This is a genomic window from Pseudomonas sp. NFPP07, assembly GCF_900115645.1.
Lineage (GTDB): Bacteria > Pseudomonadota > Gammaproteobacteria > Pseudomonadales > Pseudomonadaceae > Aquipseudomonas > Aquipseudomonas chlororaphis.
Window position 1 is genome coordinate 229744 of sequence record NZ_FOXG01000001.1, and the last position, 57181, is coordinate 286924.

Genomic DNA, 57181 nt, shown 5'->3' on the forward strand with positions numbered 1-57181 from the left:
GTGCAGGGTCAGGAAGGTGTAGTAAGGACCGTGGCTCATTTGCATCAGCGCCACGCAGGCATAGAAGGCCAGGACGCCGGGGCTGCGCAGCTGGCCAAGAAAGCCCCCGGTGGCCAAGCGGCTGCCCTGTGCCGCAGGCTGGGCGTTGGGCACCCAGGCGCTGCTGAGCACGATGCCGGCCATGATCAGCACCAGCGCCGCCGGGTAGATGTCCAGGCTCAACCACTCGAACAATCGCCCCAGCGCCACCACCGTGAGGATGAAACCGATCGAGCCCCACAGGCGGATCTGGCTGTAGCGAGCGGTCTGGCCTTGCAGGTGCGCCAGGGTGATCACTTCGAATTGCGGCAATACCGCGTGCCAGAAGAACGCATGCAGGGCCATGACCATCGCCAGCCAGGCGTAGCTCTTGCTGACGAAAATCAGCGAAAAGCTCAGCAGCGTGCAGATCGCGCCAAAACGCACGATGGCCAGGCGCCGGCCGGTGTAGTCGCCAAGCCAACCCCAGAGGTTCGGCGCCACGCAGCGCATCAGCATGGGAATCGCCACCAGCTCGCCGATGCGCGCGCTGGAAAACCCCAGGTGATCGAAATACAGCGCCAGAAACGGCGCGGTCGACCCCAGCAAGGCGAAATAGAACAGGTAGAAACTGGAGAGCCGCCAGTACGGGATCGCCGCCACGGCCGTCAGACCGTGGCGACTGGCAGAGACGCCATTACAACTGGCCCAGCACCGGCGTGCTGACGCGCACGTCGGCATTCTGGCCACGATGACGCAGCAGGTGATCCATCAGCACGATGGCCATCATGGCTTCGGCGATCGGCGTGGCGCGGATGCCCACGCACGGGTCGTGACGGCCCTTGGTGATGACGTCCACCGGGTTGCCATCGATGTCGATCGAGCGGCCCGGTGTGGTGATGCTGGAGGTCGGCTTGAGCGCCAGGTGCGCGACGATCGGCTGGCCGGAGGAAATCCCGCCCAGGATGCCGCCGGCGTTGTTGCTGAGAAAACCTTGCGGGGTCAGCTCGTCGCGATGCTCGGTGCCACGCTGGGCGACGCTGGCGAAACCGGCGCCGATTTCCACGCCCTTGACCGCGTTGATGCTCATCAGCGCATGGGCTAGCTCGGCGTCCAGGCGGTCGAAGATCGGCTCGCCCAGGCCCGGCATCACGCCCTCGGCGACCACGGTGATCTTGGCGCCCACCGAGTCCTGATCGCGACGCAGCTGGTCCATGTAGGCTTCCAGCTCCGGCACCTTGTCCGGGTCGGGGCTGAAGAAGGCGTTGTCTTCCACCGAGTCCCAGGTCTTGAACGGGATTTCGATCGGGCCCAGCTGGCTCATGTAGCCACGCACCACGATGCCCTGGCTGGCCAGGTACTTCTTGGCGATGGCCCCCGCCGCCACGCGCATGGCGGTTTCCCGCGCCGAGCTGCGACCGCCGCCGCGGTAGTCGCGGATGCCGTATTTGTGGTGGTAGGTGTAATCGGCGTGGGCCGGGCGGAACAGGTCCTTGATCGCCGAGTAGTCCTTGGACTTCTGGTCGGTGTTGCGGATCAGCAGGCCGATGGAGCAGCCGGTGGTCTTGCCCTCGAACACGCCGGAGAGGATTTCGACTTCATCGGCTTCCTGGCGCTGGGTCGTGTGGCGGCTGGTGCCGGGCTTGCGCCGGTCCAGGTCGCGCTGCAGATCGTCCAGCGACAGCTCAAGACCCGGTGGGCAGCCGTCGACAATGGCGACCAACGCCGGACCATGGCTTTCGCCCGCGGTGGTGACAGTGAACAGCTTGCCGTAGGTATTGCCGGACATGCAGGACGCTCCATGAAATCAGCCGAAATAACTCAATCTGGATTACTGAGCCGGGAAGTATACGCAGGCTCCCCAACTAGTTCATCCTCGAACCTTATCCGTGTCCGGAAGTCCAACCGGCACCTTCTCCATGATGGCGTGATGATGCTGCGAGTTCTTCTCTTGAGCCTTACCCTGTTCACCGGCCTGGTCCAGGCGGCCGTACTGCAACGTCCCATCAGCCTCGACACCGGCACTGGCGAGTTATACGGCTCGCTGCTGCTGCCCAAGTCCGACGCCCCGGTGCCGGTGGTCCTGATCGTCTCCGGCTCCGGCCCCACCGACCGCAACGGCAACAACCCCGATGGCGGGCGCAACGACAGCCTCAAGCGCCTGGCCTGGGTGCTGGCCAAGCACAACATCGCCAGCGTGCGCTACGACAAGCGCGGGGTGGCCGCCAGCCTCGCCGCCACCCCGGACGAGCGCAACCTGACCCTCGACGCCTACGTCGCCGACGCCGTGGCCTGGGGCAAGAAGCTCAAGAGCGACCCGCGCCTGGGCCCGTTAATCATGCTCGGCCACAGCGAAGGCGCGCTGATCGCCACCCTGGCCGCGCCCCAGGTCGATGCGGCGGCGGTGATCTCCATCTCCGGCACCGCTCGCCCGGTGGACCAGGTGCTGCGCCAGCAACTGAGCTACCGCCTGCCAGCGCCGCTGATGCTGCGCAGCAACGAACTGCTCGACAGCCTCAAGGCCGGCCGGGTCGACACTGACGTGCCGCCGCAGCTGGAAGTGATCTTCCGCCCCAGCGTGCAGCCGTACCTGATCACCCTGTTCAGGCAAGACCCGGCCGCCGCGTTCGCCCGCCTGAAAATGCCGGCGCTGATCGTCCAGGGCAGTAATGACATCCAGGTCGGTGTCGGCGATGCGCAGATGCTCAAGGCCGCCAAGCCGGACGCCCAACTGGCGCTGATCGAAGGCATGAACCATGTCCTGCGTATCGTGCCCAACGACGTCAAGCGGCAACTGGCCTCCTACAAGGATCCGCAACTGCCCCTGGCCTCGGAACTCGGCACCCGCATCATCAGCTTTATTGACGGACTTCACGCCCGTTGACGCGTTTTCCCCTCCAGTCCTGAAAAAAACGGCCGATAAGCCTTTGCCGGCCGTTCACTTGCCGTCGGCAAGTAGCGCTTGGACAGGATCTCGCCGTTATGACCGATACCCAGAACCCTCCCGAAACCGAGGTTGAAAACCCCGCTCCCGAAGCCGTGGCGTTGCCGTGGGCGGACGTCCATGCCGAGCATCACCGGATGCTTCGCCTGGCCCCGCTGCAAACCGATCGCGCCACGGGTGGACGGCCCCTGCGCTTTATCGAGTTCGGTTATGCCGAGCGCAGCAACAAGGAACACAGCCTGTTGCGCATGACTCTCCAACTGCCGGGCCAACGGGTGCGCAAGGAACAGAATCACCTGGATGTCTGGGTCGACCACACGACTCGACGGGTACGCTTCGAACCGGAAAACCTGCAGATCGAACCGGCGAACCGCGGCATCGGCCGCTTTCTGCTGGCGCAGGGGGCAAGCTGGGCCCAGAAGAAATGGCCGCACTACCGCGTGGACGGTTTCGAACTGGCGAACAAGGATGCGCTGAACGAGGCCACGCGCCTGCGGCGCGATCATTTCCTGCGGGTCCAGGGCTTCGATGTGGTTTACGCCGATGCCCAGCATCTCAAGGGCAGCGTCAAGCATGTACAGGTCGGTGAACTGCTGCCCAACTGGAACACCGAAAAGCTGCAATTCGTCGAGATCCTCGAAGCCGCGCAAATGCTGCAGCAGGCCGAGCAGAACCTCGAAGAACAGGAAGTGAAACTGCGCAAGCACGAAGAAAAGGTCGCCAAATACAAGCGCGAAGACACCGGGCTGCGCTTTACCATCACCTGCCTGGTGGCGTTTGCGGTGTTCCAGGCCGGGTTGCTGATCTGGATCGCGACCCACCGCTGACAACAAAAAGCCCGCCGATTGGCGGGCTTTTTTGTGGTGCTTCGCTGGTTGCTCAGACCCGGGAGCTGAACAGTGCCTGGTGCTGTCGGCACTGCTCGGCGGTGAGCATGAACACGCCATGACCGCCGCGCTCGAAGTCCAGCCAGGCGAAATCGACTTCCGGGTACAGGGCTTCGACATGGACCTGGCTGTTGCCGACCTCGACGATCAACAGCCCCTTCTCGGTCAAATGATCCGCCGCCTCGGCCAGCATGCGCCGCACCAGATTCAAGCCATCGTCGCCACAGGCCAGGCCCAGCTCCGGTTCATGCTGGTACTCCTCGGGCATGTCGGCGAAATCCTCGGCATCCACATACGGCGGGTTCGACACGATCAGGTCGAAACGCTGGCCCGGCAAGCCGTCGAAACCGTCGCCCTGCACCGTGAACACCCGCTCATCGACACCATGGCGCTCGATGTTCTGGTTCGCCACCTCGAGGGCTTCGAACGACAGGTCGGCCAGCACCACTTCGGCATGGCGGAACTCGTAGGCGCAGGCAATGCCGATGCAGCCGGAACCGGTGCACAGGTCGAGAATGCGCGCGGGTTCGGCGCCCAGCCAGGGCTCGAAACGTTTTTCGATCAGCTCGCCAATCGGCGAACGCGGGATCAGCACCCGCTCATCGACAATGAACGACAGGCCGCAGAACCAGGCCTCGCCTAGCAGGTAGGCGGTCGGTACGCGTTCTTCGATGCGACGCTTGAGCAGGCGCTGCAGGTTGACCAGTTCGTCGTCTTCCAGTGCGCAGTCCAGATAGCTGTCGGCGATTTCCCACGGCAGGTGCAAGGCACCCAGTACCAATTGGCGGGCTTCGTCCCAGGCGTTGTCGGTCCCATGGCCGAAAAACAGATCCTCCCCATGAAAGCGGCTGACAGCCCAACGGATGTGGTCGCGCAGGGTGCGCAGGCGGGAAGTGATCACGGGACAGACTCCTGAAAAAACGACTGGCGATTCTAACAGCCAAAACGTCTGAGGACGACGCATGAAAAATCTGAGTCTGCGGGGCGCTCGGGCGCTTTTCCCCGCATTCGACCCGATTCTCCATAGCCCTTGACACGGCTGTAGGCCAGCAACCACGCACCTTACGTTAGTAGCGATTCACAGAAGCGCTCCGCCAGAGGACAATGTCGCAAAAGCCCCACTCACAGGAGCCCCAGAATGTCCGTTCCAAAGACGATGTTTCAACTCAGCGGTCGTGGTTATGCAGCGGCTAATTTGAGCCACGCGACCCTTGTGATCATCGACGCCCAGAAAGAGTACCTCAGCGGTCCCCTGGCCCTGTCCGGCATGGACGCTGCGGTCGCCAACATCAAGCAACTGGTCGCTGCCGCCCGCTCCGCCGGCCGCCCGGTTGTGCATGTGCGCCACCTCGGCACCGTCGGCGGCCTGTTCGACCCCCAGGGCGAGCGCGGTGAGTTCATCCCCGGCCTCGAACCCCAGGGTGACGAGACCATCATCGGCAAGCTGTTGCCGAGCGCCTTCCATGGCACCGAACTGGAAAAGCGCCTGCAGGACCTGGGCTCCCTGGACCTGATCGTCTGCGGTTTCATGAGCCATTCCAGTGTCAGCACCACCGTGCGCGCGGCGAAGAACCTGGGCTTTCGTTGCACCCTGGTGGAAGACGCCTGCGCCACTCGCGACCTGCCCTACAAGGGCGGCATCCTCAGCGCCGAGCACGTACAGCAGACCGAAATGGCCATCATGGCGGACAACTTCGCCACCCTCGCCCTGACCAAAGATCTGATCTGATCGACCTGCAATGAGCGGCGCGCCTTCAGGGGCAAGGCCGCTCATCCGTAAAAGCCTCTCATTTGCCGTAATTGCCTTAGCCTCAGGAACCACCCGGTCATCTTTCGGTCGAAGGGCCGATACCCATTGAGGAAGGTCGGAATGAAGATATCCGATGGTTTTGACGCACGTCGTCTGCGGCCCAAAGGCCCGCGGAACTGGCGTTTGCGCCTGGGCGCGGGATTCTCCGCGTTGCTGGCGACCTTCGGTGTGCTGCTGGCGATGGCCGGGGCCGCCAGCCTGTTGGGGCGCCCTCCGGCGCTGGGCGAATTGAATGCAAGTCCGGCGGGTTCCGCGGTGATTCTAGCGGTCGGTCTGTTACTGCTGTATGTCGGCGTCTGGCTGTGGCGTCGCTGCCGGCGGCGCATGCGCCAGCCGCAGACCCTGAACATGGCTCCCCACCTGATGAAAAAACATGACTGAATCGACGGCAACACGTTTTGTCCCGCCCCTCTCCCGTCGAGTTGGGTAAACTGCTCGGTCTTCGCGGAGGCTGACATGCAAGACGACGATTTTTCCCTGTTCAAAAGCGCGATCCAAGGCGTCAAGCCGATCAAGCACGATCGCGCCGAAACCGGCAAACCCAAGGCTGACCGGGCGCAGATCGCCAAGCTGCGCCAGGCTGCCAGCGTGCGCACCGAAACCACGACCGTCGACGGGCTGTCCGATCAGTTCGTGATCGACGTCGGCCCGGAAGACGATCTGATGTGGGCTCGCGACGGGGTTCAGGAAAGCCAGATGCGCAAGCTCAAGGTCGGCCAGATCCCTTTCGAGGGCAGCCTCGACCTGCACGGCATGAACGTGGAAAAGGCCCGGGAAACCCTCTGGGCATTCCTCGCCGAAGCCACCAAGTTCGAAATCCGCTGCGTGCGCGTCACCCACGGCAAGGCCGTGCGCCTGGACGGCAAGCGGCCGATGATCAAGAGCCACGTCAACACCTGGCTGCGCCAGCATCCCCAGGTGCTCGGCTTCACCTCGTGCCAGGCCAAACATGGCGGTGCCGGGGCGGTCTACGTGATGCTCAAACGCACCATGATGGAAGGCCGCGACGAGTAAAGCCGCTTCGTCGCGCTTGCAGCGCCCGGTCCGCCACCGTACCCTTGCCCTTTGCGTAAAATCCCACAGGTAGTTTCATGTCCCTGGAACAGAATTACACGGCGATCCTCGGCCAATTGGGCGAAGACGTCTCCCGCGAGGGCCTGCTCGACACGCCAAAACGTGCCGCCAAAGCCATGCAGTACCTCTGCCGCGGTTATGAACAAACGCTGGAAGAAGTCACCAACGGTGCCTTGTTCAGCTCCGATAACAGCGAAATGGTGCTGGTCAAGGACATCGAGCTCTACTCGCTGTGCGAGCACCATCTGCTGCCTTTCATCGGCAAGGCTCACGTCGCCTACATTCCGAGTGGCAAGGTGCTGGGCCTGTCGAAAGTCGCGCGCATCGTCGACATGTACGCGCGCCGCCTGCAGATCCAGGAAAACCTCAGCCGCCAGATCGCCGACGCGGTCCAGCAAGTGACCGGCGCCCTGGGCGTCGCGGTGGTGATCGAGGCCAAGCACATGTGCATGATGATGCGCGGTGTGGAGAAGCAGAACTCGTCGATGATCACTTCGGTGATGCTGGGCGAGTTCCGCGAAAACGCGGCAACCCGCAGCGAGTTTCTCAGCCTGATCAAGTAAACGGCTGCCCGAAAGAACCGGCGTTCATCGCCGGTTTTTTTTCGCCTGGCAAAAATCAGGTAAGCTGCCGCCCCTTCTTTCATGGGCAAGAGGCAATATCGTGATCGTCAAAGCGCTTCGAGTCGGCCTGGGCCAGCTCATCATCTTCATCGACTTCATCACCCGCCCACGCAAGCAGCAGCGCCCCGCCGCCGCTCAAGCCCAGGTCGAACAGGCCGCCAAGGGCCTGACCCTGTACCAGTTCCACGCCTGCCCGTTCTGCGTGAAAACCCGCCGCACCCTGCACCGCCTGAACGTTCCGGTGGCCCTGCGTGACGCGAAAAACAACGAGCAGGATCGCCAGACCCTGCTGGAGCAAGGCGGCAAGATCAAGGTGCCGTGCCTGCGTATCGAAGAAAACGGCCAGACCACCTGGATGTACGAGTCCAAGGTGATCATCGATTATCTGGACAAGCGTTTCTCCGCCGCCTGAAACGCGCAATCGCCGGCTGGCCCACAAGCGCCAGACCATAAAAAACCGACCCAAGGGTCGGTTTTTTGTTTTCCGCACCAGCTCAGTCGAGCATCCCGACATGCCGCGGATGGCTTTCCACCCGCTGCATCCACGCCTGGATTCCCGGGTAACGCGCCAGGTCGAAGCCACCTTCATGGGCGACATGGGTGTAGGCATAGAGCGCGATATCGGCAATCGAATACTGCTCGCCCACCAGATACGGCGTTCGCGCCAACTGGTGTTCCATCACATCCAGGGCCTTGTAACCACGCTTTTGCAGCTTCTCGTATTCGTGCTGGCGTTCTTGCGGCAGCCCCAGATAGAGCTGGATGAAACGTGCCACGGCGATGTACGGCTCATGGCTGTATTGCTCGAAAAACTGCCATTGCAGCACTTGCGTGCGTAAACGCGGCTCGCTCGGCAGGAATTCGCTGCCGTCGGCGAGAAAGTTGAGAATCGCATTCGACTCCCACAGGCAGGTGCCGTCTTCCAGCTCCAGCACCGGGATCTTGCCGTTGGGGTTCTTTGCCAGAAACGCCTCGGTCTGCGTGTCCCCGTTCAAGATGTCCACTGCGTGCCACTCGTAAGGCTGACCGAGCAGATTGAGCATCAGCTTGACCTTGTAGCAGTTGCCGGACCGGTAATCCCCATAAACCTTGTACATGGCCCTCTCCCCTTAGGCTGCCTGTGCAGCCTGTGCTTGACGTACCACGGTGGCCAGCCGCTTGAGACCTTCGTCCAGACGCGCCGGATCGATATGACTGAAATTCAACCGCAGGTGACCTGGATTGCGGTCCGGCTCGGAGAAGAAGGGTTCGCCCGGCATGAATGCCACGTCCTGCTCCAGCGCCGCTTTCAGCAAAGTGCGGGTGTCCAGCGGCTGTTTCAAGGTCAACCAGAAAAACAGCCCGCCCTGGGGCACCTGCCAATCGGCCAGATCGCCGAAATGACGTTGCAGGGCGGCCTGAAAACCGTCGCGGCGCACCCGGTAGAAATCGCGCAATTCGCCCAGGTGCTGCTGGTACTGCTCAGTACCTATCCATTGCAGCGCCTGCCATTGGCCGACGCGGTTGGTGTGCAGGTCCGCCGATTGCTTCAACCGCAGCAAATGGGGAAACAGATCCGGGCTGGCGATCAGGTAACCGACCCGCAACCCTGGCAGCAGGGTCTTCGACACAGTGCCGGTGTAGATCCAGCTGGCCTTGCGCAGGCGCCCGACAATAGGCGTGGCGTTGCCGCCATCGAACGTCAGTTCGCGGTAAGGCTCGTCTTCGATCAGGGTCACTCCGAACTCATCGAGCAACGCCGCCACGGCATCGCGTTTGGCTTCGCTGTAGCGCACCGCCGAAGGATTCTGGAAGGTCGGGATCAGGTAGATGAACGCGGGACGATGCTGCTCCAGGCGGGCGCGCAATTGCGCCAGATCCGGCCCATCGGCCTGAAGCGGCACGGTCAGGCAATCGGCACCGAACAGCTGGAAGATCTGCAATGCCGCCAGGTAGGTCGGCGCTTCCAGCATGATCTCGGTGCCCTTGTCGATGTACAGCTTGGCCGCCAGATCGAGGGTCTGCTGGGAGCCGCTGACCACCAGCACCTGGCTGGCCGCGCACGGCACGCCCAGCGCCCGGGCCTGTGCCGCCAGCGCCTCGCGCAGCTGTGGCTCGCCTTCACTCATGCCGTATTGCCCCATGGACACCGGCATCGCCTGCCAATCGGTCTTCGGCAGCATCGCTTCGGCGGGCAGGCCTCCGGCGAACGACATCACTTCCGGACGCTGCGCGGCGGCAAGGATTTCACGGATCAGTGAGCTTTTAAGACGCGAAACACGTTCGGAGAAGGCCATGAGGTCACCCGTAGCAAAGGCGGAGGAAAATACGTCAAACTGCTTGACCGAAATTACGCCGACTTTCGCAGATACGTCAATATGCTTGACCTTAAAAACCAGACCACCCAACAAGCCGCCATGGAAGCCTTCTTCTTTGGTTACCAGGCGTTCACCGCCAAGGCCGACGAAATGCTCGAGCGTCGCGGCCTGAGTCGCGTGCACCAGCGCATCGTGTTTTTCATCGCCCGCTATCCGGGGCTGAGCGTGAAAGAACTGCTCACGGCGCTGGGCGTGAGCAAGCAGGCGCTGAATATCCCGCTGCGCCAATTGATGGAGATGCACCTGGTCAACAGCGTTGCCTCGCAGAGTGACAAGCGCAAACGCCTGCTGGAGCTGACGGAAGACGGCGCACGCTTTGAGCAATCGCTGCGGCGCGAGCAGGTCAAGCTGCTGCAACGGGTATTCGCCGAGGCCGGCGAGGCGGCAGTGGATGGCTGGCTGGCGGTAAACAAGGCTCTGGGCGACAACCGCTGACACCCCAGCCCGCGAGCACGCAGCGGTCGTCAACCTGCATACCCGATGCTTCTGCAGGACCGCGTCAGCCCCATTACGACCGCTGCGCGCTCGATCGCAGGATGCGCCAGCAGCTACAGGCCATATAGCCTTTCTGGCGAACTTTTCGCACACAACCTAAAAAACATTATTTGCTTTCTTTGTATACAAAAGCATAATTCGCCACGTGCGAGTTCCTGACCTAAAGGTCAATAAAAGCCCGCAAGCCTTACATGCCTCAAAGAGCCGCTGCCCACCCTCACGTGCCCGGCTCTGGAAAAAATAATAAAACTCTTGAGGAGTACTCGCTGTGGAAAGCCGCAAATCCGAAGCCCCTACGCTGGAACTCTCGCCGCCGCTGAACAGTGGCTGGCTGGAGCGCATCTTCAAACTCAGGTTGCATGGCACCACGGTGAAGACCGAGTTGATCGCCGGTCTGACGACCTTCATCACCATGGCCTACATCATCTTCGTCAACCCCAACATCATGGCCGACGCCGGCATCGACCACGGCGCGGCCTTCGTCGCCACCTGCATCGCCGCGGCCCTGGGTTGCCTGTTGATGGGGCTGTATGCCAACTGGCCGGTAGGCCTGGCGCCCGGCATGGGGCTGAACGCCTTTTTCACCTACACCGTGGTCGGAACCATGGGTTACAACTGGGAAACCGCCCTCGGTGCGGTGTTCGTCTCCGGCGTGCTGTTCATGTTCCTGACCTTCTCGCGGATCCGCGAATGGCTGCTCAACAGCATTCCGGCCAGCCTGCGCTTCGCCATGGGCGCCGGCGTGGGTTTGTTCCTGGGGCTGATCGGCTTGAAGACCGCGGGCATCGTGGTCGATAGCCCGGCCACCCTGATCAAGCTCGGCTCCCTGCGCGAACCCGGCCCGCTGCTGGCGGCGGTCTGCTTCCTGATGATTGCCGTGCTCAGCTATCACCGGGTATTCGGCGCTATCCTCATCAGCATCATCACCGTGACCCTGGCCGGCTGGGGCCTGGGCCTGGTGCACTACGAGGGCATCATGTCGGCCCCGCCGAGCCTGGCACCGACCTGGATGGCCATGGATGTGGCCGGGGTGTTCAACGTCAGCATGATCAGCGTGGTGCTGGCGTTCCTTTTCGTGCACATGTTCGATACCGCCGGCACTCTGATGGGCGTGGCCCAGCGCGCCGGCCTGGTCAACCCCGACGGCAAGATCGAGAACCTCTCCCGTGCCCTGAAGGCGGACAGCGCCTCCAGCGTATTCGGTGCGGTGGTCGGCGTTCCGCCCGTGACCAGCTACGTGGAAAGTGCCGCGGGCGTCGCCGCAGGTGGTCGGACTGGTCTTACCGCAGTGACCGTAGGTGTGCTATTTATCGCAGCCATGTTTTTCGCACCGCTGGCTGGCATGATCCCCGCTTATGCCACCGCCGGCGCGCTGATTTATGTGGCGATGCTGATGATGGGCGGCATGGCCCACATCGATTGGGAAGAGGCCACCGACAGCATCCCGGCGATCGTGACCGCCATCATGATGCCGCTGACCTTCTCGGTCGCCGACGGTATCGCCCTGGGCTTCATCACCTACGTGGCCTTGAAGGCCGGGACGGGCAAGTACAAGGAAATTTCCATCAGCCTGTGGGTGCTGTGCGCGATCTTTATCGCCAAGTTCATTTTCTTGTAGGTACATCGGTTTCAAACGGCCTCACCCCGTCGGGTGAGGCTTTTGCGCATAAGGAGAAAGGCAATGAGCGTGGAAACCTGGCTGCTGTTCAGCGGCGCGGCACTGGTGGTGATCCTGATTCCGGGCCCGCTGTCCCTGCTGATGATCAGCAACAGTCTGAATTACGGTTTGCGCCGGTCCTACCCGGCGTTTCTCGGCGGTGTGTTTGCCTCGATCTGCCTGCTGAGCGCCTCGGCCCTGGGCCTGGGCGCCCTGCTGCTGGCCTCGGAACAGCTGTTCAGCGCCCTGAAAATCGTCGGCGCGCTGTACCTGTTCTATCTCGCCTGGCAAAGCTGGCAGCAATCGCGGCAGCCGTCTCATGGCGCCGAAGTGCCCGAGGCCGCACCAAAACCACGCTTTCGCGCACTGTTCGGGCGCGCTTTTGTGCTGGGTGCCAGCAACCCGAAAGACATTCTGTTCTTCGCCGCGTTTCTGCCGCAGTTTCTCAGTACCGAGCAGCCCTTCCTGCCACAGTTGCTGATCATGATCGCCACCTGGACCGTGCTCGACCTGCTGTGCAAGCTGGCTTATGGCCTGGGCGCCCACGGGGCGGCGCGCTACCTGCGCAGCGGCAAGGGCCAGAGCTGGTTCAACCGGGTCAGCGCCGGGCTGTTCAGCGGCGCCGGTGCCGCGTCGCTGTTGAGCCGCTGAAAGCATCGCGAGCAAGCTCGCTCCTACAGAGAGCTGCTGCAAACCTGTAGGAGCGAGCTTGCTCGCGATGCCCCCATTTTCGACGGGCGAAAAAAAGCCCGCAGTGTGAGCGGGCGAAAGACCAAAGAAGCTATTTGCGCAGGCTTCGTGGGGGGAAAGTCCTAGCTTCCTCTGTAGGTCGAATAGCTGTAGGGCGAGATCAGCAGCGGTACGTGGTAATGCTCCTGCTCGGCCGAGATGCCAAAGCGCAGCACCACCACATCGAGAAACGCAGGTTCGGGCAGTTGTACGCCGCGGGCACGGTAGTAATCACCGGCATGGAATTGCAGCTGATAAACCCCGGTGCGGTAGTCATCGCCTTGCAGCAGCGGCGCATCGCAACGGCCGTCGCTGTTGGTCAGGGCACTGGCGACCAATTCCAGCTGCGTACCTTCGACCCGGTACAACTCGACCTTGATGGCGCTGCCTGGGCAGCCATGCGCGGCATCCAACACGTGTGTAGTCAAACGTCCCATTGATTCTGCGTGTCTGTGCGCGCTCACACGTCCAGACCTCGCGCCTCCTGAAGTCAGTTGATAAGGAGACCGCACCGTTTCGGAGCACGAAAGGATACGGCGAGGAATTTATTAAGACACTTTTAAAAAAAATTGTACACAATAAAAATCACCCATTTCCGGGTACCTCGAGCAAGCCCCCGTATTCTCTTGATCAGCGGCTACACCATGAGGACAGAAGACTTTTCATCCATTAGCTGACCAACCAGGCAGGTTTCTTGCAGTACCCAGGCATGAACACAATCGATGAAAAATGCAAAAAATCGGGCTTACAAACCGAATTAAAAGTTGTATACAATCAGCCCATCGCTGTGACGCCAGCCTGTCCTTCCCCCCAGGCCCCGCCACGCCACCGTTATCACGATAAGAAGGAAGACTGCAGTGAGCGCTGACTACCCACGCGACCTGATCGGTTACGGCTCCAACCCTCCTCACCCTCACTGGCCGGGCAATGCCCGCATCGCCCTGTCGTTCGTGCTCAATTACGAAGAAGGCGGCGAGCGCAATATCCTGCACGGCGACAAGGAGTCGGAAGCCTTCCTTTCGGAAATGGTCGCCGCCCAGCCCCTGCAGGGCGAACGCAACATGAGCATGGAATCGCTGTACGAGTATGGCAGCCGTGCCGGCGTCTGGCGGATCCTCAAGCTGTTCAAGGAATTCGATATTCCGTTGACCATCTTCGCCGTCGCCATGGCCGCCCAGCGCCATCCGGACGTGATCCGCGCCATGGTCGAGGCCGGCCACGAGATCTGCAGCCACGGCTACCGCTGGATCGACTACCAGTACATGGACGAAGCCCAGGAACGCGAGCACATGCTCGAAGCGATCCGCATCCTCACCGAAATCACCGGTGAGCGCCCGCTGGGCTGGTACACCGGCCGCACCGGCCCGAACACCCGGCGCCTGGTGATGGAAGAAGGCGGTTTCCTCTACGACTGCGACACCTACGACGACGACCTGCCCTACTGGGAAGCCAACAACCCCACCGGCAAGGCGCACCTGGTGATCCCCTATACCCTGGACACCAACGACATGCGTTTCACCCAGGTCCAGGGCTTCAACAAGGGCGACGACTTCTACCAGTACCTCAAGGATGCCTTCGACGTGCTGTACGCCGAAGGCGCCGAGGCGCCGAAGATGCTGTCCATCGGCCTGCACTGCCGCCTGATCGGCCGTCCGGCGCGCCTGGCCGCCCTGAAGCGTTTTATCGAGTACGTTAAAGGTCACGATCAGGTCTGGTTCACCCGCCGCGTGGACATCGCCCGCCACTGGCAGCAAACCCATCCGTTCCCGGGGGCGGCGAAATGAGCACCTTCCAAACCCTGAAACCCTCGACCCTGAGCCGCGACGCCTTTGTCAAAGCCTTCGCCGACATCTACGAACATTCGCCATGGGTTGCCGAAAAGGCCTTCGACCTGGGCCAGGATGCCTCAATCGACCGGATCGACGTCCTGCACCAGCGCATGAGCGATATCCTGTTGAGCGCCGATCACCAGAGCCAACTCGCCTTGATCAACGCTCACCCGGACCTGGCCGGCAAAGCCGCCGTCCAGGGACAACTGACCGCGGCCAGCACTGAAGAACAGTCTGGCGCGGGTATTCACCAATGCACGGCCGAAGAGTTCCAGCGCTTCACCGAGCTGAACGACGCCTACAAGGCCAAGTTCAAGTTTCCCTTCATCATGGCGGTAAAAGGCAGCAACCGGCATCAGATCCTCGCGGCGTTCGAAGCCCGCATCCACAACTCGGTGGACACCGAATTCAGGTGCGCACTGGCGGAGATCAACAAGATCGCCCTGTTCCGATTACTGACTCTTTAGCGAGCAGCCCCTCTGCAAAGTGCAAAGCACACAGGGCCAGCAAGCATCCCAAGCCACTCTATAAAAAGGCAGACAAGAAGAATGAAAGCTTACGCCGTACCTTTCGAGAAGTTCGTCAACCTGGCCGACGCCCGCCTGGGCACCAAGATCATCTCGGTGACCGATGACTGGTTCGCTGACGCCAACCGTCTGTTCCAGCCGACCCCGGCCGTATGGAAGGAGGGCGTTTTCGATGACAACGGCAAGTGGATGGACGGCTGGGAGTCCCGCCGCAAGCGCTTCGAAGGCTACGACAGCGCGGTGATCCGCCTGGGCGTGCCTGGCCAGATCAAAGGCGTGGATATCGACACCTCATTCTTCACCGGCAACTTCCCGCCGTCGGCCTCCCTGGAAGCCTGCTTCCTGGCCGAAGGCGAACCGAATGAAAACACCCAGTGGGTGGAAGTGCTGTCGGCCGTCGAGCTGCAAGGCAACAGCCACCACTACCACGAGATCAGCAACGACCAGGCGTTCAGCCACCTGCGCTTCAACATCTATCCGGATGGCGGCGTGGCCCGTCTGCGCGTGTATGGCATTCCGTACCGCGACTGGTCGGCGGTCGGCGACAACGAGCAGATCGACCTGGCAGCCGCCCTCAACGGCGGCCGCGCCCTGGCCTGCTCCGACGAACATTTCGGCCGCATGAGCAACATCCTCAACCCGGGCCGCGGCATCAACATGGGCGATGGCTGGGAAACCGCACGCCGCCGCACCCCAGGCAATGACTGGGTGATCGTCGCCCTGGGCCATCCGGGCGAGATCGAGAAAATCATCGTCGACACCCTGCACTTCAAGGGCAACTACCCGGACAGTTGCTCGATCCAGGGCGCCTTCGTCAAGGGCGGTACCGACAGCCAGATCGAAACCCAGTCGCTGTTCTGGCGTGAACTGCTGCCGAGCCAGAAGCTGGAAATGCACGCCGAACACACCTTCGCCGAGCAGATCAAGGCCCTGGGCCCGATCACCCATATCCGCCTGAACGTGTTCCCGGACGGTGGCGTCAGCCGCCTGCGGATCCTCGGCAAGGTCGCGAAGTAATACCAAACCTGTAGGTATAGGAGCGAGCTTGCTCGCGATGACGTCAGACCGGGCGATAGATGAACACCGGACAACCGCATCGCGAGCAAGCTCGCTCCTACAGGACAGCACAAGACGACAACAACGAACTCACAGATTAAGAAGAACAGCATGCGCACATTGATGATCGAACCGCTGAGCAAAGAAGCCTTCGCCCCCTTCGGTGACGTGATCGAAACCGACGGCAGCGATCACTTCATGATCAACAACGGTTCGACCATGCGCTTCCATCGTCTGGCTACCGTGGAAACCGCCACGCCGGACGACAAGGCGATTATCAGCATCTTCCGCGCCGACGCGCTGGACATGCCCTTGACCGTCCGCATGCTGGAGCGCCATCCGCTGGGCAGCCAGGCTTTCATTCCGCTGCTCGGCAATCCCTTTCTGATCGTGGTCGCGCCACTTGGCGATGCACCTGTATCGGGCTTGGTCCGCGCCTTCGTCAGCAATGGCAGGCAGGGCATTAATTACCATCGCGGCGTCTGGCACCACCCGGTGCTGACGATCGAAAAGCGGGATGACTTCCTGGTGGTTGATCGCAGTGGCACAGGCAACAACTGCGATGAGCATTTCTTTGAAGAGGATGAGTGTTTGATCCTCGCCCCCCACCAATAAGAGAAGGTCTGATCACTCGACAACAAGGGTGACAGGCGAGAGGTAAAGACTGTGGAAGCACATCTGTTGGAATGGCTCAACCTGAGCGTGCGTTGGGTTCACATGATCACTGGCGTGGCCTGGATCGGCGCGTCGTTCTACTTCGTCTGGCTGGAAAACAACCTCAATCGCGTCAACCCCAAGGACGGCCTGTCGGGAGACCTCTGGGCAATCCACGGTGGCGGCATCTATCACCTGGAAAAATACAAACTGGCCCCACCGTCCATGCCGGAGAACCTGCACTGGTTCAAGTGGGAAGCCTACTTCACCTGGATGTCGGGGATCGCCCTGCTGTGCCTGGTGTTCTACTACAACCCGATGCTCTACCTGGTAGCGCCCGGCAGCGGCCTGACGGGCCCTGAAGGCGTGGCCATCGGCATCGGTTCGCTGATCGCCGGCTGGTTCGTCTACGACTTCCTCTGCGACTCGCCCCTGGGCAAGAAACCCGCCCTGCTCGGCCTCATCCTGTTCGTGCTGTTGATCGCCGCGGCCTATGGCTTCAGCAAGGTGTTCAGCGGTCGCGGCGCCTACCTGCACGTCGGCGCCATCATCGGCACCATCATGGTCGGCAACGTGTTCCGCATCATCATGCCGGCCCAGCGCGCGCTGGTAGCCGCCATCGCGGAAAACCGCACGCCGGACCCGACCCTGCCGGCCAAGGGCCTGCTGCGTTCGCGCCACAACAACTACTTCACCCTGCCCGTGCTGTTCATCATGATCAGCAACCACTTCCCGAGCACCTACGGCAGCCAGTACAACTGGTTGATCCTGGCCGGGATCGCGGTGCTGGCGGTGCTGGTACGTCACTACTTCAACACCCGCCACGACAGCCACAAGTTCGCCTGGACCCTGCCGGTCGCCGCCCTGGGCATGATCTGCCTGGCCTATGTCACCGGCCCCGCGCAAATGGCCAACAGCCCGGAAGTGGCCAAGGCGCCGGCGAAGATCGAGTACCAGCCACTGCCGGAAACCGCCATCGGCGGCGGCGCCAAGCCTGAAACCGCCGCGGCTCCGGCAGCTCCGGCGACTCCCGAAGTGGCCCCGGCACAAGCGCCCACGGCAACCCAGGGCCCGACCTTCGACAAGGTGCACAACGTGATCCAGGAACGTTGCACCGTCTGCCACTCGGCCAAGCCCACCAGCCCGCTGTTCAGTGCTGCGCCGGCCGGCGTGATGTTCGACACCCCGGAGCAGATCAAGCTCCAGGCCCCACGCATCCAGGCCCAGGCAGTCGCCAGCCAGATCATGCCACTGGGCAACATTACTCAGATGACCCAGCAGGAACGTGACCTGATCGGCGCCTGGATCAACCAGGGGGCGCGCACCAACTAGTACCGCGATGCCCGACGACCGCTATCGCGGGCAAGCCTCGCGCCTACAGCATGTGTGTTGCTTCTGTAGGAGCGAAGCTTGCTCGCGATCAACCGCCACGCGGTTGGCCTGCTGCAAAAAAGCTGTTCGCAACCACACAGCTTTCTAATCACAAGAATAAGAAGATCCGAGGTGTTGCATGTCCGCGTTAACCGAACCGCGCATCCCCGACGCACCCGCCATTGCGCGACTGCCCCTTTTGCAACTGATCCTGGTCGGGTTGCAGCATGTCCTGCTGATGTACGGAGGCGCCATCGCGGTGCCGCTGATCATCGGACAGGCCGCGGGTCTGAGTCGTGAAGAAATCGCCTTCCTGATCAATGCCGACCTGCTGGTCGCCGGCATCGCCACCCTCGTGCAATCCCTCGGCATCGGCCCCATGGGCATCCGCATGCCGGTGATGATGGGCGCCAGCTTCGCCGCGGTGGGCAGCATGGTCGCCATGGCCGGCATGCCGGGCATCGGCCTGCAGGGGATCTTTGGCGCGACCATCGCCGCCGGTTTCTTCGGCATGCTCATCGCGCCCTTCATGTCCAAGGTGGTGCGCTTCTTTCCGCCCCTGGTCACCGGCACCGTCATCACCTCCATCGGCCTGTCGCTGTTCCCGGTCGCGGTGAACTGGGCGGGCGGCGGCAGCCACAATGCCGAATTCGGTTCCCCCATCTACCTGGCCATCGCCGCGCTGGTGCTGGGCACAATCCTGCTGGTGCATCGGTTCATGCGCGGTTTCTGGGTGAACATTTCCGTGCTGATCGGCATGGGCCTGGGCTACGTGCTCTGCGGCCTGATCGGCATGGTCGACCTCAGCGGCATGGCCCAGGCGCCCTGGGTGCAGGTGGTCACTCCGCTGCATTTCGGCATGCCGCAGTTCCATCTGGCGCCGATCCTTTCGATGTGCCTGGTGGTGGTGATCATCTTCGTCGAGTCCACCGGGATGTTCCTCGCCCTGGGGAAAATCACCGGTCAGGAAGTCACCCCGCGCATGCTCCGCCGTGGCCTGCTGTGTGATGCCGGCGCCTCGTTTTTCGCCGGTTTCCTCAACACCTTCACCCACTCTTCGTTCGCCCAGAACATCGGCCTGGTGCAGATGACCGGCGTGCGCTGCCGCTCGGTGACCATAGTCGCCGGCGGCCTGCTGATCGTTCTGAGCCTGCTGCCCAAGGCGGCTTTCCTGGTGGCCTCGATTCCCCCGGCGGTACTGGGCGGCGCGGCTATCGCCATGTTCGGCATGGTGGCGGCGACCGGGATCAAGATCCTCCAGGAAACCGATATCGCCGACCGGCGCAATCAACTGCTGGTGGCGGTGAGCATCGGCATGGGCCTGATTCCGGTGGTCCGTCCGGAGTTCTTCGCCCACCTGCCCCTGTGGATGAGCCCGATCACCCACAGCGGAATCGCCATGGCCACCCTCAGTGCGCTGGCCCTGAACCTGCTGTTCAACATCCTGGGCGGCACCGAACGGGCCGCCAGCAACGCCCGACACGCCCACCAGCATTGAAGCCTGGACGGGGCGGCCCGACAGCCGCCCCTGCTTGACCGTCGATACCCGAAATACACGCACGACAGGCAGACCCGGCACCGCGCCCGGTCGCAGTCGGCGGCTGCCTGCGCCTTGACAATAAAAACAAACAGGGAGCAACACGATGAGACATGCACACGCACGCCTGCTGCTCGGCGGCGCACTGCTGGCCACGACCCAGGTCATGGCCGGCGACCTACTGCTGTGGCAGACCAACAGCCTGACGTACCTGTATGGCAAGAACTTCGCGATCAACCCGTCGATCCAGCAGACGGTGACCTTCGAACACGCCGACCGTTGGAAATACGGCGACACCTTCCTGTTCGTCGACAAGATTTTCTACAACGGCGAGGAAGACCGTAACAAAGGTCCCCACGCTTTTTACGGCGAGTTCAGCCCCAGGCTGTCGTTCGGCAAGATCCTCGACCGCTCATTCGCCTTCGGCCCGGTCAAGGATGTATTGCTGGCCATGACCTACGAATATGGCGAAGGCGACAGCGAGGCCTATCTGATCGGCCCCGGTTTCGACCTCGCCGTTGCGGGCTTCAACTATTTCACCCTGAACTTCTATCGCCGCCAGACCGAAGGCCCGCGCCCCGGCGACGGTGTCTGGCAGATCACCCCCTCCTGGTCCTACAGCGTCCCGCTGGGCCGTTCGAACCTGTTGATCGACGGCTACCTGGACTGGGTGGTGGACAACGACCGGAACGACCGCGGTACCTACCACGCCAACCTGCATATCAACCCGCAGATCAAATACGACCTGGGCAAGGCCCTGCGCCTGGGCGAAAAGCAGCTGTATGTCGGCCTCGAATACAGCTATTGGAAAGACAAATACGGCATTCAGAACAGCGCCAACCTGGACACCAATCAGAACACCGCCAGCCTGCTGGTGAAGGTGCATTTCTAGAATGACCGGCAAACGTGCCCCAAAGTTGTTTCAAGTGCGCTATTGCAGAGCACTTGAGCAAGGCCGTGGGAGTCAGTATTCTCCGCGGCCGCCTGAATCCGGTGAAAAAAAAAGCCCGGATTTAAAACCTGACCGGAAAGCCAACTTATCCCGGCCTCCGGAAAGTACCAAGGCGTACCGATTTAGAACCGAATTCACTCTCGATCGACTGTATTCGTACAGGCGCGCGGGAGTTTTTGCGCTTTTTTTTCGCCTTGGCTCAGCTCTTGCTATCAGCATCAAAGCTGACCGATCGGATGATTTTTCAGCCACTAAAAGGTGCCACACCAGAGCACCGGCTTTTAAAGAAAAACGTGGAACCACTTACTTTTTGGGAGCAACCGAATGAACCGCATCTGTAAAGGCCTGATGCTTGCCGGATCCTTGCTGGCAGGGGCCCAGGCCACCGCCGGCGAACTGCTGCAATGGCAGAACAACAGCCTGACCTACCTCTACGGCAAAGACTTCACGATCAACCCGCAGATCCAGCAAACCGTGACTTTCGAACATGCCGATGCCTGGAAGTACGGCGACAACTTCCTGTTTATCGACAAGATCTTCTACAACGGCAAAAAGGACGGCAACGTCGGCCCGAACACTTATTACGGCGAGTTCAGCCCGCGTCTTTCGTTCGGCAAGATCTTTGATCAGAAGTTGGAGTTCGGTCCGATCAAGGATGTATTGCTGGCCATGACTTACGAGTTCGGCGAAGGCGATAACGAGTCCTACCTGATCGGTCCGGGCTTCGACCTGGCGATCCCCGGGTTCGATTACTTCCAGTTGAACTTCTACAACCGCCAGACCGAAGGCAGCCGTGCCGGCGACAATGTCTGGCAGATCACTCCGGTCTGGTCCTACACCATTCCCGTGGGCAGTTCTGACATCCTCATCGACGGTTTCATCGACTGGGTGGTGGACAACGACAAGAACGCCAAAGGCGAGTACCACGCCAACCTGCACATCAACCCACAGATCAAGTACGACCTGGGCAAGGCGCTGAAACTGGGCGACAAACAGTTGTATGTCGGTATCGAATACGACTACTGGAAGAACAAGTACGGGGTCAAGGACACCCCCTACTTCGACACCGACCAGAACACCGCCAGCCTGCTGCTCAAGTACCACTTCTGATGCAGTGAGCGCCGTTCCCGCGCGGGTCGCGGGAACGGATTACATCGAATAAATCGATAGTAACGCGCCGATATTCGCAACCATCGATCAGTTGAGCTGGCATAGCATGTCGCTCATTCCAACCTGATCAGGAGTTGCATCAATGACTCAATTTCGCACAGTACTCAGCGTCCATACCGGCCAGCCCGCTTCGGACGGCGCCGGCGTCAGATTGACCCGGGTCTTCGGTGGCCAGGGTGTCGAGCGCTTCGACCCGTTCCTGATGCTCGATGAATTCGGCTCGGAAAACCCCGACGACTACATCGCAGGTTTCCCGCCCCATCCCCATCGCGGCTTCGAAACCGTCACCTACATGCTCGAAGGCCGCATGCGCCACGAGGATCACCTGGGCAACGTCGGCCTGCTGGAAGGCGGTGGCGTGCAATGGATGACCGCCGCCAAGGGCATCATCCACAGCGAGATGCCGGAACAGGAAGAAGGCGTGATGCGCGGCTTCCAGCTATGGCTGAACCTGCCAGGCAAGCACAAGCTCGACAAGGCCGGCTACCGGGACATTCAACCCCAGGACATCCCCCGCCTGACCACCGACAATGGCGTGGAAGTGGTGGTGATCGCCGGCCGCTTCGATGACGGCCAGGCGCAGCAGATCGGCGCCGTCGAACGGCCGGACACCGAGCCCCACTACTTCGACCTGCGCCTGCCTGCGGGCGCCAGCATCAGCCCGCGCCTGCCTGAAGGGCATCGGGCCCTGCTGTACGTCTATGAAGGCCAGGTCGACCTGCCCGGGCATCCGCAACCGGTCGCCAGCAGCAAGCTGGTGCGCCTGTCCGACCAGGGCGAGATTCAGTTGAGCAGTGCCAACGGCGCCCGCGTGCTGCTGATCGCCGGCAAGCCGCTGGGCGAGCCGATCGTGCAGTACGGACCGTTCGTGATGAACACCCGGGAAGAGATCGAGCAGGCATTGCGGGATTTTCGCGACGACAAACTGACGGCCTGAGCATTGCCCTTAGAAACGCTATCGCGAGCAAGCTCGCTCCTACAGAGATAATGAACTCCCTGTAGGAGCGAGCTTGCTCGCGATGTTCTTTCAGGCCGTCGCGACCTCTGCCGCCAACCCCAGGAACCGCCGCAGCTCGTCGCGCTTGGCCAAGGCATCGCTGCGCCCCAACTCGATCAGTTCACTGCAATACCCCGCCTCGAACAGCAGGTAACTCAAGACCCCGGCACCGCTGGTCTTGGTCGCCCCCGGCCCGCGCAGGAACAGGCGCAATGCCGCCGGCAGCTCATGCCGGTGACGCGCGGCGATCTCGTCGATCGGCTGGCTGGGCGCAATCACCAGCACCTCCACCGGCGCCACGCCAAGGGTACGGACGGGCGTGCCCGACGGCAGCAGATGACTGAACTGGTTGAGTCGCTGCAAGAGCTCGATGTCGCTCTCCAGGCTGTCAATGAAGGTACTGTTGAGCATGTGGCCACCGATCTGCGCCAGCGTCGGCTGCTGCCCGGTGTAGCTGCGTTGCTGGGGCGCCTGTGGATCGATGCCACGGGGGTTGCCGCTGACCCCGACCACCAGCACCCGGCTGGCCCCCAGGTGCAAGGCCGGACTGATGGGCGCCGATTGCCGCACCGCGCCGTCACCGAAAAACTCCTGGTCGATTTTCACCGGCGCGAACAACAGTGGAATCGCCGAGCTGGCCAGCAAGTGTTCGACCGTGAGTTCGGTGGGCAGGCCAATACGCCGATGGCGCAACCAGGCCTCGATGGTGCCGCCGCCCTGGTAGAAGGTCACCGCCTGGCCCGATTCATAACCGAAGGCCGTGACCGCCACCGCCTGCAGATGCTTTTGCGCAATGGCATGACGAATACCGGACAGCTGCAATTTATCGTTCAACAACTGCCGCAGCGGCGAGCTGTTGAGCAACGCCACCGGCACTTGCGCGCCCAGGCCAAGCAAGCTGTGGCCGACGAACCGGGTGGCCTGGCGGATCACCCCGGGCCAGTCGCTGCGAATCACCTGATGGCTGCGAAAGCCCTGCCAGAACGCCGTGAGACGCTCGATGGCCGCGGTGAAATCCAGCGCGCCGCTGGCCAGGCTGACCGCATTGATCGCCCCGGCCGAGGTCCCGACTATCACCGGGAAGGGATTGCTCGCCCCCGCCGGCAGCAATTCGGCAATCGCCGCCAGTACTCCCACCTGATATGCCGCACGAGCCCCGCCGCCGGAAAGAATCAATCCTGTGACCGGTTCCGCTGGGCTCATCGCTACACTCCATGGCGCTGATAAAGGGCTTTCAATCTAGCGTGATAATTTCAACCGCGCTTCTTATACAGCTTCGGCTCGCCTGGCGGGCGGCTCTTGAAGCGCCGGTGCGCCCACAGGTACTGCTCCGGACACTCGCGCAGCACGCCTTCGATCCACTGGTTGATGCGCAGGCAATCGGCCTCTTCGGTCTCACCCGGGAAATCCTGCAACGGCGGGTGAATCACCAGCCGATAACCACTGCCATCGGCCAGCCGCTGCTGAGTGAAAGGCACCACCAGGGCCTTGCCCAACCGGGCGAACTTGCTGGTGGCGGTGACCGTCGCCGCCTGGATGCCGAACAGCGGCACGAATACGCTCTGCTTGGCGCCGTAATCCTGGTCCGGTGCGTACCAGATGGCCCGCCCGGCGCGCAGCAGCTTGAGCATGCCGCGCACGTCTTCACGCTCCACCGCCAGGGAATCCAGGTTATGCCGTTCACGGCCACGACGCTGGATGAAATCGAACAGCGGGTTCTTGTGCTCGCGGTACATGCCGTCGATGGTGTGCTGCTGGCCCAGCAACGCCGCGCCGATCTCCAGGGTGGTGAAGTGCAGGGCCATGAGGATCACGCCCTTGCCTTCCAGCTGCGCCTGCTTGAGATGCTCCAGGCCTTCGACATGGGCCAGGCGCGCCAGGCGGGGCTTGGACCACCACCAGCTCATGGCCATTTCGAAAAAGGCGATGCCGGTGGAGGCGAAGTTTTCCTTGAGCAGACGCTTGCGCTCGGCGGCGGACTTTTCGGGGAAACACAGTTCCAGGTTGCGCTTGGCGATCCGCCGGCGCTCACCGGCCACCCGGTACATCAGCGCGCCCAGGGCACGACCGATCCACAGCAGCAACGGATAAGGCAGCTGGACCACCAGCCATAGCAGGCCCAGGCCCAGCCACAGCGGCCAAAAACGGGGATAAAGAAATGCAGCTCGAAAACGCGGGCGATCCATTACAGATTCCGGACAGACAACAAGGTCGCGCATTCTACATCGGTTCGACCCGGCTTGCGGCCCGCGGGCGTTCTCGTTATAAGTCTCGGCACTTTTAGTGACAAGCCGCTTTATGCCGACCATGAGCCAAACCGAATCGCAAGACCTGGATCCTGTGTTCCAGTTGAAGGGCAGCATGCTGGCCATCACCGTGCTGGAACTGGCCCGCAACGACCTCGAGGGCCTCGATCGCCAACTGGCGGCGAAGGTCGCGCAAGCCCCGAATTTCTTCAGTAACGCCCCGTTGGTGCTGGCGCTGGACAAGCTGCCGGCCAGCGAAGGCGCCGTCGACCTGCCCGGCCTAATGCGCGTCTGCCGTCACCATGGCCTGCGCACCCTGGCGATCCGCGCCAGCCGCATCGAAGACATCGCCGCGGCGATCGCCGTCGACCTGCCCGTGCTGCCGCCTTCCGGCGCCCGGGAACGACCGCTGGAACCACAGGAAAACGAAGCCCGGAAAAAGCCTGAAAAACCGCCTGAGCCGACCATCAAGCCCACCCGCATCATCACTTCGCCAGTACGCGGCGGGCAGCAGATCTATGCCCAGGGTGGCGATCTGGTCGTGACCTCCTCGGTCAGCCCGGGTGCGGAACTTCTGGCCGATGGCAACATCCATGTATACGGCCCGATGCGCGGTCGAGCGCTGGCCGGGGTCAAGGGAGATACCAAGGCACGGATTTTCTGTCAGCAATTGAGCGCTGAACTGGTGTCCATCGCCGGCCAGTACAAGGTTTCCGAGGACCTGCGGCGCGATCCGTTGTGGGGTGCCGGGGTCCAGGTCAGCCTGTCGGGTGACGTGTTGAACATCACACGTCTTTAACGGATACTGCCGCATTTTCCAAGCATCTCTAAAACGTAGCGAATACGGCTCAAACGAAGTAGGAGCAGGTGTTTACCGACCTCCAGCCAAGGCTGTCCGACTGCAGTAGTTTTCAAGAGATGTTTTTCAGGGGCTAAAAGTCCTTTTTCCTTAGGGGTGAAACACCTTGGCCAAGATTCTCGTGGTTACATCCGGCAAGGGTGGTGTGGGTAAGACCACCACCAGCGCCGCTATCGGTACCGGCCTCGCTCTGCGCGGCCACAAAACAGTCATCGTCGACTTCGACGTCGGCTTGCGTAACCTCGACCTGATCATGGGTTGCGAACGTCGCGTGGTGTATGACTTCGTCAACGTGGTCAACGGCGAAGCCAACCTGCAGCAAGCCCTGATCAAAGACAAGCGCCTGGAAAACCTCTACGTACTGGCCGCCAGTCAGACCCGCGACAAAGACGCGCTGACCCAGGAAGGCGTGGAAAAAGTGCTGATGGAGCTCAAGGAGACCTTCGAATTCGTGGTCTGCGACTCCCCAGCCGGTATCGAGAAAGGTGCTCACCTGGCCATGTACTTCGCCGACGAAGCGATTGTCGTGACCAACCCGGAAGTTTCCTCGGTACGTGACTCCGACCGCATGCTGGGCCTGCTGGCCAGCAAGTCCAAGCGCGCGGAAAACGGCGAAGACCCGATCAAGGAACACCTGCTGCTGACCCGCTACAACCCTTCGCGTGTCAGCAACGGCGAAATGCTTGGCGTCGAAGACGTCAAAGAGATTCTCGCAGTAACGCTGCTGGGCGTGATTCCAGAATCCCAGGCAGTACTCAAGGCTTCCAACCAAGGCGTTCCGGTGATTCTCGATGACCAGAGCGACGCCGGCCAGGCGTACAGCGATGCTGTCGACCGTCTGCTGGGTAAAACCGTGGAACACCGGTTCCTTGATGTTGAGAAGAAGGGATTCTTCGAGCGCCTGTTTGGAGGTAGGTAATGAATCTTTTTGACTTCTTTCGTGCCAGCAAAAAAGTAAGCACCGCGTCGGTAGCGAAAGAGCGTCTACAGATCATCGTGGCGCATGAACGCGGCCAGCGCACTACCCCTGATTACTTGCCTGCCTTGCAGAAGGAACTGGTGGAAGTCATCCGCAAGTACGTCAATATCGGGTCCGATGACGTGCATGTCGCCCTGGAAAACCAGGGCAGCTGCTCGATCCTGGAACTCAATATCACCCTGCCTGATCGCTGATCGATTCGGCTGGAGCCACGGCGGCTCGGTCCCTCGGTTTTTCTACAGGAGCACACGCGCTCCTGTAGAAGCCGGGTCGATCGAGCCGCCGTTGGCGTTTGTTACGAGGCTGTTTTAATGCCGCTGTCGAATATCCGCATCATTCACCAGGACGCCGCCGTCCTGGTGGTGGACAAGCCCACCCTGCTGCTCTCCGTGCCCGGCCGGGCCGATGACAACAAGGATTGCCTGATCACCCGCCTGCAGGAAAACGGCTACCCGGAAGCCCGCATCGTCCATCGCCTGGACTGGGAAACATCCGGCATCATCCTACTGGCCCGCGACCCCGATACCCATCGCGAACTGTCCCGGCAATTTCACGACCGCGAGACCGAAAAAGCCTACACCGCCCTGTGCTGGGGCCAGCCAGAACTGGACAGCGGCAGCATCGACCTGCCACTGCGCTACGACCCGCCGACCAAACCGCGGCACGTGGTGGACCACGAATTCGGCAAGAACGCCCTGACCTTCTGGCGAGTGCTGGAACGCTGCGGCGACTGGTGCCGCGTCGAGCTGACCCCGATCACCGGGCGCTCGCACCAGTTGCGGGTGCATATGCTGTCCATCGGCCACCCACTGCTGGGCGACGGCCTGTACGCGCATCCGCAAGCGCTGGCCGCCTGGCCACGCCTGTGCCTGCACGCCAGCATGCTCAGCTTCACCCATCCGCAGAGCGGCGAACGCCTGCGCTTCGAGTGCCCGGCACCGTTCTGATCGAGAGCGGCTACCCCAGCGGGACGCCCCTCGATTGAGGGGCATACAGGAAAAATCCGATCAAAATTGAAGATTAATCTGAATAATTTGTTATGAATTTGTGAAAAAAATATTAAAATAGTGGCTATTCGACATTAAGGCAGGAAGCCCTCGTGCTCAGCAGTCAGCCATTTCAACGCGATTACCCTTTCACCTTCTGCTTCCTGAATACCACCCTGCACCTTCGCGAAAAACCTTCGGCAGACGCCTGCGCAGCCCTCGAACAACTCATCCGCCAACGCCACGCACACAAACAGACCCGCGCCAGCGCCCCCTTGGCGACCGGCCAGACACCGCTGTTCGCCAAGGTGCAGCCCCTGGATACGCTCAAGGCGAAAGTTCGCGTCACCCTGGGCAAGCCCCAGCGCAACGGTCGCTTCGACTGGCCGCTGGAAGAGCTGATCAACACCGTCGAAGCCCAGCGACGCGGCGTACAGATGTCCGACCTTGAAGGGTTCGGCTATACCCGGGATCGCCTGGGGCTGGTACAGGAATACTTCATCCTTACCCACCTGCTGGACGATTACGTCGACGGCGTACAGTGGTTGCGCAACAATCCGGACAAGATCGAGCCTTTTATCCGCGATGCATTCGGCCTGCTGCACTCCCTCGCGCAAAAGAACATCACCCACATGGATTTCTGGGCCGGCAACATCATGATCAGCCCCCAGGCTCCGCTCAAGGCCATCGACTTCGAGAACTGCTTCGCGACCATCACGCCCCACGCCAGCGAAACCCTGGGTTTTCAGTTGGGTTTCTTCTATCGCCGCGAAGTCTACAAACTGATCACCGAAGCGCAGTACGATGCGCTGGTGAAGGAATACCTCGATCAACTGCCGGGCATTTGCGCAGAGAAATTCAATGAGGTTTACCAGGCCAGCAAGCATGAATATGTGGGTCGCAAGCAACGCCGCGAAGTATTCCTCAAAGGCAACCTGATCACCGGTTGAGCCGTTTTCCCTGCCGCGATGAATGTTGTCTCCCTCAACGGCATTGCGCCTGCAATGCCGCGAGCCGATACGGTAAACTCGCGCCACTGCTGTCTGGAGTTACTTATGCGCGAAGAGTTGAACCAGGGCCTGATCGACTTCCTCAAGGCCTCCCCTACCCCTTTCCATGCAACCGCCAGCCTCGTACAACGCCTGGAGGCCGCGGGCTACCAGCGTCTCGACGAGCGCGAGCCGTGGACCACCGAAGCCAACGGTCGCTACTACGTCACCCGCAATGACTCCTCCATCGTGGCCGTCAAGCTGGGGCGGCATTCGCCTCTGCAAGGCGGGATCCGCATGGTCGGCGCGCACACCGACAGCCCGTGCCTGCGGGTCAAGCCGCAACCGGAGCTGCAACGCCAGGGCTTCTGGCAACTGGGCGTGGAAGTCTACGGCGGCGCCTTGCTGGCGCCCTGGTTCGACCGCGACCTGTCGCTGGCCGGCCGCGTCACCTTCCGCCGCGACGGCAGGGTTGAAAGCCAGCTGATCGACTTCAAGGCGCCCATCGCGATCATCCCCAACCTGGCGATTCACCTCAATCGCGAAGCCAACCAGGGCTGGGCCATCAATGCCCAGACCGAATTGCCGCCGATCCTCGCGCAGTTCGCCGGCGACGAGCGGGTCGACTTCCGCGCGGTGCTGACCGACCAGCTGGCCCGCGAACACGGCCTGAACGCCGATGTGGTGCTCGATTACGAGCTGAGCTTCTACGACACCCAGAGCGCGGCGGTAATCGGCCTGCATGGCGACTTCATCGCCGGTGCGCGCCTGGACAACCTGCTGTCCTGCTACGCCGGCCTGCAAGCCTTGCTCAACGCCGACACCGAGGAAACCTGCGTGCTGGTCTGCAACGACCACGAAGAAGTCGGCTCCTGCTCGGCCTGCGGCGCCGACGGCCCGATGCTCGAGCAGACCCTGCGCCGCCTGCTGCCCGAAGGCGACGAATTCGTGCGTACCATCCAGAAGTCGCTGCTGGTCTCGGCCGACAACGCCCACGGCGTGCACCCCAACTACGCCGACAAGCACGATGCCAACCATGGCCCGAAACTCAACGCCGGCCCGGTGATCAAGGTCAACAGCAACCAGCGCTACGCCACCAACAGCGAAACCGCCGGTTTCTTCCGCCACCTGTGCATGGCCGAGGAAGTGCCGGTGCAAAGTTTCGTGGTGCGCAGCGACATGGGTTGCGGCTCGACCATCGGCCCGATCACCGCCAGCCACCTGGGCGTGCGCACCGTGGATATCGGCCTGCCGACTTTCGCCATGCACTCGATCCGCGAACTGTGCGGCAGCCACGACCTAGCCCACCTGGTGAAGGTCTTGAGCGCGTTCTACGCCAGCCGCGATCTGCCGTAAGCCCCGTGTAGCCGCTGCCGCAGGCTGCGACAAGCCCGAAGGGCTTCAGCGATCTCAAGATCCTGCGCCTGTTTTTACAGGCGATCGCAGCCTGCGGCAGCGGCTACAGGGTGCCGCAGCATTTCTGATACACATCAACCCGAACCTCGCCAAAGCCACCTAGACTTAGGACTATCCCCTCCGACAAGGCTGTCGCCATGATCTCGATGTCTTCGTTCCATGCCATGCTCATTCCCATTCTCTCGGGAATGATCCTGTTGGCCATCGGCTACAACTTCCGCGACAAGAATGCCGGTATCTTCAGTATGTGGGCCGGTATGCTGCTGATCCTCGGCACCGTGATCTACAAGATCCTCGCCAAACTCGCCGAATAAATCCGCCGTCCAGGCTCGCATTGGTATTGGCTGCCTCGTACACTCGGTCGATCCGCTTTTTCTGAGGTTGACCGCCCAGTGTTCGCTCGTCTTTCCGTTCTGCCCTACTGCCTGTTTCTCTGTCTCCTGACACTATTGCCGCTCTCATCGGCCCAGGCAGTGGGTTTGCCGGGCCTGCTCAACAGCGGCAAAACCCAGCCACAAGCCGAGCAGCCCCTGGGGCAGTCGCTGGATGAAGTGATCAAGTCCCTGGAAAACGACCAGCAACGCACCCAGTTGCTGACCGACCTGAAAAAGCTCCGCGACGCCACGAAGAAGGCCCAGACGCCCGCCGAAGAAGGCGTGCTCGGCCTGATCGGCGGCACCCTGTCCAGCTTCGAAAAACAGTTCTCCGGCGCCGACAGCCCGATCACTCGCTGGTCGAACGAATTCGATCAGGCCCAGGATGAACTGGCGGCCCTGATGCTGCCGGCCAGCGAATGGCTGCCGATCATCTTCGCCTTCGCCCTGATCCTGATGGTCTGGAGCCTTCTCGCCGCGGCGCTGATCTGGCTCAGCCACCGCCTGCGCGAGCGTTTCGGTCTCACCGAAGAACTGCCACAACACCCCAAGACCTGGGACCTGCTTCGCTTCGCCCTGCGCAAACTGGGGCCCTGGCTGATCGCGTTGATCATGACCGTGTACATGACCTACAAACTGCCGTCGTCCCTGGGCAAGGACCTGGCCATGGTCCTGGCTTACGCGCTGGTGGTCGGCACCTGCTTCTCGGCGATCTGCGTGATCGCCTTTTCCGTGCTGGACGGTCCGAACCGTCACCGCGCGTTGTACATCCTGCGTCGCCAGGCGTTCCGGCCGTTGTGGCTGATCGGCAGTTTCGCCGCCTTCGGCGAGGCCTTGAGCGACCCGCGGCTGATTGCCAGCCTGGGCAGCCACCTGGCGCACACCGCGGCCACCTTCGCCAATGTGATGGCGGCCTTGTCCACCGGGGTGTTCATCCTGCGTTTCCGCCGGCCGATCGCTCACCTGATCCGCAACCAGCCGCTGTCCCGCCGCCTGACCCGCCGCGCCCTGAGCGACACCATCGAGATCATCGGCACCTTCTGGTACCTGCCAGCGCTAGTGCTGGTGGCCATTTCCCTGTTCGCCACCTTCATTTCCGCCGGCGACACCAGCACCGCACTGCGCCAGTCGCTGATCTGCACCGTGCTGCTGGTGCTGTGCATGGTGATCAACGGCCTGGTGCGCCGCCATTCCCTCAAGCCCCAGCGCGGGCACAAGCGCCATGCCCTGTACTCCGAGCGCCTGAAAGGCTTCTTCTATACCCTCGCCCACCTGCTGGTGTGGCTGGTGTTCATCGAGCTCGGCCTGCGGGTCTGGGGCATGTCGCTGATCCGCTTCACCGAAGGCGATGGCCACGAAATCAGCGTCAAGCTGTTCAGCCTCGGCGGCACCCTGCTGTTCGCCTGGCTGATCTGGATCCTCAGCGACACCGCGGTGCACCACGCCCTGACCCGCTCGCGCAAAGGCCTGGCCAATGCCCGGGCGCAGACCATGATGCCGCTGATCCGCAACGTGCTGTTCGTGGCGATCTTCATCATTGCCCTGATCGTCGCCCTGGCGAACATGGGCATGAACGTCACGCCGCTGCTGGCCGGTGCCGGTGTGATCGGCCTGGCCATCGGTTTTGGCGCCCAGTCGCTGGTAGCCGACCTGATCACCGGCCTGTTCATCATCATCGAGGACTCCCTGGCCATCGACGACTACGTGGACGTCGGCGGCCACCTGGGCACTGTCGAAGGCCTGACCATCCGCACCGTGCGCCTGCGGGACATCGACGGCATCGTGCACACCATCCCGTTCAGCGAAATCAAGAGCATCAAGAACTACTCCCGGGAGTTCGGCTACGCGATCTTCCGGGTGGCCATTCCGTACAACATGGACATTGACGAGGCCATCAAGCTGATGCGCGATGTCGGCCAGAAGATGCGCACCGACCCGCTGCAACGGCGCAATATCTGGTCGCCGCTGGAGTTCCAGGGGGTGGAAAGCTTCGAGTCCGGCAACGCGATTCTGCGCGCCCGTTTCAAGACCGCGCCGATCAAGCAATGGGAAGTGTCGCGAGCCTTCAACCTGTCCCTCAAGCGTCACCTCGACGAAGCCGGAATGGACCTGGCCACGCCACGCATGAGCGTGCAAGTGATCACCGCCGGCGGCGGGCCCCAACAAGAGGAGTAAGGCGTCCGGCCGCGTCTCGGCAAGGGCGCGGCCGCACTCTCCAGGGTTGGGACGGTCACAGGTTCTGGCACCTGAGCAGCACAACACTAATCATGGAGAGAGTCCCCTATGCAGCTATCCGCTATCGCCCAAGCCTGCCTGATCGGCGTCCTGGCCTTGTCCGGCCAGGCCGCCAACGCTGTCGACGACAGCCCCATGGAACAGGCCCGCCAGCACATCGCCGAACAGGCCAAGGCCCTGGAGCCAGCGCTGCTGGAAACCCGTCGCGATATCCACGCCCACCCGGAACTCGGCAACACCGAACAGCGCACCGCACAGCTGGTGGCCACGCAATTGCGCGCCCTGGGCCTGGAGGTCAAGACCGGCGTCGCCCGCACCGGTGTGGTGGCGGTGCTCAAGGGCGCCCTGCCCGGTCCCACCGTGGCCTTGCGCGCCGATATGGACGCGCTGCCGGTCAAGGAAGTCGCGGACCTGCCGTTCGCCTCCAAGGCCAAGGGGCGCTACCTGGACAAGGAAGTGGACGTCATGCACGCCTGCGGCCACGACGCCCACACCGCCATCCTGCTGAGCACGGCGAAAATCCTCAGTGACATGCGCGAGCGCCTGCCCGGCACCGTGGTGTTCTATTTCCAGCCCGCCGAAGAAGGCCCGAGCGATTTCATCCCCGACGGCAAGAACATCTGGGGCGCGAAGATGATGGTGCAGGAAGGCGTGATGCAATCGCCCAAGCCGGACGCGGTGTTCGGCCTGCATGTCTGGGCCGGGATTCCGGCCGGGCGCATCGCCTATCGCCCGGGCCCGACCCTGGCCAGCTCCGACGACCTGCGCATCAGGATTCTCGGCAAGCAGACCCACGCCGGCCGCCCCTGGGACGGCATCGATCCGATCACGGTCGGTGCCCAGGCCATAGTCGGGCTGCAGACCGTGGTCAGCCGTCGCACCGACATCTCGTCGTTTCCCTCGGTGGTCAGCATCGGCACCATCAACGGTGGCACGCGCTACAACATCATCCCCGAGTCGCTGGACATGAGCGGCACCATCCGTTCGTACGACTACGGCATTCGCCAGAAGCTGCACAGCGATGTGCGCCAGACCGTAGAAAAGATCGCCGAAAGCGGCGGCGCCAAGGCCGAGGTGACCATCATCGAGAAGTACGACCCGACCATCAACGACCCGGCCCTGACCGAGAAGATGCTGCCGAGCCTGCGCTGGGCGGCCGGGGGCGACGTGGTGCAGGGCCCGCTGGTGGGGGGCGCGGAGGACTTTTCCTTCTATGCCAAGGAGGCGCCGGGGTTGTTCGTGTTTCTCGGCGTGACACCGCGGGACCAGGACATGGCCAAGGCCGCGCCGAACCACAACCCGGGATTCTTTGTCGATGAATCGGCGCTGGTGGTGGGCGTGCGTACCCTGGCGTCATTGACCACCGATTATCTGTTTGCCGGGGCCAAACCTTAAGGATTGGCCCCTGTCGTTATCGCGAGCAGGCTCGCTCCCGCACCGGGAGCGGGCTCAGACCACATCGACGCCGACATGGATCGCGTCGTGGCGCCAGAACTCCAGGTCGCAGTCGATCAGGCGCTGGTGCTGGTCGTAATTGACCCGGGCGATCCGCAGCCCGGGACTGCCGGCCGAAACCTTCAACGCCGCGGCCGCCTCCACCGGCAAGGAGGTCGGCACAATCTCGAAGCGCACCCGGCCGTAATGCAGGTTGTAGTGCCGCGCGTACAGCTCGGTGATCGACTGGTTCAGGTCGAACTCGAGAATGCCCGGGAAGTACTGCGGATTGAGGTAGTGCTCGACATACAGCACCAGGCGCTCGTCGATGCGTCGTACCCGACGGATCTGGATCACGCTGGACAGCGCCGGCAGTTGCAGCCAGGCACAGACCGCCGCTGAAGCCGGTTGCAGGCGCGCCGAAATCATCTCGGTCGACGGCACGCGCCCCTGGGCGCTGACCATCGCGTGAAAATGGCTGCGCTGCATCAGGTTGTAGGCCAGGCGTGGCGGCGAGACGAACCAGCCGCGCCGCTCCTCGCGGTAGATCTGGCCCTGAGCCTCCAACTGCAACAAGGCTTCGCGCACGGTAATCCGCGTAGTGCCGAACAACTCGCTGAGCTTGCGCTCGGCCGGCAGCTTGCTACCGGGTGCCAACAACCCGTGATCGATCTGTTCCTGCAGGACCTGCCCAATGGCTGTCACCGCCTTGACTGCCTCTTCGCGCATCAACGTTACCTATCTGGACTAGACCAGCACTGTTTCAGGGCAAAACGTGCCTGGGAAAAAGGCACTCAGCCTTCACCGAGAGCCTAGGCACTGCATATGACTGACAGATGACAACGCCGCCAAATGGCGGTGCCAGACACCTGCAATTGGCTGGCCAAGTCCTTTCATATCAGCTGTTTAGCCCTGGGCTACGCTTATCTCGCAGACCCGTGCCAGACACTCGCAAACGCCTTGCAGGACTGATGCCGACATCAAAGTGTCATCCAGCCGGCTTAAATTGGCTCAGGTATTGCTGACCTAGACCAACAACGTTAGACAAACCCAGCGTTGAACACGCCCAAAGGAGCTTCGGATGAAACAGCTTTTCCTGGCATCACTGTTAGGCTCGACCATTGCCCTGTGCACCGCCGCCATGGCCGCCGATACCGACTTGAAGACCCTGGAAGCCGCGGCGAAAGCCGAAGGTGCCGTCAACAGCGTCGGCATGCCCGACGACTGGGCCAACTGGAAAGGGACCTGGGAAGACCTGGCCAAGCACTACGGCCTCAAGCACATCGACACCGACATGAGCTCGGCCCAGGAGATCGCCAAGTTCGCCGCCGAGAAAGACAACGCCAGCGCCGACATCGGCGACGTGGGCGCGGCCTTCGGCCCGATCGCGGTCAAGCAGGGTGTGGTCCAGCCTTACAAGCCAAGCACCTGGGACCAGGTCCCGGACTGGGCCAAGGACAAGGACGGCAACTGGGCGCTGGCCTACACCGGCACCATCGCTTTCATCATCAACAAGAAGCTGCTGCACGGCTCCGAAGCCCCCAAAAGCTGGGCCGACCTGGAGAAAGGCAAATACAAGGTCTCCATCGGCGACGTGAGCACCGCCGCCCAGGCCGCCAACGGCGTGCTGGCCGCGGCCATCGCCAAGGGCGGCGATGAAAAGAACATCCAGCCGGCGCTGCTGATGTTCGCCGAGATCGCCAAGCAGGGGCGCCTGTCGCTGGCCAACCCGACCATCGCCACCATGGAAAAGGGTGAAGTGGAAGTCGGCGTGGTCTGGGACTTCAACGGCCTGAGCTACCGCAACAAGATGGTCAACAAGGACGACTACATCGTGCTGATCCCGTCGGACGGCTCGGTAATCTCCGGCTACACCACCATCATCAACAAATACGCCAAGCACCCGAACGCGGCCAAGCTGACCCGTGAATACATCTTCAGCGATGCCGGCCAGATCAACCTGGCGCGCGGCAATGCCCGTCCGATCCGCGCCGAGCACCTGACCCTGCCCGCCGAAGTCCAGGCCAACCTGCTGCCCAACGAGCAGTACAAGAAAGTCACGCCGATCAAGGACGCCGACGCCTGGGAGAAAACCTCCAAGGGCCTGCCACAGAAATGGCAGGAAGAAGTGATCATCAACATGCAGTAATGCTGCATCTGTAGGAGCGAGCTTGCCCGCGATCCAGGCGCCGCGGTCTGCCCTGGAGCCGCGGAAATGCAATCGCGAGCAAGCTCGCTCCTACAGGCACCTGGTTGTCTTGCGGAGTCCTCCCCCATGTCACACAACGTCATCCTTGTCGTGCTTGACGGCCTCAACCATGAGGTCGCCCGCCACGCCATGGGGCACCTTCAGGCCTACGTCGGCGCGGGACGCGCGGCGCTGTACAAGCTGGAATGCGAACTGCCGGCCCTGTCCCGACCGCTCTACGAATGCATCCTGACCGGGGTGCCACCGATCGACAGCGGCATCGTGCACAACAACGTCTCGCGCCTGTCCAACCAGCGCAGCATTTTCCACTACGCCAGCGCCGCCGGGCTCGGTACCGCCGCCGCGGCCTATCACTGGATCAGCGAGCTGTACAACCGCTCGCCGTTCAACCCGGCCCGGGACCGGCATACCGACAACAAGAAGCTGCCGATCCAGCACGGGCATTTCTACTGGAACGACCACTACCCCGATTCCCACCTGTTCGCCGATGCCGAACACCTGCGGCTGCGCCATGCCCCGAACTTTCTCCTGGTGCACCCGATGAACATCGACGACGCCGGCCACAAGCACGGCCTCGACACCCCGCAGTACCGCAACAGCGCACGCGCGGCCGACATCATCCTCGCCGATTACCTGCAAGGCTGGCTCGACGCCGGCTACCAGGTGCTGGTGACCGCCGACCACGGCATGAACAACGACCGCTCCCACAACGGCCTGCTGCCGGAGGAGCGGGAAGTGCCGTTGTTCGTTCTCGGCGATGCGTTCAGCTTCAGCCCCGTCGCCACGCCGGATCAGACCGAGTTGTGCGGCACCATCTGCGAGTTGCTCGGCGTGCCCCACGACAAACCTGTATGCCGGGAGTTGCTGAAGTGAATGCATTCACCCGCGGCAAATGGCTGGCGATCCTGTGCCTGCTGCCCTTTGCCCTGTTCTTCATCGTGTTCCAGATCGCCCCGCTGCTCTGGGTGCTGATCAACAGTCTGCAATCGGAAGAGTTCGGCTGGGGCCTGGCCAATTTCAACAAGATCTTCAGTTCCAGGTTCTATCTGCAGGCCATCCAGTACAGCCTGGAGATCAGCTTCTGGTCGAGCGTGTTCGGCATCGTCATCGCGATTCTCGGCAGCTACTCGCTACGCCGGGTCGACTCGAAGCTGCGCAACTTCGTCAACGCCTTCGCCAACATGACCAGCAACTTCGCCGGCGTGCCCCTGGCGTTCGCCTTCATCATCCTGCTGGGCTTCAACGGCAGCATCACCATCATGCTCAAGCAGGCGGGGATCATTCAGGACTTCAACCTGTACTCCAAGACCGGCCTGATCATCCTCTACACCTATTTCCAGATCCCCCTGGGCGTGCTGCTGCTCTACCCGGCCTTCGATGCCCTGCGTGAAGACTGGCGCGAGTCCGCGGCACTGCTTGGCGCCAGTGGCTGGCAGTTCTGGCGCCACATCGGCCTGCCGGTGCTGACCCCGGCGCTGCTGGGGACCTTCGTCATCCTGCTGGCCAACGCCCTGGGCGCCTATGCCACGGTCTATGCACTGACCACCGGCAACTTCAACGTGCTGCCGATCCGCATCGCCGCCATGGTTTCCGGCGACATCTCCCTCGACCCGAACATGGCCAGCGCCCTGGCCGTGGTCCTGGTGGCGCTGATGACCCTGGTGACCATCGTCCATCAGTTGCTGTTGAAGAGGAGCTACCATGTCTCGCGCTGAACCCGGCTCCGCCGCCCTCTATCACCGGGTCGTGGTGTACCTGCTGTTCGCTATCCTCCTGCTGCCGCTGGCCGGGACCCTGGTCTACTCCATCGCCAGCAGCTGGTCGGCGACCATCCTGCCCAGCGGCTTTACCTTCAAGTGGTACATCCAGCTGTGGAGCGACCCGCGCTTCCTGCACGCCTTCGGCCAGTCGCTGCTGGTCTGCGTCGGCGCCCTGATCCTGTCGGTGGTGCTGATCCTGCCGCTGCTGTTCGTGGTGCACTACCACTTCCCAAGGCTCGATGCGCTGATGAACATCCTGATCCTGCTGCCGTTCGCGGTGCCGCCGGTGGTGTCCTCGGTGGGCCTGCTGCAGCTCTACGGTTCGGGACCGTTCGCCATGGTCGGCACGCCGTGGATCCTCGTCGGCTGCTACTTCACCGTGGCCCTGCCGTTCATGTACCGGGCGATCACCAATAACCTGCAAGCGATCAACCTGCGCGACCTGATGGACGCCGCCCAGTTGCTGGGCGCCAGTACCTGGCAGGCGGCTTTCCTGGTGGTGCTGCCGAACCTGCGCAAGGGCCTGATGGTGGCCCTGCTGCTGTCGTTCTCGTTCCTGTTCGGCGAGTTCGTGTTCGCCAACATCCTGGTGGGCACCCGCTACGAAACCCTGCAGGTCTACCTGAACAACATGCGCAACAGCAGCGGCCACTTCACCAGCGCGCTGGTGATTTCCTACTTCTTCTTTGTGCTGGTTCTGACCTGGGCCGCCAACATCTTGAACAAGGACAAAAGCCAATGAGCTTCGTCAGCGTCCAACACCTGCAGAAAAACTACAGTGGCACCCCGGTGTTCAGCGACATCAACTGCGAAATCCACAAGGGCGAATTCGTCACCCTGCTCGGCCCGTCCGGCTGCGGCAAATCCACCCTGCTGCGCTGCATCGCCGGCCTGACCCCGGTGGACGCCGGCAAGATCCTCCTCGACGGCCATGACATCGTGCCCCTGAGCCCGCAAAAACGCGGGATCGGCATGGTGTTCCAGAGCTATGCGCTGTTCCCCAACATGACCGTGGAGCAGAACGTGGCCTTCGGCCTGCGCATGCAGAAGGTCAACGCCGACGAGAGCCACAAGCGCGTGCTCGAAGTCCTGCGCCTAGTGGAACTGCACGACTTCGCCAGCCGTTATCCCCATCAACTGTCCGGGGGCCAGTGCCAACGCGTGGCCCTGGCCCGTTCGCTGGTGACCCGCCCGCGCCTGTTGCTGCTGGACGAGCCGCTGTCGGCGCTGGACGCACGGATCCGCAAGCACCTGCGCGAACAGATCCGGCAGATCCAGCGCGAACTGGGGCTGACCACGATTTTCGTCACTCACGATCAGGAAGAAGCCCTGACCATGTCGGACCGCATTTTCCTGATGAACCAGGGCAAGATCGTCCAGAGCGGCGACGCCGAGACGCTCTACACCGCACCGGTGGATGTGTTCGCCGCCGGCTTCATCGGCAACTACAACCTGCTGGATGCAGAAAGTGCCAGCAGGCTGCTGCAGCGACCGATCACCGGGCGTATCGCGATTCGTCCCGAAGCCATCGAACTGCGCAAGGACGGCGAGCCCGACGCGCAGATCCGCAGCCATAGCCTGCTGGGCAATGTGATCCGCTACCGGGTCGAGGCCCGTGGCGTGGAGCTGGTGGTGGATGTGTTGAACCGCTCGCCGGACGATCTGCACCCCGACGGCCAACGCCTGGCACTTTCCATCGATCCCACGGCCCTCTGTGAGGTAGCCTGATGACTTTGACGCAAACGATTAAGAGAGAGCGGTACTAATGGCCCTGGCAATTTTTGATCTGGACGAGACCCTGATCCACGGCGACTGCGCCACCCTCTGGAGCGAACAGATGGGGCGCCTGGGCTGGGTCGACAGCGAGTCTTTCATGCGCCGCAACAACGAGCTGATGGACGCCTACAGCCACGGCAAGCTGGCCATGGAGGAGTTCATGGCCTTCAGCCTGGAGCCGATGGCCGGACGCACCCCGGAAGAAGTCGGGCACCTGGTCGGCCCCTGGGTCGAGGACGTGATCGAACCAATCATTTTCAGCGACGCCTGCAAGGCCATCGCCGCCCACCGCAAGGCCGGCGACCGGATCCTGGTGATCTCGGCCTCGGGCACTCACCTGGTCCAGCCCATTGCCGAACGCCTGGGCATCGATGAAGTCCTGGGGATCGAGCTGGAGGTGCTGCACGGGGTCTACAGCGGCAATACCCTGGGCACCCTGACCTACCGCGAAGGCAAGGTCACCCGCCTGCTGGAATGGCTGGATGCCGAAGAAGAAAACCTCGAAGGCGCGAGCTTCTATTCCGACTCGCGCAACGACCTGCCGTTGCTGCTGAAGGTCGACTACCCGCATGTGGTCAACCCGGACCCAGTGCTGCGCGAACACGCGGAAAAGGCCGGCTGGCCGATTCATCAGTGGAAATAAGCGTCGACCGATAAATCTGATCGCGAGCAAGCTCGCTCCTACAGACTTCGCAATACCTGTAGGAGCGAGCTTGCTCGCGATAGCGATCTAAACCATCACCCCAACGTTTCGTCGATCAGCAGCACCAGCTTGCCCGATACCTGGTTGGTCGCCAGCTCGGCAAAGGCCGCTTCGGCGTCCTTGATCGGGAAGGTCATGGCCAGCTGCGGACTCAGGCGCCCTTCGGCGAACAGTGGCCAGACATGCTGGCTGAGGTCGCTGAACAGATCGGCCTTGAACTGCTCGTCGCGGCTGCGCAGGGTCGACCCCAGCAACTGGATGCGCTTGCCGAGGATCTGCGCCAGGTCCAGCTGGGCCTCGCGCCCGCCCATCAAGCCGATCAGTACCCAGCGCCCGTCCAGGGCCAGCAGCTTGACGTTGTGCGCGGCATAGTTGGCGCCGACCGGATCCAGGATCACATCGAACGGCCCGAAATCCCGCAGCCCTTCCAGGCCATCAGTGCGCACCACGCCACCCTGGGCCCCCAGCGCCTCACAGTAGGCCAGGCGATCGGCGGAACCGACGCTGACCCAGCATGGGTTGCCAAACGCCTTGCACAACTGGATCGCGGCCGAACCGACGCCACTGGCACCGGCGTGCAGCAGGACCTTTTCCCCCGGCTTGAGGGCCGCCAGCTGGAACAGGTTCAGCCAGGCGGTGCTGTACACCTCGGGCAGCGCCGCCGCCTGTGCCAGGGAGAGCCCTTCCGGCACCGGCAGGACATGACGGGCATCGACCACCACTTCCTCGGCCATGCCGCCCCCGGCCAGCAGTGCGCAGACCCGATCGCCGACCTGCCACGCCGAACCTGGGCCGACCTCGCTGATCACCCCCGAGCACTCAAGGCCCAGCACCTTGCTGGCGCCCGGTGGCGGCGGATAGAGCCCGGCCCGTTGCAACAGGTCGGCCCGGTTCAGTCCCGCGGCCGCCACGCGGATGCGCACTTGTCCTACGTCGCACGTCGGACTGGGCTCTTCAACCCACTCCACATGACCTTCAACGCCTTGCAATGCTTTCACAGTGCCTCCATAGTGAGTCTGGACTGAGCCCGGAGCTGTAGCACCGGGCTTTTTGCATTATGCGACCGGCCCTTGTGGAACCGGCGACTTCAAAGACGGCCTAATATGCGTTATCAATTGCCCCCGCGTCGAATCAGCATGAAGCATTTGTTCCCCAGCACCGCCCTCGCTCTTTTCATTGGTCTCGGTCTGCTGCCGATGTCGACCAATACGTTCGCAGCCAATAGCTGGGACAAACTTCAGCCGGATCGCGACGAGGTAATTGCCAGCCTCAATGTCGTCGAGCTGCTCAAGCGTCATCACTACAGCAAGCCACCGCTGGACGACGCGCGCTCGGCGATCATCTATGACAGCTACCTGAAGCTGCTGGACCCGTCGCGCAGCTACTTCATGGCCAGCGACATCGCGGAATTCGACAAGTGGAAAACCCAGTTCGACGACTTCCTGAAAAGCGGTGACCTGAACGCCGGCTTCATCATCTACAAACGCTACCTGGACCGCGTCAAGGCGCGCCTGGACTTTGCCCTGGCCGAGCTGGGCAAAGGCGTCGACAAATTCGACTTCACCACCAAGGAGTCCTTGCTGATCGATCGCAAGGACGCGCCTTGGCTCAAGACCACCGCGGAACTCGACGACCTGTGGCGCAAGCGCGTCAAGGACGAAGTCCTGCGCATGAAGATCGCTGGCAAGGAACCCAAGCAGATTCAGGAAACGCTGACCAAGCGCTACAAGAATCAGCTCGCCCGCCTGGACCAGACCCGCGCCGAAGATATCTTCCAGGCGTACATCAACACCTTCGCCATGTCCTACGACCCGCACACCAACTATCTGTCGCCGGATAACGCGGAGAACTTCGACATCAACATGAGCCTGTCGCTGGAAGGCATCGGCGCCGTGTTGCAGAGCGACAACGACCAGGTCAAGGTCGTGCGCCTGGTGCCGGCCGGCCCGGCGGACAAGACCAAGCAGGTGGCCCCGGCGGACAAGATCATCGGCGTGGCCCAGGGCGACAAGGAAATGGTCGACGTGGTCGGCTGGCGCCTGGACGAAGTGGTCAAGCTGATCCGTGGTCCGAAAGGCTCGGTGGTGCGCCTGGAAATCATCCCGGCGAGCAACGCGCCGAACGACCAGACCAGCAAGATCGTCTCCATCACCCGCGAAGCGGTGAAGCTGGAAGAGCAGGCGGCGAAGAAGTCGATCCTCAACCTCAAGCAGGACGGCAAGGACTACAAGCTCGGGGTGATCGAGATCCCGGCCTTCTACTTGGACTTCAAGGCCTTCCGTGCCGGCGATCCGGACTACAAGAGCACCACCCGTGACGTGAAGAAACTGCTGACCGAGTTGCAGAAAGACAAGGTCGACGGCGTGGTCATCGACCTGCGCAACAACGGCGGCGGTTCCCTGCAGGAAGCCACCGAGCTGACCAGCCTGTTCATCGACAAGGGCCCTACCGTGCTGGTGCGTAACGCCGACGGCCGGGTCGACGTGCTCGAAGATGAAAACCCTGGCGCCTTCTACAAAGGGCCGATGGCGCTGCTGGTCAACCGTCTCTCGGCCTCGGCCTCGGAGATTTTCGCCGGTGCGATGCAGGACTATCACCGTGCACTGATCATCGGTGGCCAGACCTTCGGCAAAGGCACCGTGCAGACCATCCAGCCGCTCAACCACGGCGAGCTGAAACTGACCCTGGCCAAGTTCTACCGGGTTTCCGGGCAGAGCACCCAGCATCAGGGCGTGCTGCCGGACATCGATTACCCGTCGATCATCGACACCAAGGAAATCGGCGAAAGCGCCCTGCCCGAAGCCATGCCATGGGACACCATTCGCCCGGCCATCAAGCCGGCGGTGGATCCGTTCAAGCCGTTCCTCGCGCAGCTGAAATCCGAGCATGACGTGCGCTCGGCCAAGGACGCCGAGTTCGTCTTCATCCGCGACAAGCTGGCCCTGGCCAAGAAGCTGATGGCGGAAAAAACCGTCAGCCTCAACGAAGCCGAACGTCGGGCACAACACGCCGACATCGAGGCCAAGCAACTGACGCTGGAAAACATCCGCCGCAAGGCCAAGGGGGAAGAGCCGCTCAAGGAGCTGAAGAAAGAAGACGAGGACGCCATCGCGGCCGCCGATCCGGACAAGACCAAGCCGGAAGACGACGCTTACCTCAGCGAAACCGGGCGAATCCTCCTCGATTACCTGAAGCTCAACACCGCGGTCGCCAAGCACTGAGATGATGGCAATTTAATGCTGGCGCCCCTCGGAGCGTCATCAAACAGTCATCATTCTGTCGTGAAATAAAGGACCGGGCGCTGCTCTTGAATCAAGGGCGCGCCCGGTCCTTTTTTTATCGACAGAGATCGCCATGACCACGACCGAACAGCTGAGTGCCTTGAGCTCAATCCTGGCTCAAAGCGGTTTGCACAGTCTGTTCCAGCCGATCATCTGCCTCTCCGAACGACGCATTCTCGGCTATGAAGCCTTGACCCGTGGCCCGTCCAACAGCCCGCTGCACTCCCCTGTCGCCCTGTTTGCCGTGGCCCGCCAGGTCGGACGCCTCAACGAGCTGGAAATCGCCTGCCGCCAGAGCGCCTGCAAGGGGTTCAGCGAGCAGCAGTTGCCCGGCAAGCTGTTCCTCAACGTCTCTCCGGAATCGCTGCTGGAGGCTGCCCACCAGCCCGGACGAACCCTGCAACTGCTGCAAGACTTCGGTATTCCGCCGAGCCAGGTGGTGATCGAACTCACCGAGCAGACGCCAATCGATGACTTCCAACTGCTGCACAATGCGCTGCATCATTATCGGGACATGGGTTTCTCGATCGCCCTGGACGACCTCGGCGCCGGTTACTCGAGCCTGCGCCTGTGGTCCGAGCTGCGCCCGGACTACGTGAAGATCGACCGGCACTTTATCGACGGCATTCATCAGGATGCCCTCAAGCGCGAGTTCGTCGGCTCGATCCTGCAAATTGCCAAAGCCTCCCGGGCCCAGGTGATCGCCGAGGGCATCGAAGTGGCGGAAGAGCTGGAGGTGCTCACGGAAATGGGCGTGGACCTGCTACAGGGTTACCTGCTCTGCCGCCCCCAGGAACATCCGCCCCGCGATGGCCGCAATCTGCTGCCCAAGCGCGAAAGCACTCCCGCGACGCTCAACGACGAAGGCAGCGACCTCAGTGCCCTGCTCAACGAACAACCAGCGGTAGCACGCGACATACCAACGGCCACGGTGCTGGAAGCCTTCCGTCGCCAGGCCAACCTCAACTCGCTGGCGGTGCTCGACGAACAGGGCCAGCCCTGCGGCATCGTGCACCGCCATTCGTTGTCCGATGCCCTGCTCAAGCCCTTCGCCACCGACCTGTTTGCCCGCAAGCCCATCAGCCGCCTGATGAACGATGACTTCCTGGCGGTGGAACTCAGCCAGTCGCTGCAACAGGTCAGCCGCCTGATCACCAGCCGTGCCCGGCAACGGATCGAAGAGGATTTCATCATCACCCTCAACGGTAGCTACCTGGGCCTGGGGCGGGTGATCGATGTGCTCAAGCTGATTACCGAGCTGAAGATCCAGCAGGCGCGTTATGCCAACCCATTGACCCTGTTGCCTGGCAACGTGCCGATCCAGCAGTGCCTGACCCACCTGCTGCAACAAGGACGGGAATCGCTGATCTGTTACGTGGACATCGACAGCTTCAAGCCCTTCAACGATATCTATGGCTACGGCCGTGGTGATGAAGTGCTGTTGTGCCTGGCGCAGTGCCTGAATGACCGGGTGGACCCCAGCCGCGACTTCGTCGGCCATATCGGCGGCGACGACTTTCTCCTGGTATTGGGCCCCGAGGACTGGCAAAAACGCCTGAACCAGCTGCTGGACGACTTCCATAGCCAGTGCCGGCGTTTTTATCGCAGCGAACACCTGGAAGCCGGCTGCTTCATCGCCCCCAACCGCCAGGGCATTCGCCAGGAGTTCGCCTTGCTGTCACTGTCCATTGGCGTGGTGCACCTGTATCCACAGGCCTGTGGACAACTCGATGCCAGCCAGTTGGCCGAGCTGGCCTCGCAAGCCAAGCACCACGCCAAGAACGTGCCGGGCTACAGCATCCATGTGATCGACAGCCGCCAGATGGCAGACGGCTTTACGGCTGACGCGGACCGGCTTGCGGGCCCGGCGTACTCGACTGATTCAGCTGCGCCAGCTTGACCTCGGCCAGGGGATGCCCGGCTTTCGCCGCCAGGGTCCACCAACGGGCGGCTTGCGCCGCATCCGCGGCCTTGCTGGGCGAACCGGCCAGGCTGATAACGCCCATCTGATAGGCCGCCTTGGCGTCCCCGGCCAAGCCGGCAAGACGTAACAGACGTATGCCTTCTTCGCGAGCCCCCAGCCCCTGGCCACGAAAGGTCAGGATATGGCCATAAAAACTCTGTGCGCCGACGTCCCCCAGGTTCGCCATGCGCGCCAGTTGCCCCTCCAGCCAGTGCCAGCCCCGGGGTTGACGCACAAACCAGGGCCAATGAAACAACCGGCGAGCCAGCCAGTAGCCGGCTCGCGCCTTGAGGCGCCAGAACACTCAGGCCTCCACCGACTCGGGGTATTCGTACTCGAACACACGAACCACTTCCGAGGCATGCCACGACGCGGCCGCGACCCCATCGGAAGGCCCGGAAAAACGCCCGAGGCGCTCCGCACACTCGAAGAAACCGGTGCGCGGCAATCGACTCGCCCCCTGGCTGATCACCAGCGAACTGCGCAACGGCTGCTCCGCACGCGCGTCCAGCGCGGCCAGATGCTCAAGGGCCGCCGTCAGGGTCTGCATGGCGGGGCTGGGTAGCTGCAAGCGCTCAAGCAGAGCGCGATAGGTCAAAAGATGGCGTTGCCGACGGGCCTGGTCGAGTTCCCCCAACAGGCCATCCCAATGTTGACGACTGATCCTTACGCTCACGATTCATCCCTCCAACCCGGAACCGTCAATTCCCAGGCCAGGCTACGGCGTATAGCGGCGTCGGGTTGACGCTCACCGCTTTCAATCATGGCCAGATATGACGGACTGATACCTACCGTACGGGCAAGCGCCTCAATGGCGATGCCCTTGGCTTCACGCAAACTGCGAAGTTGATCCAGACCTGGAAGCGGCTGGTCGGCTGTGGTCGCGACAGGCCCCCTGGCTTCTCGCGGAGATTGTTCGGTGATACCTGCGGCTTTTAGCAAAGCCTGATACTGAGCCCATGGCAGAACCGCATATTCGGGCTCGCCATCGCGTGCAATTATCTGAATATCCATTACTACCCCGTAGGACGACACATAACGAGTCGGACTTTTCCTTATGAAGTGTAATCCTAACAGTCACTAAGGTCGCGGGGGCATCGTTGTATGGATCCGAATTCACCTCAGTTTTTCTTCGGACCTTCCAATTGCAGCTGTTCCGGGGTGTCGGGCAAACGCTCCACCACCGCCAGCTTCTCCGGTTGCTGGCGATTGCGCCAGGCGCGAAAGGCGCTGAGTTCGCCGTCCAGGGTTTTCATGATCCAGGCCAGAACGGCGATATCGTCGAGCATGCCGAACATCGGCAGGAAGTCCGGGATGGCATCCAGCGGACTGAGGAAGTACATCAGGCCCGCGACCACCGACAGCAACGCCTTGGGGCTGATGGCGCGGTACTCGCCACGCCAGTAAGCCAGGCACAGGGCCTGCAGCAGGCGCAGATCGTCCTTGAGCTTGCCAAGACGGCCGCCTTGCAAGGCGCCTTTGCTGGCCACGGCGAACAACAGGGTCGGCAGTCGGCCACGGCTGAGCAAGCGGCCGGCCAGGGGCAGGAAGCGGGCAAAATTCCAGGGTGCTTTCATCGTCACTCCCACTGAAATGTTATCCACACAAATTGTGGATAACCTTGTGAACAGAGCCGCTTTTCACAGCTGAAAGCCCCGTTTTACAAGGGCTCGGCTCAGATCGGGCGTTTTTTACTCACATAAAAAAACCCATAATTTCATTGACTTGGCAGCCTCATGCGGCTAGCCGCAACACGTGCTGTTAAGACTATGCCTTATGCCGTGGGTTCGCATTTTTTCCCGGACCAACGACCAGATACGACAACGCCCCGTAAGAACGGGGCGTTGTCATTGAACCAGACGAAGATTACTTGGCGTCGTCTTGTTTCGCTGGATCCTTGATACCCAGCAGTTCCAGCTCGAACACCAGAACCGAGTTGGCCGGAATGGCCGGGCTCGGGCTCTGTGCGCCGTAGGCCAGATCGCTCGGGATGTACAGTTTGTACTTTTCGCCGACGTGCATCAGTTGCAGGCCTTCGACCCAACCCGGAATCACGCCGCTGACCGGCAGATCGATCGGGCTGCCGCGCTCGACCGAGCTGTCGAACACAGTGCCGTTGGTCAGGGTACCGCTGTAGTGAACGGTCACCACGTCGGTCGGCTTAGGCTGGGCGCCATCGGCTTTTTTCAGCACTTCGTACTGCAGGCCGGAGGCGGTAGTGGTCACGCCAGCCTTCTTGCCGTTTTCTTCGAGGAATTTCTTGCCGGCTGCTGCCGACTCTTCGCTGATCTTGGCCATGCGCTCTTCAGCACGCTTTTGCAGCGCGGCGAAGGCTTCGACCAGTTCGTCGTCTTTCAGCTTCTGTTCTTTCTTGCCGATGGCATCTTCGATGCCCTGGGCTACCGCTTTGGAATCCAGGTCATCCATACCTTCCTGGGCAAGGCTTTTGCCCATGTTCAGGCCGATACCATAGGAAGCTTTCTGCGCCGGGGTTTTCAGCTCCACGCTGGTCTGCGAGTCACAACCCGCGAGTACCAGGCTAACCAGGGCTACCGCCGCCGCTAACCGATGCTGTTTCATGCTATTTCCTTGTTCATGCGCCTAAAGGGCAATCGAGTAAAGCCGCGAGCTTATCAGGCGGCCACGACCAATGGCTACCGGCATGAGAGCCGGATTAGCCCGATAAGTTCACGTGTTTAAAAGCATTTCGCCAGCCATTACAACGAGCACGAGAAAGAACACCTCGACCGCAAAGTAATGGCAGCGCACGTAATGGCCACTTGCCCGGCAGTTTACCCTTGAGGCATAAGAGAGCCACAACTCGACAAGGATGTTTATCTTGCGCCTCTTATCCCGTGTTTTGCTCTTGATCCTCGCCCTGATCGGCGTCGCCCTGGCCGTGGTCCTGTATTACGTGGCCAATCCGAAATTGCCCGACTATATGCCCGCCCGGCAGGTGCACTATCAGGATCAATGGAGCGCCGCCGACCGCCAGACCTATTACTTCACCCCCCAGGGCACTCAGGTGAAGGGCCTGCGCTATGAGTGGTTCGCCGCCCTGGAACTGCCCTTCTCCACGCAACGCTTCGCCGCGCCGCAGTACCTGGCTCGCTTCGGCTTCCTAGTGGATCCGGCGCAGCAGGCCAGCGCCGATAACCCGGCGAACCTGCCGGTCGGCTTCACTCGCCATCAGAACCCTGGCAGCCCGCAGCAGTACCTGGACATCACCTGTGCCGCCTGCCACACCGGCGAGTTGCGCTACAACCAGCAGGCCCTGCGGGTCGACGGCGGTTCGGCGCAACATGTATTGCCCTCCAGCGTGCCCACCCTGCGCGGCGGCAGCTTCGGCCAGGCGCTGGTTGCCAGCCTGGCGTCGACCTATTACAACCCGTGGAAATTCGAGCGTTTCGCCCGCAACGTGCTGGGCCAGGACTACGACGCCGAGCATGAACAACTGCGCAAGGACTTCAAGGCGTCGCTGGACACTTTCCTGCGCGTCGCCTGGAACGACACTCACCGCGGCCTCTATCCCACCGAAGAAGGCCCCGGGCGTACCGATGCCTTTGGCCGGATCGCCAATGCCAGCTTCGGCGACGCCATTTCCCCCGACAACTATCGAGTGGCCAACGCACCGGTGGACTATCCGCAGCTATGGGACATCTGGACCTTCGACTGGGTACAGTGGAACGGCTCGGCCCAGCAACCCATGGCCCGCAATATCGGCGAGGCGCTGGGCGTCGGCGCCACCCTGAACTTCTTCGATGCCCAGGGCCAGCCGCTCAAGGGCGACGCCCGCTACGCGTCGAGCGTTCGGGTGCGCGACCTCAATCGCATCGAAGAAACCCTGCAACGACTGAAACCGCCGACCTGGCCAGAAGAACTGTTCGGCAGCATCGACAAGCCCCTGGCGGCCAAGGGGCGAGCGCTGTTCGCGGAAAACTGTGCAGGCTGCCATGTCCCGCCGGTCACCGAGGTCAACGGGCACCCGGTACAACAACTGAAGATGCTGCCAGTCGCGGTGATCGGCACCGACCCGAATACGGCCAACAATATTGCCGATCAGCGTTACGACCTGAGCGCGCTGCAATGGGACGCCGCCGAGCTGGCGCAATCGAATGTCCAGTTGCACCCCACGCCCACTGAGCCGCTGGACATGCGCCAGCTGTCAGCGGCCAAGGGCCTGGCCTATGTCACCGCCTTCGTCGAGGAGCGCGCTTACCGGGACGCCCAGGTGACCCCGGCGGAACGCCCACGACTCGACGGCTACGGCTTGCCGATCGGCGTCCGCGAACTGCGCGCCTACAAGGCCCGGCCGCTGGCCGGGGTATGGGCTACCCCGCCCTTCCTGCATAACGGTTCGGTGCCCAGCCTGTATCAGTTGCTTTCGCCTCAGGACGAACGCGCCAGCACCTTCTATAAAGGCACCTTCGAATACGATCCGAAGCATCTGGGCTATCGTACCGAGCCGTTCAAGAACGGCTTCCTGTTCGATACCAGGATCAGCGGCAATGACAACAGCGGCCATGAATTCCGTTCGGGCAAGCGTGGCGAAGGGGTGATCGGCCGCCTGCTGCAACCCGAGGAACGCTGGGCCCTGCTGGAATACCTGAAAGTGCTGGGCGGGCCGCTGGAGGCGCAACTGCCATGACCCTGGCCCTCATCAAAAGGACGCTTTCATGCTGATCACCTTATGGCTGCGCATCGGTGCGCTGCTGCTCAAGACACTTGTGCTGCTGGCGCTGATCGCCCTGCTCGGCTGGGCGCTGAACAGCGCCTGGTCCATCTGGCGCTACCAGGGGCCGGTCTCGACCGAAGAACAGGTTCCGCCCGGCGAAGCCGCCATGACCCAAGACATCATCCAGACCGCCGTGCGCATCGTCGATCAGCACCGGGATAACACCCGTTACCTGCGCGACGCCCACGCCAAGGCCCACGGCTGCGTAAAAGCCGAGGTCCAGGTCCTCGAGCAACTGGCGCCGCCGTTGCGCCAGGGCGTGTTCGCCGAACCCGGCAAGACCTGGCAAGCCATGGTGCGGCTGTCCAACGGCAATGCTTATCCACAGTTCGACAGCATTCGTGACGCGCGCGGGATGGCAATCAAGTTGTTGAATGTGCCCGGCACCCAGCTATTGAAGGAACAGCAGGGCCGTGGCGAGCAGGATTTCGTGATGTTCAACCATCCGAACTTCTTCGTCAGCGATGTCGCCGAGTACCGGCAGAATGTCGCCGCGCAGGCGGACGGAAAAAAGGTTGGAGCCTTTTTCCCCGGTTGGGACCCACGCACCTGGCAGGTTCGTCATCTATTCATCGCCCTGGCCACCCTGTCGCCGCCCCCGGCCAGCCCGACGCAAACCCGCTATTTTTCGGTTTCGCCCTACAAGTTCGGCAGCGCCAACGCCAAGTTCCGCGTCGCACCGGACCCCGACAGCTGCCCGCCGTACAACCTGCCCCCACAGAACCAGACCCTGCCCAACTTTCTACGCAACGCCCTGAGCCAGCAGCTGTCGACCGATCGTGTGCCGGCCTGCTTTGTATTGCAGGTGCAACGCCAGGACCCAAACCACTACATGCCCATCGAAGACACCAGCATCGAATGGCGAGAAAGCGATGCGCCCTTCGAAACCGTGGCGCGGATCAAAATTCCTGCCCAGGACTTCGATACCCCGCGGCAGAACCTGCAATGCGACAACCTGTCCTTCAACCCCTGGTTCGGGCTGGAAGCGCACCGCCCCATCGGCGGCATCAACCGCCTGCGCAAGACGGTGTACGAAGCGGTCAGCGACTACCGGCACAGCCGCAACGCCGAGCAGTGATCCACAAACGAAAAAAGCGGCCCGCGGGCCGCTTTTTTGGGGAGCATTTACATACGCCAGACAGCAAAAAGCCCGCGTTAGCGGGCTTTCTGTGATGAGCTGGCGTTCAGTGTTCCAGCTCATCGAATATGGCGCAGCGGACGGGACTCGAACCCGCGACCCCCGGCGTGACAGGCCGGTATTCTAACCGACTGAACTACCGCTGCGCGTAGCGTTGAAAGCAAGTGGTGGGTGATGACGGGATCGAACCGCCGACCCTCTGCTTGTAAGGCAGATGCTCTCCCAGCTGAGCTAATCACCCTTTACCTTCGTTGCGGGGCGCATTATTACACAGAAATTCATAACGTGCTGATTTAAATAACAAAATTATCAAAAAAAGCTGAATTTCGATGTCTCGGGCGCCTCGCGCGGAACACAGGCACAAAAAAGCCCGCGTGAGCGGGCTTTCTGTGATGACCTGGCGTTCAGTGTTCCAGATCATCGAATATGGCGCAGCGGACGGGACTCGAACCCGCGACCCCCGGCGTGACAGGCCGGTATTCTAACCGACTGAACTACCGCTGCGCGTAACACTGAAAGCGAATGGTGGGTGATGACGGGATCGAACCGCCGACCCTCTGCTTGTAAGGCAGATGCTCTCCCGGCTGAGCTAATCACCCTTCACGTTCGGTGTGGCGCGCATTCTACGGAGCGCCCCCTACTCTGGCAAGCACTTTTTAAAATAATTTTTTCAGGCCTTCCAAAGGCTTAGCGGAGGGTTGGCCTATGGAGCTGCGCGGAGAATAATGCCCCCCTTTGTATAAAGGAGAGATTCACCCCATGTGGTTCAAGAACCTGCTTATCTATCGCCTGACCCAAGATCTGCCCTTTGATGCTGAGGCGCTGGAAACCGCACTGGCCACCAAACTGGCGCGTCCATGTGCAAGCCAGGAGTTGACCACTTACGGTTTCGTCGCGCCATTCGGCAAAGGCGAAGATGCGCCGCTGGTGCACGTCAGCCAGGATTTCCTGCTGGTCGCCGCGCGCAAGGAAGAACGTATTCTGCCTGGCAGCGTGGTTCGCGACGCGGTCAAGGAAAAGGTCGAAGAGATCGAAGCCGAGCAAATGCGCAAGGTTTATAAAAAGGAACGCGATCAGATCAAGGATGAAATCATCCAGGCATTCCTGCCCCGTGCCTTTATCCGCCGCTCCTCGACTTTCGCCGCCATCGCGCCGAAACAGGGCCTGATCCTGGTCAACTCGGCCAGCCCGAAACGCGCCGAAGACCTGCTCTCCACCCTGCGCGAAGTACTCGGCACCCTGCCAGTGCGCCCGCTGACCGTGAAGACCGCGCCGACCGCGATCATGACCGACTGGGTGAAAACCCAACAAGCCGCCGACGACTTCTTCGTCCTCGACGAGTGCGAGCTGCGCGACACCCATGAAGACGGCGGTATCGTCCGTTGCAAGCGCCAGGACCTGACCAGCGAAGAAATCCAGCTGCACCTGAGCACCGGCAAGGTGGTCACCCAATTGTCCCTGGCCTGGCAGGACAAACTGTCCTTCATGCTCGACGACAAGATGACGCTCAAGCGCCTGAAGTTCGAGGACCTGCTGCAGGATCAGGCGGAACAGGACGGCGGCGACGAAGCCCTCGGCCAGCTGGATGCCAGCTTCACCCTGATGATGCTGACCTTCGGCGATTTCCTCCCGGCGCTGTTCGAAGCCCTGGGTGGCGAAGAGATTCCACAAGGCATCTGACCTTGTAGCAGCCTGCTTGCTGGCGACGGGCCGCATCCGGCCTTGTCGCCAACTCGCTCGCTCCTGCAGGAGCACCACAGACGCCACCGCCTTCGGTGGCGTTTTCATATAAGAAGGAACAGGCCATGCGTGCACTGGCAGCATTAAGTCGTTTTGTCGGCAATACCTTTGCCTACTGGGTACTGATTTTCGCGGTGGTGGCGTTCTTGCAGCCAGACTGGTTCATCGGCCTCAAGGGCGCCATCGTGCCGCTGCTGGGCCTGGTGATGTTCGGCATGGGCCTGACCCTGAAGCTCGAAGACTTCGCCGAAGTCGCCCGCCATCCGTGGCGCGTGGCCCTGGGCGTGGTCGCGCACTTCGTGATCATGCCGGGCGTGGCCTGGTTGCTGTGCCAGGTCTTCCACCTGCCGCCGGAAATCGCCGTCGGCGTGATCCTGGTCGGCTGCTGCCCGAGCGGTACCTCGTCCAACGTCATGACCTGGCTGGCCCGCGGCGACCTGGCGCTGTCGGTGGCGATCGCCGCCGTCACCACCCTGCTGGCACCGCTGTTGACCCCGGCCCTGATCTGGCTGCTGGCCTCGGCCTGGTTGCCGGTTTCGTTCATGGAGCTGTTCTGGTCGATCCTGCAAGTGGTGCTGCTGCCGATCGTGCTCGGGGTGATTGCCCAGCGCGTGCTCGGCGACCGGGTGCGGCATGCGGTGGAGGTATTGCCGCTGGTGTCGGTGGTCAGCATCGTGATCATCGTCACCGCAGTGGTGGCCGCCAGCCAGGCGAAAATCGCCGAGTCCGGCCTGCTGATCATGGCCGTGGTGATGCTGCACAACAGCTTCGGTTACCTGCTGGGTTACTTCACCGGCCGCCTGTTCAAGCTGCCGTTGGCGCAACGCAAATCCCTGGCCCTGGAAGTCGGCATGCAGAACTCCGGCCTCGGCGCCGCCCTGGCCAGCGCGCACTTCTCGCCCCTGGCGGCGGTGCCGAGCGCCCTGTTCAGTGTCTGGCACAACATTTCCGGGGCGCTGCTTTCCACCTGGTTCCGCCGCATGAGCGAAAAGGACGACCGCGCACTGGCTGCCCAGCAGGCGAGCGACTGAGGAGAAACCTTGATCCCCGGATTAATGATGGGCACTATACTGCGCAACGCGGGGACGACCCCGCGGCTCGCTCGAGTCATTAATCTGGGGACGACCCCGTCAATCGATGGAGGTCATCATGTCCTGGATCATTCTGTTTTTCGCCGGCCTGTTTGAAGTGGGCTGGGCCGTCGGCCTCAAGTACACCGACGGTTTCAGTCGCCCTCTCCCTACCGCCCTGACCATCGCCGCCATGGCGGTCAGCCTCGGCCTGCTGGGGCTGGCCATGAAGGAACTGCCGCTGGGCACTGCCTATGCCATCTGGACCGGGGTCGGCGCGGTCGGCACGGTGATCGCCGGAATCATTCTGTTCGGTGAGTCCATGGCGCTGTTCCGCCTGGCCAGCGTGGCGCTGATCATTACCGGGCTGATCGGTTTGAAGGTCAGCGCGGCCTGATGAGCCCTCTGTAGCCGCTGCCGCAGGCTGCGATAAGGCCAAAGGCCTTCAGCGATCTTAAAATCCTGCGCCCACGTTGTGGGCGAGCGCAGCCTGCGGCAGCGGCTACAGGTATCAGCGCAGGCTACCGCGCAGCTCACCCACCAGGGTTTGCAAACGGGCCGGTTCGGCACTGTCGGCGGTCACGGCCGAACCCGCCACCAGGGTCACTCGCGACCACAGGCGGCGGAACAGTCCCTTGCTCGGATCGCGGCTGAAAAAGCTGCCCCACAGCCCCCGCAACGCCAGCGGAATCACCGGCACCGGCGTCTCTTCGAGAATCCGCGTCAGCCCGCCCTTGAACTCATTGATCTCGCCATCGGCGGTCAGCTTGCCTTCCGGGAAGATGCACACCAGCTCGCCATCCTTGAGGTAGCGAGCAATCTGGGTGAACGCCCTTTCGTAGATCTGGATATCCTCGTTGCGCCCGGCAATCGGAATGGTCCCGGCGGTACGGAAGATGAAGTTGAGCAGCGGCAGGTTGTAGATCTTGTAATACATCACGAAACGAATCGGCCGCCGCACCGCGCCGCCGATCAGCAAGGCATCGACGAAGGACACGTGATTGCACACCAGCAACGCCGCGCCTTCGTCCGGGATCGCCTCCAGGTTGCGGTGCTCGACCCGGTACATGGAATGGCTGAGCAGCCAGATCATGAAACGCATGCTGAACTCGGGGACGATCTTGAAGATGTAGGCGTTGACCGCGATGTTCAGCAGCGACACCACCAGGAACAGCTGCGGGATCGACAGCTTGGCCAGGCTCAGCAAGACGATCGAGACGATCGCCGACACCACCATGAACAGCGCGTTGAGAATATTGTTCGCGGCAATCACCCGCGCCCGCTCGTTCTCCGGGGTCCGCGACTGAATCAGTGCATACAGCGGCACGATGTAGAAACCACCGAAGATGCCCAGGCCGAGAATATCGATCAGCACCCACCAGGCGTGGCCAAAACCGAGGACCTCGAGCCAGCTGTACCCCGCCTCGCTTGGCGCAATCCCGCCGGAATGCCACCACAGCAGCAGGCCGAACACCGTCAGGCCGAACGAGCCAAAAGGCACCAGGCCGATCTCGACCTTACGCCCCGAGAGTTTCTCGCACAGCATGGAGCCGGCGGCGATGCCCACCGAGAACACCGTGAGGATCAGCGTGACCACTGTCTCGTCGCCGTGCATCCACTCCTTGGCATAGGCCGGAATCTGCGTCAGGTAGATCGCCCCGACAAACCAGAACCACGAGTTGCCGACGATCGAGCGCGACACAGCCGGCGTCTGCCCCAGCCCCAGGCGCAGGGTGGCCCAGGACTGACTGAAGATGTTCCAGTTCAGACGCATGTCCGGGGTGGCCGCCGCAGCCCGGGGGATGCCCCGGCTGGCGAGGTAACCGAGCACGGCGACGGCAATGATCGCCGTCGAGACAATCGGTGCGTAATGGGCGGAGGACATCATGATCCCGGCACCAATGGTCCCGGCAAGAATCGCCAGGAAGGTACCCATCTCCACCAGGCCGTTGCCCCCCACCAGTTCTTCCTCCCGTAGCGCCTGGGGCAGGATCGAATATTTCACCGGGCCGAACAGCGCCGAGTGGGTGCCCATGGCGAACAGCGCCAGCAGCATCAGCGACAGGTGATCGAAGACAAACCCCACCGCCCCCACGGCCATGATCACAATCTCGCCGAGCTTGATCAGGCGGATCAACGCGTCCTTGGCGAACTTCTCGCCGAATTGCCCGGCCAGCGCCGAGAACAGGAAGAACGGCAGGATAAACAGCAAGGCGCAGAGGTTGACCCAGATCGAACGGTCTCCCTCGATGGCCAGCTTGTAGAGAATGGCGAGGATCAGCGACTGTTTGAAGATGTTGTCGTTGAACGCACCGAGGGACTGAGTAATGAAGAACGGCAGGAAACGCCGCGTACGAAGCAAGGTGAACTGTGAGGGGTGACTCATCTTCCATGTCCCTGAGTGGCTTGGATGCTGTTATTGGATTATCGATCTTCGATCCAGGCCACAACCTTACCTAAAGTTCGCGGATTATTTCGCTAATCCTGCGATGCAAGGCGAAACGAACAACTCGCCACGATAAGCGCCCTGCAGCGTGCGCTTGCCCACCACCAGCCACATCAGTGCCAGTGCCAGGACCAACAGGCTGCCGAACACCGCGA

The 57181-nt window shown here is 62.0% G+C and carries 58 protein-coding genes and 4 tRNA genes (2 of these 62 running past the window's edge); 41 read left to right on the forward strand and 21 right to left on the reverse strand.

The genetic code is table 11. The features are described 5' to 3' along the window. Together BM019_RS01025 and aroC are read right to left on the reverse strand one after the other, a co-directional pair. A protein-coding gene (locus tag BM019_RS01025) for an MFS transporter (protein WP_092417415.1) crosses the window boundary here: on the reverse strand, positions 1-681 show its 5' portion. It extends 468 nt beyond the left edge of the window; 681 of the gene's 1149 nt are visible here — the first part of the coding sequence; the start codon lies at positions 679-681; its stop codon lies beyond the left edge, outside the window. Positions 682-715: 34 nt separating this feature from the next. Then, the gene (gene aroC, locus BM019_RS01030; RefSeq protein ID WP_007932265.1) at positions 716-1807 is read right to left on the reverse strand and encodes a chorismate synthase; all 1092 of its coding nucleotides are present in this window, start codon (positions 1805-1807) and stop codon (positions 716-718) included. A gap of 141 nt (positions 1808-1948) precedes the next feature. Here aroC and BM019_RS01035 point away from each other — a divergent pair, with 141 nt between their 5' ends. Together BM019_RS01035 and BM019_RS01040 are read left to right on the forward strand one after the other, a co-directional pair. Continuing rightward, positions 1949-2902, forward strand: coding sequence for an alpha/beta hydrolase (locus tag BM019_RS01035; protein ID WP_092417416.1), 954 nt, complete (start codon positions 1949-1951; stop codon positions 2900-2902). Positions 2903-3000: 98 nt separating this feature from the next. After that, positions 3001-3789 carry a hypothetical protein gene (locus BM019_RS01040; protein WP_053262215.1) on the forward strand — a complete coding sequence of 263 codons (789 nt, stop codon included), beginning with the start codon at positions 3001-3003 and terminating at the stop codon, positions 3787-3789. Between the two features lie 52 nt (positions 3790-3841). On the opposite strand, the gene prmB is transcribed toward BM019_RS01040, so the two are convergent. After that, positions 3842-4750 (reverse strand): 50S ribosomal protein L3 N(5)-glutamine methyltransferase, encoded by a 909-nt coding sequence (prmB, locus tag BM019_RS01045; RefSeq protein WP_023966445.1) that lies wholly within the window; start codon positions 4748-4750, stop codon positions 3842-3844. Positions 4751-4987: 237 nt separating this feature from the next. On the opposite strand from prmB, the gene BM019_RS01050 reads away from it, so the two are divergent. From BM019_RS01050 to BM019_RS01070, 5 genes are all read left to right on the forward strand, one after another. Beyond that, complete coding sequence (locus BM019_RS01050) at positions 4988-5578, forward strand: cysteine hydrolase family protein (protein ID WP_009050202.1); 591 nt, start codon at positions 4988-4990, stop codon at positions 5576-5578. Positions 5579-5719: 141 nt separating this feature from the next. Then, complete coding sequence (locus BM019_RS01055) at positions 5720-6040, forward strand: hypothetical protein (protein ID WP_007932271.1); 321 nt, start codon at positions 5720-5722, stop codon at positions 6038-6040. A gap of 75 nt (positions 6041-6115) precedes the next feature. Further along, positions 6116-6673, forward strand: coding sequence for a Smr/MutS family protein (locus BM019_RS01060; RefSeq protein WP_085531819.1), 558 nt, complete (start codon positions 6116-6118; stop codon positions 6671-6673). A gap of 77 nt (positions 6674-6750) precedes the next feature. Beyond that, positions 6751-7296 carry a GTP cyclohydrolase I FolE gene (folE, locus tag BM019_RS01065; protein ID WP_003204506.1) on the forward strand — a complete coding sequence of 182 codons (546 nt, stop codon included), beginning with the start codon at positions 6751-6753 and terminating at the stop codon, positions 7294-7296. Positions 7297-7396: 100 nt separating this feature from the next. Next, the gene (locus BM019_RS01070; protein ID WP_062825020.1) at positions 7397-7768 is read left to right on the forward strand and encodes a glutathione S-transferase N-terminal domain-containing protein; all 372 of its coding nucleotides are present in this window, start codon (positions 7397-7399) and stop codon (positions 7766-7768) included. A gap of 82 nt (positions 7769-7850) precedes the next feature. Here BM019_RS01070 and BM019_RS01075 read toward each other — a convergent pair whose 3' ends face one another. Continuing rightward, a complete protein-coding gene (locus BM019_RS01075; RefSeq protein WP_092417417.1) occupies positions 7851-8453 on the reverse strand; it encodes a glutathione S-transferase family protein in 603 nt (200 codons plus the stop codon). A gap of 12 nt (positions 8454-8465) precedes the next feature. After that, positions 8466-9632 (reverse strand): aminotransferase-like domain-containing protein, encoded by a 1167-nt coding sequence (locus BM019_RS01080; protein ID WP_092417418.1) that lies wholly within the window; start codon positions 9630-9632, stop codon positions 8466-8468. 81 nt (positions 9633-9713) lie between these two features. Here BM019_RS01080 and BM019_RS01085 point away from each other — a divergent pair, with 81 nt between their 5' ends. The 3 genes from BM019_RS01085 to BM019_RS01095 all read left to right on the forward strand — a co-directional run bounded on the left by BM019_RS01085 (position 9714) and on the right by BM019_RS01095 (position 12516). Further along, positions 9714-10148, forward strand: a complete 435-nt coding sequence (locus BM019_RS01085) for a MarR family transcriptional regulator (RefSeq protein WP_009045052.1) — start codon at positions 9714-9716, stop codon at positions 10146-10148. A 328-nt stretch (positions 10149-10476) separates the two neighbouring features. Beyond that, entirely contained in the window at positions 10477-11826 is a 1350-nt protein-coding gene (locus tag BM019_RS01090; RefSeq protein WP_009045053.1) for an NCS2 family permease, read from the forward strand. 63 nt (positions 11827-11889) lie between these two features. Further along, positions 11890-12516 (forward strand): LysE family translocator, encoded by a 627-nt coding sequence (locus tag BM019_RS01095; RefSeq protein ID WP_092417419.1) that lies wholly within the window; start codon positions 11890-11892, stop codon positions 12514-12516. A 161-nt stretch (positions 12517-12677) separates the two neighbouring features. Here the strand turns inward: BM019_RS01095 and uraH are convergent, their stop codons facing one another. After that, positions 12678-13031 (reverse strand): hydroxyisourate hydrolase, encoded by a 354-nt coding sequence (gene uraH / locus BM019_RS01100; protein ID WP_023966464.1) that lies wholly within the window; start codon positions 13029-13031, stop codon positions 12678-12680. A gap of 420 nt (positions 13032-13451) precedes the next feature. On the opposite strand from uraH, the gene puuE reads away from it, so the two are divergent. From puuE to BM019_RS01145, 9 genes are all read left to right on the forward strand, one after another. Then, positions 13452-14378 carry an allantoinase PuuE gene (puuE, locus tag BM019_RS01105; protein ID WP_007921782.1) on the forward strand — a complete coding sequence of 309 codons (927 nt, stop codon included), beginning with the start codon at positions 13452-13454 and terminating at the stop codon, positions 14376-14378. Then, positions 14375-14890, forward strand: coding sequence for a 2-oxo-4-hydroxy-4-carboxy-5-ureidoimidazoline decarboxylase (gene uraD / locus BM019_RS01110; RefSeq protein ID WP_009045056.1), 516 nt, complete (start codon positions 14375-14377; stop codon positions 14888-14890). Before puuE ends, uraD begins: the two co-directional genes overlap by 4 nt. Positions 14891-14971: 81 nt before the next feature. Then, positions 14972-15967, forward strand: a complete 996-nt coding sequence (alc, locus tag BM019_RS01115) for an allantoicase (protein WP_009045057.1) — start codon at positions 14972-14974, stop codon at positions 15965-15967. Positions 15968-16117: 150 nt separating this feature from the next. Next, positions 16118-16621, forward strand: a complete 504-nt coding sequence (locus tag BM019_RS01120; RefSeq protein WP_007921785.1) for an ureidoglycolate lyase — start codon at positions 16118-16120, stop codon at positions 16619-16621. 51 nt (positions 16622-16672) lie between these two features. After that, complete coding sequence (locus BM019_RS01125; RefSeq protein ID WP_092417420.1) at positions 16673-17992, forward strand: urate hydroxylase PuuD; 1320 nt, start codon at positions 16673-16675, stop codon at positions 17990-17992. Positions 17993-18170: 178 nt separating this feature from the next. After that, positions 18171-19529, forward strand: a complete 1359-nt coding sequence (locus BM019_RS01130; RefSeq protein ID WP_092417421.1) for a nucleobase:cation symporter-2 family protein — start codon at positions 18171-18173, stop codon at positions 19527-19529. A gap of 145 nt (positions 19530-19674) precedes the next feature. Beyond that, positions 19675-20460 (forward strand): outer membrane protein OmpK, encoded by a 786-nt coding sequence (locus BM019_RS01135; RefSeq protein ID WP_092417422.1) that lies wholly within the window; start codon positions 19675-19677, stop codon positions 20458-20460. A gap of 384 nt (positions 20461-20844) precedes the next feature. After that, the gene (locus BM019_RS01140) at positions 20845-21630 is read left to right on the forward strand and encodes an outer membrane protein OmpK (RefSeq protein WP_092417423.1); all 786 of its coding nucleotides are present in this window, start codon (positions 20845-20847) and stop codon (positions 21628-21630) included. A 142-nt stretch (positions 21631-21772) separates the two neighbouring features. Then, positions 21773-22627, forward strand: a complete 855-nt coding sequence (locus tag BM019_RS01145; RefSeq protein ID WP_092417424.1) for a pirin family protein — start codon at positions 21773-21775, stop codon at positions 22625-22627. 90 nt (positions 22628-22717) lie between these two features. Here BM019_RS01145 and BM019_RS01150 read toward each other — a convergent pair whose 3' ends face one another. Both BM019_RS01150 and BM019_RS01155 read right to left on the reverse strand, forming a co-directional pair. Then, entirely contained in the window at positions 22718-23890 is a 1173-nt protein-coding gene (locus tag BM019_RS01150; RefSeq protein ID WP_009045063.1) for a patatin-like phospholipase family protein, read from the reverse strand. Positions 23891-23940: 50 nt separating this feature from the next. After that, positions 23941-24873: a lipid A biosynthesis lauroyl acyltransferase gene (locus tag BM019_RS01155; protein ID WP_038576968.1), complete on the reverse strand. Its 933-nt coding sequence runs from the start codon at positions 24871-24873 to the stop codon at positions 23941-23943. A 121-nt stretch (positions 24874-24994) separates the two neighbouring features. On the opposite strand from BM019_RS01155, the gene minC reads away from it, so the two are divergent. The 9 genes from minC (at position 24995) to BM019_RS01195 (ending at position 34166) form a co-directional block, all read left to right on the forward strand. Beyond that, the gene (gene minC / locus BM019_RS01160) at positions 24995-25732 is read left to right on the forward strand and encodes a septum site-determining protein MinC (RefSeq protein ID WP_009045065.1); all 738 of its coding nucleotides are present in this window, start codon (positions 24995-24997) and stop codon (positions 25730-25732) included. Between the two features lie 166 nt (positions 25733-25898). Further along, on the forward strand, positions 25899-26711 hold the full coding sequence (gene minD / locus BM019_RS01165; protein ID WP_007928664.1) for a septum site-determining protein MinD: 813 nt from the start codon (positions 25899-25901) through the stop codon (positions 26709-26711). Then, on the forward strand, positions 26711-26965 hold the full coding sequence (gene minE, locus BM019_RS01170) for a cell division topological specificity factor MinE (protein WP_007928666.1): 255 nt from the start codon (positions 26711-26713) through the stop codon (positions 26963-26965). The genes minD and minE overlap by 1 nt, the downstream gene beginning before the upstream one ends. Positions 26966-27082: 117 nt before the next feature. Then, positions 27083-27718, forward strand: coding sequence for an RluA family pseudouridine synthase (locus BM019_RS01175; RefSeq protein WP_007928667.1), 636 nt, complete (start codon positions 27083-27085; stop codon positions 27716-27718). A gap of 152 nt (positions 27719-27870) precedes the next feature. Beyond that, positions 27871-28707 (forward strand): hypothetical protein, encoded by an 837-nt coding sequence (locus tag BM019_RS01180; RefSeq protein ID WP_092417425.1) that lies wholly within the window; start codon positions 27871-27873, stop codon positions 28705-28707. Between the two features lie 105 nt (positions 28708-28812). Continuing rightward, positions 28813-30102 (forward strand): M18 family aminopeptidase, encoded by a 1290-nt coding sequence (locus BM019_RS01185; RefSeq protein WP_009045068.1) that lies wholly within the window; start codon positions 28813-28815, stop codon positions 30100-30102. 197 nt (positions 30103-30299) lie between these two features. Beyond that, the gene (locus tag BM019_RS30710) at positions 30300-30476 is read left to right on the forward strand and encodes a hypothetical protein (RefSeq protein WP_007927853.1); all 177 of its coding nucleotides are present in this window, start codon (positions 30300-30302) and stop codon (positions 30474-30476) included. Positions 30477-30554: 78 nt separating this feature from the next. Beyond that, the gene (locus BM019_RS01190) at positions 30555-32711 is read left to right on the forward strand and encodes a mechanosensitive ion channel family protein (RefSeq protein ID WP_009045069.1); all 2157 of its coding nucleotides are present in this window, start codon (positions 30555-30557) and stop codon (positions 32709-32711) included. Between the two features lie 108 nt (positions 32712-32819). Continuing rightward, a complete protein-coding gene (locus BM019_RS01195; RefSeq protein WP_092417426.1) occupies positions 32820-34166 on the forward strand; it encodes an amidohydrolase in 1347 nt (448 codons plus the stop codon). 54 nt (positions 34167-34220) lie between these two features. Here BM019_RS01195 and phnR read toward each other — a convergent pair whose 3' ends face one another. Beyond that, positions 34221-34934 (reverse strand): phosphonate utilization transcriptional regulator PhnR, encoded by a 714-nt coding sequence (gene phnR, locus BM019_RS01200; protein WP_092417427.1) that lies wholly within the window; start codon positions 34932-34934, stop codon positions 34221-34223. A 352-nt stretch (positions 34935-35286) separates the two neighbouring features. On the opposite strand from phnR, the gene BM019_RS01205 reads away from it, so the two are divergent. The 6 genes from BM019_RS01205 to BM019_RS01230 all read left to right on the forward strand — a co-directional run bounded on the left by BM019_RS01205 (position 35287) and on the right by BM019_RS01230 (position 40593). Continuing rightward, on the forward strand, positions 35287-36354 hold the full coding sequence (locus BM019_RS01205) for an ABC transporter substrate-binding protein (protein WP_009045072.1): 1068 nt from the start codon (positions 35287-35289) through the stop codon (positions 36352-36354). Positions 36355-36480: 126 nt separating this feature from the next. After that, positions 36481-37287 (forward strand): alkaline phosphatase family protein, encoded by an 807-nt coding sequence (locus BM019_RS01210; RefSeq protein WP_087092411.1) that lies wholly within the window; start codon positions 36481-36483, stop codon positions 37285-37287. Next, positions 37266-38129 (forward strand): ABC transporter permease, encoded by an 864-nt coding sequence (locus BM019_RS01215; protein ID WP_164523771.1) that lies wholly within the window; start codon positions 37266-37268, stop codon positions 38127-38129. Before BM019_RS01210 ends, BM019_RS01215 begins: the two co-directional genes overlap by 22 nt. Further along, a complete protein-coding gene (locus tag BM019_RS01220) occupies positions 38116-38916 on the forward strand; it encodes an ABC transporter permease (RefSeq protein ID WP_009045074.1) in 801 nt (266 codons plus the stop codon). Before BM019_RS01215 ends, BM019_RS01220 begins: the two co-directional genes overlap by 14 nt. Further along, positions 38913-39902 (forward strand): ABC transporter ATP-binding protein, encoded by a 990-nt coding sequence (locus tag BM019_RS01225; protein WP_092417428.1) that lies wholly within the window; start codon positions 38913-38915, stop codon positions 39900-39902. Before BM019_RS01220 ends, BM019_RS01225 begins: the two co-directional genes overlap by 4 nt. Positions 39903-39939: 37 nt before the next feature. Beyond that, entirely contained in the window at positions 39940-40593 is a 654-nt protein-coding gene (locus tag BM019_RS01230; protein WP_009045076.1) for an HAD family hydrolase, read from the forward strand. A gap of 95 nt (positions 40594-40688) precedes the next feature. On the opposite strand, the gene BM019_RS01235 is transcribed toward BM019_RS01230, so the two are convergent. Then, complete coding sequence (locus tag BM019_RS01235) at positions 40689-41651, reverse strand: zinc-binding dehydrogenase (RefSeq protein ID WP_092417429.1); 963 nt, start codon at positions 41649-41651, stop codon at positions 40689-40691. Positions 41652-41789: 138 nt separating this feature from the next. Here BM019_RS01235 and BM019_RS01240 point away from each other — a divergent pair, with 138 nt between their 5' ends. Together BM019_RS01240 and BM019_RS01245 are read left to right on the forward strand one after the other, a co-directional pair. After that, the gene (locus BM019_RS01240) at positions 41790-43874 is read left to right on the forward strand and encodes a carboxy terminal-processing peptidase (protein WP_164485204.1); all 2085 of its coding nucleotides are present in this window, start codon (positions 41790-41792) and stop codon (positions 43872-43874) included. Positions 43875-44007: 133 nt separating this feature from the next. After that, positions 44008-45834 (forward strand): bifunctional diguanylate cyclase/phosphodiesterase, encoded by a 1827-nt coding sequence (locus tag BM019_RS01245; RefSeq protein WP_092417430.1) that lies wholly within the window; start codon positions 44008-44010, stop codon positions 45832-45834. Here the strand turns inward: BM019_RS01245 and BM019_RS01250 are convergent. The 5 genes from BM019_RS01250 to BM019_RS01270 all read right to left on the reverse strand — a co-directional run bounded on the left by BM019_RS01250 (position 45770) and on the right by BM019_RS01270 (position 48477). Continuing rightward, entirely contained in the window at positions 45770-46201 is a 432-nt protein-coding gene (locus BM019_RS01250; protein WP_092417431.1) for an SEL1-like repeat protein, read from the reverse strand. The genes BM019_RS01245 and BM019_RS01250 overlap by 65 nt on opposite strands. Then, entirely contained in the window at positions 46202-46573 is a 372-nt protein-coding gene (locus BM019_RS01255) for a hypothetical protein (protein WP_007927825.1), read from the reverse strand. It lies immediately after the preceding gene. Then, positions 46570-46911: a helix-turn-helix domain-containing protein gene (locus BM019_RS01260; RefSeq protein ID WP_081002342.1), complete on the reverse strand. Its 342-nt coding sequence runs from the start codon at positions 46909-46911 to the stop codon at positions 46570-46572. Before BM019_RS01260 ends, BM019_RS01255 begins: the two co-directional genes overlap by 4 nt. Positions 46912-47018: 107 nt before the next feature. Next, entirely contained in the window at positions 47019-47474 is a 456-nt protein-coding gene (locus BM019_RS01265) for a YkvA family protein (protein WP_007927824.1), read from the reverse strand. Positions 47475-47763: 289 nt separating this feature from the next. Further along, positions 47764-48477: a BamJ family beta-barrel-assembly machinery protein gene (locus BM019_RS01270; RefSeq protein ID WP_092417432.1), complete on the reverse strand. Its 714-nt coding sequence runs from the start codon at positions 48475-48477 to the stop codon at positions 47764-47766. A gap of 259 nt (positions 48478-48736) precedes the next feature. Between BM019_RS01270 and BM019_RS01275 the strand changes: the two genes are divergently transcribed. Both BM019_RS01275 and BM019_RS01280 read left to right on the forward strand, forming a co-directional pair. Then, positions 48737-50545 (forward strand): di-heme-cytochrome C peroxidase, encoded by a 1809-nt coding sequence (locus BM019_RS01275; protein ID WP_092417745.1) that lies wholly within the window; start codon positions 48737-48739, stop codon positions 50543-50545. 28 nt (positions 50546-50573) lie between these two features. Continuing rightward, positions 50574-51710: a catalase family protein gene (locus BM019_RS01280; protein ID WP_092417433.1), complete on the forward strand. Its 1137-nt coding sequence runs from the start codon at positions 50574-50576 to the stop codon at positions 51708-51710. Between the two features lie 129 nt (positions 51711-51839). On the opposite strand, the gene BM019_RS01285 is transcribed toward BM019_RS01280, so the two are convergent. The 4 genes from BM019_RS01285 to BM019_RS01300 form a co-directional block, all read right to left on the reverse strand. Further along, positions 51840-51916, reverse strand: a tRNA-Asp gene (locus BM019_RS01285). A 19-nt stretch (positions 51917-51935) separates the two neighbouring features. Further along, a tRNA-Val gene (locus BM019_RS01290) sits at positions 51936-52011 on the reverse strand. Between the two features lie 186 nt (positions 52012-52197). Further along, positions 52198-52274, reverse strand: a tRNA-Asp gene (locus BM019_RS01295). 19 nt (positions 52275-52293) lie between these two features. Further along, positions 52294-52369 (reverse strand) — tRNA-Val (locus tag BM019_RS01300). Positions 52370-52529: 160 nt separating this feature from the next. Between BM019_RS01300 and rdgC the strand changes: the two genes are divergently transcribed. From rdgC to sugE, 3 genes are all read left to right on the forward strand, one after another. Further along, a complete protein-coding gene (gene rdgC / locus BM019_RS01305; RefSeq protein WP_092417434.1) occupies positions 52530-53450 on the forward strand; it encodes a recombination-associated protein RdgC in 921 nt (306 codons plus the stop codon). 125 nt (positions 53451-53575) lie between these two features. Then, on the forward strand, positions 53576-54541 hold the full coding sequence (locus BM019_RS01310; protein WP_087092417.1) for a bile acid:sodium symporter family protein: 966 nt from the start codon (positions 53576-53578) through the stop codon (positions 54539-54541). 118 nt (positions 54542-54659) lie between these two features. Then, a complete protein-coding gene (gene sugE / locus BM019_RS01315; protein WP_007927818.1) occupies positions 54660-54977 on the forward strand; it encodes a quaternary ammonium compound efflux SMR transporter SugE in 318 nt (105 codons plus the stop codon). A gap of 114 nt (positions 54978-55091) precedes the next feature. Here sugE and BM019_RS01320 read toward each other — a convergent pair whose 3' ends face one another. After that, the gene (locus BM019_RS01320; RefSeq protein ID WP_092417435.1) at positions 55092-56966 is read right to left on the reverse strand and encodes an MFS transporter; all 1875 of its coding nucleotides are present in this window, start codon (positions 56964-56966) and stop codon (positions 55092-55094) included. Between the two features lie 84 nt (positions 56967-57050). Beyond that, positions 57051-57181: the end of a TDT family transporter gene (locus BM019_RS01325; RefSeq protein ID WP_092417436.1), read on the reverse strand. It continues 1018 nt past the right edge of the window; 131 of the gene's 1149 nt are visible here — the last part of the coding sequence; its start codon lies off the right edge, out of view; its stop codon occupies positions 57051-57053.

Coding starts and splice junctions, on each gene's coding strand:
- BM019_RS01040 (WP_053262215.1), top strand. CDS start 3,001: ATGACCGATACCCAGAACCCTCCCGAAACCGAGGTTGAAAACCCCGCT.
- BM019_RS30710 (WP_007927853.1), top strand. CDS start 30,300: ATGATCTCGATGTCTTCGTTCCATGCCATGCTCATTCCCATTCTCTCG.
- BM019_RS01265 (WP_007927824.1), bottom strand. CDS start 47,474: ATGAAAGCACCCTGGAATTTTGCCCGCTTCCTGCCCCTGGCCGGCCGC.
- BM019_RS01095 (WP_092417419.1), top strand. CDS start 11,890: ATGAGCGTGGAAACCTGGCTGCTGTTCAGCGGCGCGGCACTGGTGGTG.
- BM019_RS01205 (WP_009045072.1), top strand. CDS start 35,287: ATGAAACAGCTTTTCCTGGCATCACTGTTAGGCTCGACCATTGCCCTG.
- BM019_RS01245 (WP_092417430.1), top strand. CDS start 44,008: ATGACCACGACCGAACAGCTGAGTGCCTTGAGCTCAATCCTGGCTCAA.
- sugE (WP_007927818.1), top strand. CDS start 54,660: ATGTCCTGGATCATTCTGTTTTTCGCCGGCCTGTTTGAAGTGGGCTGG.
- folE (WP_003204506.1), top strand. CDS start 6,751: ATGTCCCTGGAACAGAATTACACGGCGATCCTCGGCCAATTGGGCGAA.
- BM019_RS01085 (WP_009045052.1), top strand. CDS start 9,714: ATGCTTGACCTTAAAAACCAGACCACCCAACAAGCCGCCATGGAAGCC.
- BM019_RS01075 (WP_092417417.1), bottom strand. CDS start 8,453: ATGTACAAGGTTTATGGGGATTACCGGTCCGGCAACTGCTACAAGGTC.
- BM019_RS01210 (WP_087092411.1), top strand. CDS start 36,481: ATGTCACACAACGTCATCCTTGTCGTGCTTGACGGCCTCAACCATGAG.
- BM019_RS01155 (WP_038576968.1), bottom strand. CDS start 24,873: ATGGATCGCCCGCGTTTTCGAGCTGCATTTCTTTATCCCCGTTTTTGG.
- minC (WP_009045065.1), top strand. CDS start 24,995: ATGAGCCAAACCGAATCGCAAGACCTGGATCCTGTGTTCCAGTTGAAG.
- BM019_RS01130 (WP_092417421.1), top strand. CDS start 18,171: ATGTCCGCGTTAACCGAACCGCGCATCCCCGACGCACCCGCCATTGCG.
- BM019_RS01080 (WP_092417418.1), bottom strand. CDS start 9,632: ATGGCCTTCTCCGAACGTGTTTCGCGTCTTAAAAGCTCACTGATCCGT.
- BM019_RS01270 (WP_092417432.1), bottom strand. CDS start 48,477: ATGAAACAGCATCGGTTAGCGGCGGCGGTAGCCCTGGTTAGCCTGGTA.
- uraD (WP_009045056.1), top strand. CDS start 14,375: ATGAGCACCTTCCAAACCCTGAAACCCTCGACCCTGAGCCGCGACGCC.
- BM019_RS01035 (WP_092417416.1), top strand. CDS start 1,949: ATGATGCTGCGAGTTCTTCTCTTGAGCCTTACCCTGTTCACCGGCCTG.
- BM019_RS01230 (WP_009045076.1), top strand. CDS start 39,940: ATGGCCCTGGCAATTTTTGATCTGGACGAGACCCTGATCCACGGCGAC.
- BM019_RS01240 (WP_164485204.1), top strand. CDS start 41,790: ATGAAGCATTTGTTCCCCAGCACCGCCCTCGCTCTTTTCATTGGTCTC.
- BM019_RS01195 (WP_092417426.1), top strand. CDS start 32,820: ATGCAGCTATCCGCTATCGCCCAAGCCTGCCTGATCGGCGTCCTGGCC.
- BM019_RS01310 (WP_087092417.1), top strand. CDS start 53,576: ATGCGTGCACTGGCAGCATTAAGTCGTTTTGTCGGCAATACCTTTGCC.
- BM019_RS01060 (WP_085531819.1), top strand. CDS start 6,116: ATGCAAGACGACGATTTTTCCCTGTTCAAAAGCGCGATCCAAGGCGTC.
- BM019_RS01220 (WP_009045074.1), top strand. CDS start 38,116: ATGTCTCGCGCTGAACCCGGCTCCGCCGCCCTCTATCACCGGGTCGTG.
- uraH (WP_023966464.1), bottom strand. CDS start 13,031: ATGGGACGTTTGACTACACACGTGTTGGATGCCGCGCATGGCTGCCCA.
- BM019_RS01260 (WP_081002342.1), bottom strand. CDS start 46,911: ATGGATATTCAGATAATTGCACGCGATGGCGAGCCCGAATATGCGGTT.
- BM019_RS01320 (WP_092417435.1), bottom strand. CDS start 56,966: ATGAGTCACCCCTCACAGTTCACCTTGCTTCGTACGCGGCGTTTCCTG.
- alc (WP_009045057.1), top strand. CDS start 14,972: ATGAAAGCTTACGCCGTACCTTTCGAGAAGTTCGTCAACCTGGCCGAC.
- BM019_RS01135 (WP_092417422.1), top strand. CDS start 19,675: ATGAGACATGCACACGCACGCCTGCTGCTCGGCGGCGCACTGCTGGCC.
- BM019_RS01225 (WP_092417428.1), top strand. CDS start 38,913: ATGAGCTTCGTCAGCGTCCAACACCTGCAGAAAAACTACAGTGGCACC.
- BM019_RS01120 (WP_007921785.1), top strand. CDS start 16,118: ATGCGCACATTGATGATCGAACCGCTGAGCAAAGAAGCCTTCGCCCCC.
- BM019_RS01175 (WP_007928667.1), top strand. CDS start 27,083: ATGCCGCTGTCGAATATCCGCATCATTCACCAGGACGCCGCCGTCCTG.
- BM019_RS01140 (WP_092417423.1), top strand. CDS start 20,845: ATGAACCGCATCTGTAAAGGCCTGATGCTTGCCGGATCCTTGCTGGCA.
- BM019_RS01150 (WP_009045063.1), bottom strand. CDS start 23,890: ATGAGCCCAGCGGAACCGGTCACAGGATTGATTCTTTCCGGCGGCGGG.
- BM019_RS01055 (WP_007932271.1), top strand. CDS start 5,720: ATGAAGATATCCGATGGTTTTGACGCACGTCGTCTGCGGCCCAAAGGC.
- rdgC (WP_092417434.1), top strand. CDS start 52,530: ATGTGGTTCAAGAACCTGCTTATCTATCGCCTGACCCAAGATCTGCCC.
- BM019_RS01145 (WP_092417424.1), top strand. CDS start 21,773: ATGACTCAATTTCGCACAGTACTCAGCGTCCATACCGGCCAGCCCGCT.
- BM019_RS01050 (WP_009050202.1), top strand. CDS start 4,988: ATGTCCGTTCCAAAGACGATGTTTCAACTCAGCGGTCGTGGTTATGCA.
- BM019_RS01215 (WP_164523771.1), top strand. CDS start 37,266: ATGCCGGGAGTTGCTGAAGTGAATGCATTCACCCGCGGCAAATGGCTG.
- BM019_RS01280 (WP_092417433.1), top strand. CDS start 50,574: ATGCTGATCACCTTATGGCTGCGCATCGGTGCGCTGCTGCTCAAGACA.
- BM019_RS01185 (WP_009045068.1), top strand. CDS start 28,813: ATGCGCGAAGAGTTGAACCAGGGCCTGATCGACTTCCTCAAGGCCTCC.
- aroC (WP_007932265.1), bottom strand. CDS start 1,807: ATGTCCGGCAATACCTACGGCAAGCTGTTCACTGTCACCACCGCGGGC.
- phnR (WP_092417427.1), bottom strand. CDS start 34,934: ATGCGCGAAGAGGCAGTCAAGGCGGTGACAGCCATTGGGCAGGTCCTG.
- minE (WP_007928666.1), top strand. CDS start 26,711: ATGAATCTTTTTGACTTCTTTCGTGCCAGCAAAAAAGTAAGCACCGCG.